This is a genomic window from uncultured Phascolarctobacterium sp. (genome assembly GCF_937920985.1).
In the GTDB taxonomy this organism is placed as follows: domain Bacteria; phylum Bacillota; class Negativicutes; order Acidaminococcales; family Acidaminococcaceae; genus Phascolarctobacterium_A.
This window is the reverse complement of the sequence record NZ_CALDXR010000059.1, coordinates 1-57,671: the sequence shown is the minus strand read 5'-3', so window position 1 is coordinate 57,671 and position 57,671 is coordinate 1. Positions and strand designations below refer to the sequence as shown.

The window sequence follows — 57,671 nt, the reverse complement described above, 5'->3', positions numbered from 1 at the left end:
ATGGGAGTTTGGCGGCGAGGATAACAAGAACTATGACTTCAGCTATACCCGCCCCTGGCTGGATGATAAAGAGACCAGTGCTACTCTTAACCTTTATGATATCACCAACGAATATGCTGACTACAACATCGACGGCGATGAAATTGCCCGTTACGACAAAAAACGTCGTGGTCAGGAAATTACCTTCAGCCGCAAAACCCATAATGAATTTGTCAGCAACTACATTACGCTTAAAAACCGTGATGATATCTATAAGGGCGAAGCTGACGGCTACGAAAATGATAAAGATCAGTATTATGAAGATCAGTTCTATAAGAGTGATACTGATAAAAGTGATAAATACGAAGACTGGATGCCGAAAACTGCTGCAGAGCGCCGTAAGGAAAACTTTGGTGTTACCCGCAGTATTACCTTCGGCCGTGTATATGATTCCCGCGACAACATCTATGATCCGCATGAAGGCAAGCGCATTGGCTACAGCGTAGAATGGGCCGGCGGCATGGGCGGTGACTTTGACTTCACCAAATGGACTGCCGATTGGCGCTATTACTATCGTGCAGGCGGCGAAAGCGTTTGGGCACTGAACCTGGGTGTAGGCTATGCCAGCGGCAGCATGCCGTTGTCTCAGCGCTTTACCATGGGCGGCAGCGATACATTGCGTGGCTACGAGGATGACCAGTTCCGCGGCAACAGCATGCTGAAGGCTACTTTGGAATACCGCTTCCCGATTGTCAAGAAGGTACAGGGCGTACTCTTCACCGATAACGGTTATGCCTGGGATAAACGTCATGAGGACGAATTTGATATGGGCCTGATTAAGAACAGCTACGGCGTAGGCCTGCGTATCAACTCCCCGCTTGGTCCGGTTAAGCTGGATTATGGCTATGGTGAAGATGGCGGCAAATTCCACTTCAGCTTTGGTGGACAGTTCTGATTTTGCGGAGAATATTTAGGCTATGAAGCTGAATAAGATTCTGTTCTGTGCTGCAATGACAAGCATCTTGCCATTGCAGCATGCTTTTTCTGCACCGGTTAACAGAGTAGAGGTGCAGGTTATAGATACAAACGGCGGCACCAGCCCGCTGCTGCTGCAGAAGATGAGCAGCAGTATGCAGGTGGTTGCAGACCAGCTGTTCCTTGAGAAGGATGCGGCAAAAATTGCTGCAGCCAGGGAGGATTATGCCCGGCTGCTGACGGAAATCGGTGACAGGGTGTTTACCGGCTACGAGCTGACTGATGTTCAGCTTGATGTAGGTGAAGCGACACAGGTGTGCTTGTATGCACGTCCCTGGAACAAGGTTATCGAAAAGCCGCTTATCGATTTGCAGTTTTCCGGCGTAGAGCCGCAGACGGCGGCTCTGCTGGAGCGGCGTATTCCGGCGCTGCAGGCTCAGCTGGAGCAGGCCATCAGCGGTGCCTCGGTAGATGCAGGCGACTGGGCCGGCGGCGTACTGCGCAAGCTGGTACGCAGCGAGGTGCAAGCACAGCTGCCTGAATTTAAGCCGGCTGTTGACGTGCTGCAGGAGGATGGACGCACTGTAGTGCAGGTTGTTATCTATCCCGTAGGGCAGTTGGTGCGCGACATTCGCTATGAGCTGCGCAGTGAGGATATTCCCAATGTGCTTTTGATGCAGATGAAGTACAAATACGCCGGTGAGTGCGATAAGCTGCGCGGGTTACCGGTGGCTTATGTGCAGCGGCACCGACAGGAGCTGGAGCAGCAGCTTTTAGAGAAGCTTATGACTGAGCCGGAGGTAAAAAACTATCAGCTGCGGCCACAGGTGAAAATCACCCCGGGTGCGGATCTGGGTGTCAGCATTATGATTGAATCGGATGATTATAAAATCTGGTTTGAAGGCTATGGCGATATCGGCCGTGATAAGGATAACCTTTCCGGCAAGGCGCATCTTGGTAAATTTATTTCGCCGCGTGACGAGATTTTTGGCGAGGCAGAGGTTATCCTGGATGATGTCCAGTGGCGCTTCGGCACCGGTTATACGCATTATTGGGGCAAGAGCAGCTGGAGCTATGTACGGCGTATGCCTATGGGTGACAACAATTACCGTCTGGAATATTGCCTGAGTCCTAAATGGCGCTTGCGGGCCGAGCATTTTTCCGGTGATAACCGTAATGAATTTGCGGTGCGCTACCGCATTCATGAGTTCCTAAGTGCGGAATATATTTATGGCGGGCAGGAATTTTACCTGCGTCTTATAGGAAATCTGTAGCAATTCTTGAAAGAATGAGCGTAGACTGATATAATAAGATATATTATTGCAACAGACGGGACAGAAGCAGATGACTGTTGTTTTCTGCTCTTGCCGCTTCTGAATTTTTGTATGAGGAAAAGAAGGTAGGGATTTAGATTATGATGCAGAAATTGCGTAACCCTAAAAATGTAAAACTGATCTCCTTGTTTATAGCAGCCATTTTTGTACTGGGCTGCTTTGCGCTTTCTGTAACGCAGAGCGGTGTTGGCAAGAGTGCTTTTGCAGCCTCCAGCGAATCTGCTATCGGTGTAGTTAACTATCAGATGCTGGTAGCACAAAGCCCGGATCTGAGCAAAGTTAACGAAGCTATGAACAAAGAAATCGAATCTGCCCAAAAGGATTTCAATGAGAAAAGCAAGACCATGAACGAGGCAGAAAAGAGAAAGTATTATACTCAGACTCAGGAACGTCTGGCCAACAAACAAAAAGAGCTGATGGACCCTGTGCTGAAGAAAATCGAAGCCAGCATCAAAAAGATTGCCGACAAAAAAGGTCTGGCAGTTGTAGTAGATAAGAACACTGTTGTTTTCGGCGGTGTAGATATTACCGACGAGGTTGCCAAGTCTATGCAGGCAGGCAAATAACAGCTTCTTCAGCGCATTGTTGCTCTGAAGTTGGCAGATTGCCTTGTGTAATGTCAATTTAATCGCGGTATTTACGGATGTTCAGCAATGTTATTGGAGGCAGGCATGAAGAAGAACAAGCTGGTAAAAATAAGTGCTATTATTGCAGCTGCTCTGCTGATTTCGGCATGCAGTACCAATTTCCGGGGACCGCAGGAAAAAATTGCTGTTATCAACTGGGAGCAGGCGGTAAGCGCCCATCCTCAGTATGCTAAGCTGGAGCAGGGCGAAAAAATCCTGCAGGATCTGCTGAACAAGCGTAAAGGTCAGGAGGAGTTGGCCAAGGCGCAGCTAAGCAGCTTGAATAAGCTGCGCAGTCTGCGGCAGTTAAGCCAGCAAAGCTTCATGGAGGCTGATTTCAATACCCGGATGGTAGAACAAAGGGAGATTGAAAATGCTAAGCTACAGAAGTTTGTAGCACAGGCTGAGGCAGAAGCAGACAGCAAGCTGGCTGCACGCAAAACAGAGGTTGAAGAAGCCTATAAGCTGAAGCTGTTTAATTTACGCGCGCTGCTGGAGACCGTAAAAATGAAGCCTGATGAACGTCAGGCGGTTGAAAAGCAGCTGCAGCATTTGCAGCAGGAGCGTGGTGTGCAGATTGGTGAGCTGCAGGCGGAAAAACGACGCCTGGTTGATGCCAAGGTATTGCCTTATAAAGAGCAGGCTGAGAAGCGGATGCGTGAGATGGCACAGAAGTATCATGCTCAGGCTATGCAGCAGCTCAAATCGCCGGAGGAACGCGACAAGGAAATGCTTGATACGGCACCGAAGGCATTAAACAATGCGCTGAGTGTTATCGACAGAGAAATTGATAAGCAGCAGGAGAAGAATGATAGCTTGAAGAAGCAAATCAATCAGGATATCGAAAGTCAGGCTGTGAAGCTGGCGCATGAACGCGGTTATACTATTGTTTTTAATAAGTTTAGAGTTAATATGAAGGCGGAGGATATTACCGATGCCATAATCAAGGCCTTAAAAAAGACGTGATACGTTCACGTGCCCGGGCCTGATTCATGCTATAATTAAGTGAGGTTAAAAATTATGAAAAAAATTATTGCTGGTTTGATGATTGCAGCATCTATGTTTACTTTTGGCTGCAGCGGACGCAATGCTGATTTTGGTACTGTTGATATGAGCAAGATTGAAGCTGAAGCTCCTATCGTAAAAACAACTCAGGAAGATGTTACTAAAAAAATGACTGACCTGAAAACCCAGATGGATAAGGATATGGCAGGCAAAACCGGCGATGATGCTAAAAAGGTTGCCGAAGATTATGGCGCTAAGGCTAAGCTGATTCAAAGCGAGGCTCAAAATAAACTGAAGGCCAGCCTGGATACTGCACTGAAGCAGGTTTCCGATGAGAAAAAGCTGGGCGCTATTTTAGATAAGCGCGCTGTTCCACAAGGCGGTACTGATGTTACTAGTGATGTAATTGCAAAAATGAAATAAGCAGCACCCTGAAGCGGGCGGGTAGTCCGTCCGCTTTTTGCGTAAGCAGCTTTATGGTGGAGGTATGAAATGGAGAAGAGTGTACAAGAATTAGCTGAGTTTTTAAAAGGTACAGTAGAGCATGATAACCCCGAATTGCTCATTACCGGTGTCAATGGACTGGTGGAGGCAGGTCCGAAGGATATTTCCTTTGCTGTGCCGCCTCATGTAGAGCATTGTCATCTCAGCAAGGCCGGTGTAATGGTTCTGAGCCCTGAGGATCCAGAGCTTGATGGCCGTCCGGTTATCAGAGTTGCTAACCCGCGTGCAGCTTTCGCTGCCCTGCTGGAGCTGTTCCGCCCGCAGGAGGAGGTAGAGCGCGTTATCAGTCCTTATGCTTATGTATCCAAAAAAGCAAAAATCGGCAGCAATGTTGCTATCCAACCCTTTGCGGTAGTAGAGGACGATGCTGAGATTGGTGACGGCTGCGTAATTTATCCGCACGCTTATGTCGGCAAACGCGTAAAAATGGGCAAGGATTGTACCCTTTATCCTAATACCACCATCCGTGAGGATTGCGTACTGGGCGACAGAGTTATTCTGCAGTCCGGTTCTGTTATCGGCGGTGACGGCTTTGGCTATATTACCCAGAACGGCAAGCACAGCAAGGTGCTGCAAACCGGTAATGTAGTGCTGCAGGATGATGTAGAGATTGGCAACAACACCTGTATCGACCGTGCTACCGTTGACAGCACTATCGTTGGCAAGGGCACCAAGATTGATAACCTGGTACATCTGGGCCACAACGATATCTTAGGCGAAAACTGTCTTGTTGTTGCGCATGTTGGTATTTCCGGCAGCGTAACTGTTGGCAATAATGTTACCTTTGCCGGCCAGGTTGGTACTGTAGGCCACATTACCATTGGCAGCAATTGCGTCTTTGGCGGCAAAACCGGCATTACCAACAATGTTCCTGATAACTCTGTTATGGGTGGCTTCCCTGCAATGCCGATGAAGGAATGGCTGCGCCAGGAAGCAAATCTGCGCAAGGTGGGCGATATGCTCAAGCGCGTCAAGGCTCTGGAAAAGGAACTGGCAGAGCTGAAAAAATAAGTAGGTGGTGAAGGCTTGTTAGGTTATTATATAGTCAAGCTTTTTAGTAAATTTATGTGTGTTTCACCCCTGTGGCTGCGCAAGCTGGTGGCAAAATTCCTGGGCAGCGTAGCAGTAATGGTTGTACCGCGCTGGCGTATGCAGATGGCAGAGGCCAACATTCGCGAATGCCTGGGGGTTGATGAAGCAAGAGCGGCCCAAATCGCTGAAGAAAGCCTGCATCGCTTTGGTCGCATGGTCGTGGAGGTTATGCGCTTCCCCTTGCTGAATAAGGATAATATTGACCAAAAAGTAAGGGTAGAAGGCCTGGAATATCTGGAGGCTGCTTATGCACAGGGCAAGGGCGTCATTATGGCTACCGGCCATTACGGTAACTGGGAGCTTTTAGGCGCAACTGTAGCGCTGCATGGCTATCCTATGCTTTCTATTACGCGTAAGCAGAATAATGGTCATATGGATAAGCTCATCAATGAATTCCGCCAGATGGTAGGACAAAAGGTTACCTATAACCGTGGTGAGCATGGATTGCTGGCAATCAGCCGTATGCTGCGTGAAAAAAATCTTCTGGGTATTCTTTACGACCAGGATACGAATGATGATGGCGTGCGCATTGATCTGTTCGGCAAGGATTCTGTTATCCCGATGGGACCGGCGGCGCTTTCGCGTATTTACGGTTCACCGATTTTACCAATCTTTCTGCACAATAATGCAGATGGCAGCTGTACTGCTAAAATTTATCCTCCCTTGTACACCCCGAAAACTAAAAACAAGGAGCAGGATTTTTACGCAGTAACCCGTGAGCTGGTTACAATTCTGGAGCATGAGATTATTGCGCATCCGGAAATGTGGTTCTGGGTGCATGACCGTTGGAAGGACGGACGCCAGCGTTTTGGCAGAAAAAAATAAATTTGATAAAGGAGGAGTAAAATGACCGAACAAAAAAAGGAATACCAGCATACAATTGCTAAAGAGGTATCCTATTCTGGCATTGGTCTGCATTCCGGCAAGGATGTGCTGATGACGCTGAAGCCTGCAGCACCTGATACAGGCATCATCTTCATCCGTACCGATTTACCTGACAGACCGGAAATAAAAGCTTTGCCGGAGAATGTAAGCTCCACGGTAAAGGCAACAACTCTTAGTGCCAATGGTGCTGAGGTTTTTACAGTAGAGCATCTTATGGGTGCGCTGTCTATGATGGCGATTGACAATATCCGTATTGAAATGTCTTCCCCGGAACCGCCGGTAACAGACGGCAGTGCTAAGGTTTTCTGCGAGCTAATTGAAAAAGCAGAACCGGTGCAGCAGGAGGCAGAACGTCATATATATGCCGTTGATAAAGCATTTTCCGTTTATGACAATGACCGTTATATCGTTATTTTACCTTATGACGGCTACAGAATTTCTTTTACTTCTATCAATAGTCATCCGATGCTGGGAACCCAGTATTTCGATATCCTGCTCGATAAGGAGAGCTTTAAAAAGGATATTATGGCTGCCAGAACAGTGGCTTTTACTTCCGAGCTGGAAATGCTGCGTAAGATGGGACTGGGCCTTGGCGGTTCGTTAGAGAATGTAGTTGTTTTTGATGATGAAAAAATTCTTTCTGTGCCGCGTTTTGACGATGAACTGATCAGACACAAGATACTTGATGCCATCGGCGACTTGTATCTGCTGGGACCGATTAAAGCGCATGTTATTGCCGTAAAAACAGGCCACGCCTTTAATTCCGCAATCGCTAAGCAAATACAGGCTTACAGAACAAAGGGGGAGTAATAAATGACAGTATTAGATATTAACGAAATTAAAAAGATTCTGCCGCATCGTTATCCGATGCTTTTGGTTGACCGCATTCTGGAAGTTGAGCCTATGAAGCGCGCAGTAGGTATTAAAAATATTACCGCTAATGAAATGCAGTTCTTAGGTCATTTCCCTAATGAACCGATTATGCCCGGCGTACTGCTGATTGAGGCTATGGCTCAGGTTGGCGGCGTTGCTATGCTGTATCCGGAAGAAAACCGCGGCAAGATTGCTGTTTTCGCTAAAATAGACAATGTACGCTTCCGCAAGCAGGTTGTGCCCGGTGACCAGGTTGTAACCACCGCTGAGGTAACTAAAATTATGCGCGGCAGCATGGGTATCATTCATTGCGAGGGTAAGGTTGACGGCAAGGTTGCCTGCGAATGCGATTGCACCTTTGCTATTATGGACCCGAAAGAAAATTAATCAGCAAAATACAAAAAAGCTGTAATTGGTAGAATAAGCGAGCAATACAGCTCAAATTAATGCTAAATTCATTTAACTGTGATTTTTGTAGTGTTAAAAATCGTGGATACCTGTGATTATAGTATTATATTTATATTTAATTGCTTGATTAATATCTTATTTGGGGAGTGAAAATAATGAGTTCGGTTATTATGCCAACTAGTGGTATCCATGAAACTGCAATCATTCATCCGTCTGCTAAAATCGGCAAGGACGTTAGCGTAGGTCCTTATGCTGTTATCGACGAAGATACGGAGATTGGCGACGGCTGCGTGATTGGCGCACATGTGACTATCCATCCATATACTAAAATCGGCAAGAATTGCCATTTTTTCCCGGGCTGTTCTATTGGTGCAGTACCGCAGGATTTAAAATTTGTAGGTGAAAAAAGCTATACCATTATCGGGGATGGCGGCAGCTTCCGTGAATGCTGCACTGTTCATCGTGCATGCGGCGAAGGCAACGAAACCCGTATCGGCAACAATATCCTGATGATGGCCTACACCCATGTAGCACATAACTGCATTGTAGGCAATAATGTTATCATGTCCAATGTTGCTACGCTTGCAGGCCACGTTATCGTAGAGGACCGTGCTGTTATCGGTGGCTTGTCTGCAGTACACCAGTTCTGCAAGATTGGCCGTAACGCAATGATTGGCGGTATGGCACGTGTAACCCAGGATGTTCCTCCGTTCATGATCTGCGCCGGTGATCCTGCCTTTGTTTCCGGCCTGAACAGCGTTGGTCTTTCCCGCGCCGGTATGCCTGTAGAAGAACGCAGCGAGCTGAAAAAGGCTTTCCGCATTCTTTATCGCAGCGGCCTGCCACTGCAGGAGGCAATCAGCACTATGGAGCAGGAGCTGACAAGCTCCGAGCCTATGGAACATCTGCTGCGTTTCCTGCGTAATGTTGAACGCGGCATCATCCGTACACGCAGAGGCTAAGGCTATGGAGGTGCTGGGCGTACTTTCAGGTGTCGGACATCTGCCGGTAGAGGTAGCACGCTCGGCAAAGGAGCTGGGTTACCATGTTGTCGCTGTAGGTGTTGTTCCAGGGATTGACGAGGAGCTGCCTGGCAGTGTTGATGCTTATTACGATATCAACATCGGCAAAATTGGCAAGATTATTTCTACGCTGAAAAAAAATAAGGTTACCAAGGTCACCATGATCGGCAAGGTAACAAAGGAAGTTTTGTACAAAGCAGGCAGGATTGTTCCTGATCTGCGGGCGATAAAAATTTTAGCTACTATTCCGGACCGCAAGGATGATACTATCATGAATGCGATTGTTAAGGAGCTGGAGGACGAAGGCATTGAGGTTATGGATCAGACCTTGCTGATCAAACCGCTTTTGCCACAGCCTGGCGTTCTGACAAAGCGTAAGCCTACAGAGGCAGAGCTTGCGGATATGGAATTTGGCTTTGAGATGGCGAAGGCTATCGGCGGACTTGATATTGGTCAGACCGTAGTTGTAAAAAATCGTGCTGTGATGGCAGTAGAAGCAATTGAAGGCACTGATGCCTGCATTTTGCGCGGCGGTTTTTTAGGCAAGGGCGGTGTGATTGTAGCCAAGGCTGCCAAGCCGAAGCAGGATCAACGCTTTGATATTCCCGGTTTTGGTACGACAACGATTGAATCTATGATTCATGCCGGTGCTACCGGAGCTGTTATTGAAGCAGGTAATACTATCATTCCGGAGCGCGAAAAGGTGATTGCGCTGGCAGATGAGCACAATATTACCATTCTTGTAAAATAAATATCGTAAAAATTTCGTATTTCTTAGCGGCTGATAGCTTATGTCAGCCGCTTTTTGTGTTATAATATATACTGAATATATATAGGTAAATGCAAGGAGACATCATGGCGAAAATATTAATATCTGCCGGAGAAGCCTCTGGCGATATCCATGCAGCTGCTGTGACTGCTGCTATAAAAAAACTTGATAGCAAGGCTGAGGTCTTTGGCATGGGCGGTGACGCTCTGCGTCAGGCTGGCGGCGAGGTACTGTGGGACATTAAGGACCATGGCGTAATGGGCTTTGTGGAGGTTATCCGCAAGCTGCCAGATTTATTCCGCCTGCGCAGTGATTTTGCGCGCGTTATGGACGAACGCAAGCCGGACTGTCTGGTGGTTGTCGACTACCCCGGTTTTAATATGAAGCTGGCTAAGCTGGCTCATGATAAAGGAATTCCTGTTGTATCATATATTGCACCGTCGGCGTGGGCCTGGAACAAGGGCCGTGCCAAAAAGGTTGCGAAAATAGTGGATAAGGTTGCCTGCATCTTCCCCTTTGAATACGATGTATATAAGGAAGCAGGTGCGCCGGTAGAATTTGTCGGTCATCCGCTGGTAGATATTGTGCACCCGACGATGGCAAAGGCTGAGGCTGAAGCGTGGGCTGGCAAGCAGCCTGGCAAAAAGCTGGTGCTGCTGATGCCAGGCAGTCGTCTGATGGAGATTGAAAAAATGCTGCCGACATTGCTGGCAGGCGCCAAGCTTTTACAGAAGAAAATGCCAGATGTGCAGTTTGTTATGCCGCGTGCCAATACTATTCCGCTGGTCATGCTGCAGGAAAAGATAGCGGCGTATGGTATTGAGGTGAAAATTACTGAAGGCCATAACTATGATTTGTTCAGTGTGGCGGACCTGGCGCTGGCAACCAGCGGCACAGTAACGCTGGAGGCTGCTTTATGCGGACTTCCGAGTGTAATTGTCTATCGTACATCGGCACTGAACGCTTTTATAGCGCGTCTGGTAATTAACATTCCTAACATCGGCTTGCCGAATATCGTAGCTGGCAGAACAATTATGCCGGAGCTGCTGCAGGAGGATTTCACCCCGGAAAATTTGGCCAAAACTGCAGTCGAGCTTTTGCAGCCTGAGCGTCAGGCGCAGTTGCAAAGCGATTTGTCATATATGAAGCACAGACTTGGTGAACCCGGTGCGGTAAACCGCGTTGCTCAATTAATCTTAAAAATGACTGAGGAGAGAAAATGAATTTATACTTTCGAGCATTGAAATATATTAAACCATATTGGAAACGAGGCTTGGCAGCTGGAATTTGTACTATTATTGCTGCAGGTGGTACAGCTTATTTGCCGTTTGTTATCAAGGATATGGTTGACCAGGTGTTGAGTGAAAAAAATACAACTATGCTGAATTGGATAGTATTAAGCATTATTGTTGTATTTGTTATTCGTGGTATTGCTTATTATGGTCAGAGCTATCTGATGAACTATGTTGGTCAGCGCGTGATTATTGATATCCGTAAGGCCGTTTTTGAAAAGCTGCAGCGCCTGAGCATGAGCTTTTACGACAAGCATAAAACCGGTACGATTATGAGCTATGTGACCAACGACGTAAGTGCATTGCAATCTGCGATGGTAGACAACGTTGTGGAAATGATTACTGAAACAGTGATTTTAGTAGCTTCTATTGTCATGATGATTTATTTGGACTGGAAGCTGTTTCTTGTAACCTTTGCAACCTTTCCGGTGGTACTCTTCTTTATCGACAACTTTGGCAAACGCATCCGTAAATCCGGTAGTCGTATTCAGGAGGCTGCTGCTGATATTACCTCTGTACTGCAGGAGGTTGCTTCCTCTCCGCGCGTAATCAAATCCTTTGTGCGTGAAGGCTATGAAGTGGACCGTTTTGACAAGGAAAATATGAACAACTTCCGTGCTAATATGAAGTATGCACAGCTTTCCTCAACGCTTACTCCGACGATTGAATTTGTTGCGGCTGTCGGCGTTTCCATTATTCTCTGGTACGGCGGCAACAGCGTTATCAATGGCAGTATCACCGCAGGCTCTCTGGTAGCCTTCCTGACCTATGCTGTTAATATTTCTAACCCGATTAAACGTTTGAGCCGTGTTATCGGCAATATTCAGAAGGCATTGGCTGCAGCGCAGCGTGTTTTTGACGTACTTGATTTACCGGAAGATATCAAAAATGCACCTGATGCCAAAGTTCTGCCGAAGGTGAAGGGTGATGTACGCTTCAATGATGTAAGCTTTGCTTATAACGAAAACGAAGAGGTGCTGAGCCATGTTTCCTTTGAGGTTAAGCCTGGTGAAATGGTTGCCTTTGTCGGTCCTTCCGGTGCGGGTAAATCTACTGTAGCCAGCCTGTTGCCGCGGTTCTATGATGCGATTAACGGCAGCATTACGATTGACGGTCATGATATCCGCAAGGTTACGCTTGATTCCCTGCGTGAGCAGGTTGGTATCGTACCGCAGGAAACAGTGCTGTTTAACGGCTCTGTTTATGATAACATTCTTTACGGCCGCCTTGATGCGACTCGTGAGGAGGTAGAGGCAGCAGCAAAGGCTGCTAATGCCCACGACTTTATTATGCAATTGCCTGATGGCTACGAAACAATGCTGGGTGACCGTGGCATGAATATTTCCGGTGGTCAGCGTCAGCGTATTTCCATTGCCCGGGCAATATTGAAAAATCCGCAGATTCTGATTCTCGACGAGGCAACATCTGCACTAGATACGGAAAGCGAGCGCGTGGTACAGGAGGCTCTGGACCGCCTGATGGTAGGCAGAACATCCTTTGTTATTGCGCATCGTCTTTCAACGATTAAAAATGCCGATAAGATTATGGTTCTGGAAAAGGGCCAGCTTATCGAGCAAGGTAACCATGATGAGCTGATGGCTATGGACGGGCTGTACGCGCATCTGTATAAGATTCAGTATCGCAGCAAGGAAGCCAAGTAAGGCGAAAAGAGGTTAGTAAATGTATATACTCTACAATATTCTTATTTTAATAGTGCTGGTAATTTTTATTGTCCCCTATTACACTTACCGCCTGTTTACAGAAAAAGGCTTTGCTTTGCGCTTTAAGCAGAGTCTGGGCTGTGTAGATGAAAAGGAAATCGCTAAGGTTATCGGCAAGGACTGTGTTTGGATTCATGGTGCGTCCGTAGGTGAAATTGTTGCCACCAGTCCGCTGGTTAAACAAATCCGCAAGGAAATGCCCGATCGTCCGGTATTGGTATCTGCCTTTACTGTAGGCGGCTACAACATGGCCAAGCAGATTATTCCCGAAGCAGATGCCATCATCTACTTCCCGCTGGATTTACCGTTTGTCGCAGAATCTTTGGTTAAGCGTATTCATCCTGGTGTCTTCATGCCGGTAGAAACCGAGCTGTGGCCTAACTTCCTGCGTGCTATCCGCGAACGCCATATCCCTGTAATGATGGTAAATGGCCGTATTTCCGAAAAATCCGTTAAAAACTACAAATATCTTTATGGTATCTGGGATGATATGCTCAATACCGTAACCCGCTTCTGCATGCAGTCCAGCATTGATGCCGACTATATTGCGCATCTTGGTGCTGATCGCAGCAAAATCTTTGTTACCGGCAATACCAAGTTTGACCAGACCTACGCCGAGGTTACGCCGGAGGATTTGGCAAAATATCGCTTTGAGCTTGGCTTGAAGGAGGATTATCCTATTATCGTTGCCGGTTCTACGCATCCGGGTGAAGAAAAGGTACTGCTTGAATCCTTTAAGGCTATCCGTGAAAAATATCCTCATGCGCGTTTGATTATCGCACCGCGTAAAACTGCCAGAGCAGATGAAATTGCCAAGCTGGCAAGTCATTACGGCTATGAAACAGGCTTCCGTTCCAAAATGCTGGAGGAAAGCGGCGAGCGTAAGGAATATCCTTTGCTGATTATTGATACAATCGGTGAGCTTGGACGTATTTATGCTGTAGGCGATGTTGTTTTTGTCGGCGGCTCCTTCAGCAATACCGGCGGTCACAACGTACTGGAGCCTGCTGCTCATGCCAAACCGATTCTCGTTGGCCCGAGTATGCAGAACTTTAAGGATTCCTATGCACTGTTAAGCAAGGTTAAGGCCTGCAAGATGGTGAACAACAATGATGAGCTGACGAAGGAAATGCTGGACATTTTGGGCAATGATGAGCGTCGTGCGCAGATGGGTGCGGCTTCCTTGCAGGTTATCAAAGAGAACCGCGGTGCGGATGTGCGCAGTATCCGTTATCTCAAGGAACTGCTTGATTTAACTGCTGTGCCTGCCCGTGAATACAAAAGCTATCCGATTAATACGCGTAACCTGACGGATGAAGGCGGCGGACGCCTGCGTCATGGTGATGCGATTATCCAATATGTTATGCAGGTTGCCTATGGTCCGGAAACTCCGTTCTTCGGCTGGCTGCTGCTGGCAGTTCTGCGTGGCATGTCTTATTTATATGAGTTTGGTGTCTGCTGCAAGCTGTCTATGTATAATTGCGGCCTGCTGCACAGAGAAAAGCTGAACTGCTGCGTTATCTCTATCGGTAATATTACCGTAGGCGGCACCGGTAAAACTCCTACCGCCCAGAAGATGGCGGCAATTATCAAGTCTATGGGCTATCGCGTTGTTATCCTGAACCGCGGCTACCGTTCACATTGGGGCAAGGAGCTGGGCGTAGTTTCCGACGGCAATAAGATTTTCATGACTGCCTATGAAGCAGGTGACGAAGCTTACCTGATGGCCAAGACTTTGCCGGGTATTCCGGTAATCATCGGCAAAAACCGTGCTGTTACCGGCCGTTATGCTGTTGAAAAGCTGAATGCTGAGGTTATCATTATGGACGATGGCTATCAGCACTGGCAGCTGGAACGCGACTTGGATGTAGTTCTGGTAGATACGCTGAATATGTTCGGCAACGGTTGTGTGCTGCCGCGTGGTACTCTGCGTGAGCCGCTCGAAAACCTGAGTCGCGGCGATTTGTTTCTGCTGACTAAAACCGACCAGAGCAGTAAGCTGAGCCGCATTCAGCTACGTCATACTATTGCCAAATATAATGACAAGGCACCGGTAGTGGAAAGTATTCACCATCCGAAAAATTTTGTGGAAATTGCCGACTGGTACAAGGGTATTTCCGAAAATATCAAGGATCTGGAAGAGCTGCGCGGTAAGGATGTTATGGTCTTTTCCGCAATAGGCAACCCGTCCTCCTTTGAACAGACGCTGTCAAGTATAGGTTTGAATATCATGGAGGCTGTACGCTATCCCGACCATCACGATTACGGTATGCTGGAAATGCAGTACATCAACGAGCGTGCCAGCAGCCTGAAGGCTGTAGCGATGGTTACTACGGCGAAGGATGCTGTTAAGATTCCGACTGAATTTATTTATTCTGCCCGCGAAATTCCTCTGTATATCCTGAACATGGATATCTGTATTACCGAGGGTATGGATAAGTTCAAAGAATATATTGATCATGCCATTAAAAAGGAGCTTGATAAAAAATGAAAGTTTTATGCGTAATTCCCGCACGTTATGCTTCTACCCGTCTTCCGGGCAAACCGCTTTCCCTGATTGCAGGCAAGCCGATGATTCAGCACGTTTATGAGCGTGCCTGTCAGGCTAAGCTGCCGGACGAGGTAGTTGTAGCTACTGATAATGAGCTTGTCAAAAAGGCTGTAGACAGCTTTGGCGGCAAAGCAATGATGACTTCTCCCGACCATCCGAGCGGCACTGACCGTTTGGCCGAGGTAGCGCTGAACTATCCTGATGTTGATGTTATTGTTAACGTACAGGGTGATGAGCCGATGATTCCGCCTGAGGTTATTGACCGTCTTGCTGAATGCTTTACCGGTGACAGCGAGCTGCAGATGGCAACATTGAAGGTTGCTATGGACGAGGAGGATTACAACAATCCTGCTGCCGTAAAGGTTGTAACCGACCTTAACGGCTATGCACTGTATTTCTCCCGCAGCCTGATGCCGTATCCGCGCAATAAGCCTGAAGGCTACAAGGTTTACAAGCATGTAGGCATTTATGCTTACCGCCGCAGCTTCCTGCTGAAATATGCAGCACTGCAGCCGACACCGCTGGAAAGAGCGGAAAGCCTGGAGCAGCTGCGTGCGCTGGAAAATGGTTATAAGATTAAAGTTCTGGAAAGCGATTTCCAGGGCATCGGTGTTGATACCCCCGAGGATTTGGCAGCAGTCAATGAGCTGTTTGCTAAAATGAATAAATAAGCTGGAGGATACTTATGCAAATCGTTAAAGTTGGTAATTATGAAGTAGGTCAGGGCCATCCCCTGATGCTGATGGCAGGTCCCTGCGTGCTCGAAGGCTATGAGCGCAGCCTGATGATTGGTCAGCGTACAAAAGCAATCTGCGACAAGCTGGGCATTCCCTATGTATTTAAGGCTTCCTTTGATAAGGCTAACCGTTCCTCTTATGCTTCTTTCCGCGGACCCGGCATTGAAGAGGGCTTAAAGCTTCTGGCACAGATTAAAAAGGATCTGGGCGTTCCTGTAGTAACCGATATCCACGAGCCCTGGCAGGCTGATAAGGCTGCCGAGGTTGTAGATATTCTGCAAATCCCGGCTTTCCTGTGCCGTCAGACTGATTTGGTTTATGCAGCTGCCAAAACCGGCAAGACTGTTAATGTAAAAAAAGGCCAGTTCCTCGCACCTTGGGACATGAAGAATGTTATCAAAAAGGTTGAGGAAGCAGGCAATCATAACATTATGCTGACCGAGCGCGGTGCAAGCTTCGGCTACAACACATTGGTAACCGATATGCGTGGTCTGGCCATTATGCGTGAGCTTGGTTATCCCGTAGTTATGGATGCTACTCACAGCGTACAGATTCCTGGCGGTCAGGGTACCTCCAGCGGTGGTCAGAGCCAATATGTTCCGCATATGGCACGTGCTGCTGCGGCTGTAGGCATTGATGCACTGTTCTTGGAGGTGCATGATAATCCGGCAGAGGCATTGAGCGACGGCCCGAATATGGTTAAGCTGGATAATCTGGAAAAATTATTGACCGACGTGCTGGCAATCGACAAGATTGTACGTGGCTAAAGGTAGGGTGATAACATGGAAGCAATGCTAAAGCATGCACAGGACGTTCTGCGCATGGAGGCAGAAGCGATTTTAGAGCTGGTGCCGCGTGTAGATGAAAATTTTGCTGCGGCAGTAAAATTGATTTTAGACTGTCAGGGCCGTACCGTTATTACCGGTATGGGCAAATCCGGTCTTATCGGCCGTAAAATGGCTGCAACCTTTGCCAGCACCGGCACACCATCCTTTTATCTGCATCCTGCAGAGGGTATTCACGGTGACCTGGGCATGGTTACGGAAAGCGATGTTGTTATTGCGCTTTCCAACAGCGGTGAAACCGGTGAGGTTTTGAATATCCTGCCGTCTTTGCGCCGCATTGGTGCCAAGATTATCGCTATGGTTGGCAAGCCTGATTCTACCTTAGGCAAGAATGCCGACGTTGTACTTAATGTAGGTGTCAGCAAGGAGGCCTGTCCGCTTGGTCTTGCGCCGACGAGCAGCACGACTGCAGCGCTGGCCTACGGCGATGCGCTGGCCTTGGCGCTGCTCAAAAAGCATAACTTTACCGCAAGCCAGTTTGCTATCTTCCATCCGGGCGGCAGCCTGGGACGCAAGCTGCTTTTGACTGTAGGCAGCATTATGCATAAGGGCGAGGATAATCCGACAGTATTGGCAGATACCAAGGTACAGGATGCTTTGTTCGTTATTACCGATAAAGGCCTCGGTGCTGTATCCGTTGTGGATGCAGACGGCGTTATGCAGGGTGTGCTGACTGATGGTGATATCCGCCGCGGTCTGAGCAAGGGTGTTGATTTCCTGCAGCGTCCTGTTTGCGAGCTGATGACGAAATCTCCGAAAACAATTACCGAAGACAAGCTGGCAGCACAGGCTCTGCATCTTATGGAAAGCAACAAACCGAAACCGATTACCGTATTGCCTGTTATTGACAAAGACAATAAGGTTATCGGCCTGCTGCATATGACCGACCTGGTAAGACAGGGAGTGGTGTAATGAAAAAAATCTTAGAATTTCCCTTTGGCAATAAGCAAAACAGACATGAAGAAATGTTGTCTTTTGATGATGAGATAGAATCTATATTTGATGAAGATGACGAGGATGATGATTTCTGTGAATTCGATGAGTTCATGGAAGAGTTTGCTGATGCAGCACAAGGGATTCGTATGCTGGCTCTTGATGTAGATGGCGTGCTGACTGATGGCACAATTTACATGGGCAATGACGGTGAGCTGTTCAAGGGCTTTAATGCTAAGGATGGCATGGGCATAAGCTATGCTATGCGCAACGGCATAGATGTTTGCATCATCACCGGGCGTAAAAGTGAGATTGTACGCAGAAGGGCTACGGAATTAGGCATTACCTGCGTACTGGAGGGTGTGCGTGATAAGGCAGCGGCGTTAGAAAAAATAGCTGATTCCTACAGACTTGATTTAGAGGAAATTGCTTATGTAGGCGATGACCTCAATGACCTTGCACCTATGAATATTTGCGGATTGTCCTTTGCTCCGGCCGATGCTGCTGATGCAGTAATTGATATGTGTGACTTTGTATTGATTAATGATGGCGGTAAAGGTGCTGTAAGAGAGGCTGTTGATCTGCTGTTAGATGCACAGGGAAAGTTGGATTCTGTTATTGATTCCTACATTAATTCCGGACAAGGAGATAGACAATAATGTGGCTTTATTATTTATTAAAAACTATGAGTACCGTAATTTCCTGGCTGCCCTATAAGGCAGTTGTGGTTATTGGTAAGGGTATGGGCCACCTCTATCATAAAATTGCCAAGAAGCAGCGTGTGCGTGCCGAGGAAACTATCCGCGAGCGTTTAGGCTATAGTCAGGAGCAGGCCGAGGCTACAATCAAATCGCTGTTTGTAAAGCTTGGCATAACCTTTATGGAAATTATGTATATGCCGGCGCTGAACAAGGACAATATCCGCGGTCTGGTAACCTTTGACCGTCCGGAGGTTCTGTGGGATGCGCTCAAGGAGAAGCATGGCGTTGTTATGCTGGCCTGTCATATGGATAACTGGGAATGGCTGGGCGCGGCGCTGGCGCTGAACGGCTTCCCGCTGAGTGCAGTAGAAAAACCGCAGCCCAATCGTGTGTATAGTGATTTTATGAATGAGCTGCGCAAGGGCGTTGGCCAGGAAATCTTTTCACGTGGTACAAGTGAAATCCTTGGCTGTGCGCGAGCTATGAAGAAAGGACGCATGCTGGGCCTGATAGCTGACCAGGACGGCGGCTATGACGGCATCTTCGTTCCTTTTTTGGGCAAGATGGCATCAACGCCTAACGGACCGGCATATTTTTCCCGTAAATTCAAAGCACCTATTGTGCCGATTTTTATAGTACGTAAGCATGACGGCTATGGCCATAAAGCGATTGTACGCGACCCTATCCATTATGAATTCACCGGCGACCAAAAGCTGGATGATTATAATGTTACCCTGAAAATGACTCAGGAAGTTGAAAAAATAATCAAGGAATATCCTGATAACTGGTTGTGGTTCCAGCATCGCTGGAATACACCATACACCCCACCGGAGGAGGAAAAGCAGCCAGATGAAAAATAAGAAAGTAATTCTGTCAGTATTGGCAGGCATTGTAATTGCCGGTGCAATTATTGCCTGGCTGATGCTGAGCGGCGATAAACCTATAACTGTAAAACCGGGTGATGGTGTTACAGCGCAGATTAATGCTTCCTTAAAAAACAGTATGGTTAAAAGGGAAAAGGATGGCAAAAAGCTGTGGGAGTTTACAGTAGAAGAGGTTGTTAACGATAAGGCTAAAAACACAGCTTATCTGAAGGGCATCAAAGGCAAAGTTTATCGTGCGGACGGCAGCTTTATCGACATTTCTGCCGATAAAGGCAGTGCCGGCATGAAGAGCAATGACTTTTTCCTAGAGGGTAATATTAAGGCTGTACTGAATACCGGCGGCGAGCTTTATGCCGATAAAATAAGCTGGAATCAAGAAAAAGAGCTTATTACGGCAACAGGACATTTTAAAATGCATAAGGATGACTATACCGCAACTGCGGATAGTGCTGTAACTACCAGTGCTTTTAAGCATATTAAGCTTAAGGGCAATGCTAAAGTTGAGAAAGGCGGCGAATAAGATGGCTAATAAAAATAGATTACTGCTGACACTGGCGGCAGCTATGCTGGCTGCAGGTATGACAGCAACAGCTTTTGCTGCTCCGGGAAACTTCAGCGTTAAGGCTGATGAGCTGGAATACGATCTGGGCAGCGGTGAAGCTGTGGCAAAAGGAAATGTTGTATTGATGCAGGATGGCGGCAGAGCTACTGCCGATTACGCCAAATTCAACAGCAAAAGCAAGAGCGGTGTGCTTACCGGCAACGTTATTGCTGACCGCGATGACGCACATATTGTGTGCAATGAGTTTATCGTGCACAATGAAAATGACCTGTCTGCCGTAGGCGGCGCTATGATTACCAAAGCAGGCAAAAGCCTGAGTTCTGACAGAGTTGATTACTACAAGGCACGCGAATTTGCTGAAACAATCGGCGGCTGGGCGCGTCTTACCGACAGCGACGGCAGTGTGTTGAATGCGGCAAGAATTGATTACAATATGGCACAGGGTGTTGCCAATGCTTATGGCGGTGTTGATATCCGTAGCGATGCGCGTAGCCTGACAGCTTCTGCTGACAGCGCTGTCTACAAAACTGATAACAGCGGTTACGTAGAGCTTATCGGCAATGCCAAAGCAACCCAGAATGGCAACAGCGTTGCCGGCGACAAGCTGCGCCTGACCAACACTAACGTGGCTATTGCTGATGGTAATGTAGATATTATCTATATTCCGGAAAAACAGCCTGCGCTGCCTGGCAAGGAAAAGCAGAGCGCAGATGATAAAGCTTTAGCCTAAGAAGCGGAGGGCAAAGTTTTGGTTATAACAACAGATAATCTGGTAAAAATTTATAATACCCGTCACGTTGTTGACGGAGTAAGCATCAGTGTAGAGCAGGGCAGTGTAGTAGGCCTTTTGGGACCTAACGGCGCCGGCAAGACGACAACCTTCTATATGATTGTCGGTATTGAAAAGCCTGATGCAGGTACCGTGATGCTCGACGGCAAGGATATTTCCTCAATGCCCATGTATCAAAGAGCGCGTGCAGGTATCGGCTATCTGCCGCAGGAGGCTTCTATTTTCAGCAAAATGACGGTAGAAGATAACATCATGGCGATTCTGGAAACAACTGATTTGAATGCATCTGAGCGAGAAGCGAAGATGAACGCTCTGCTGGATGAGTTCCGTCTGAATCATGTACGCAAGAGTGAAGGCAAGGCGCTTTCCGGCGGTGAACGTCGCCGCGTAGAGATTGCTCGTGCGCTGGCTACCGACCCGGCCTTCATTCTGCTGGACGAACCGTTTGCCGGCATCGATCCTATCGCCGTAGCGGATATTCAGGGCATGATTGCACATCTGGCACAGCGTGGCATCGGCGTGCTGATTACGGACCATAACGTTCGTGAAACATTGAGCATTGTTGATAAGGCCTATATTTTGGCTGAAGGTCATATTTTACTGCACGGTGACAGCGAAACAATCGCTAATGACCCCGTTGCGCGTAAATATTATCTTGGCGATAACTTTAGCATGTAACAGGAGGAAGAAAAGTGCGCTTACGATTATTAGACCGTTATGTACTGAAGGAGCTTTTATACCCCTTCGTTTTCGGCATTGCTGCTTTCTCCAGTATTTTTATTGCCAGCACGATGCTGTTTAAAATTACGCAATACATGACTAAATATGGTGCTCCGCTGGAGACTGTAGCACGTTTATTTATGTATAATCTGCCGGAGATCATCAACTACACCTTCCCGATGTCTATGCTGTTGGCGGCGCTGATGGCCTTTGGCAAGCTTTCCGGTTCCAGTGAGATTACGGCAATGAAGGCCGGTGGTATCAGCTACTACCGTATTGTTGCACCTGTGCTGGTGGTAGGTTTTATTGTCAGCATGTTCTCTGTAATTTGGGCAGAAAAGGTAGTGCCTACATCGAAGGCGACGGCGTCACGGATCCTTAACGAGGAAATACGCCATAATACGCGTCCGACAACGCAGGACCATATTATTATCAAAACTATCAGCGGTGATACCCAACGTGTAACATATGCTAACAGATTTGATGAAAAGCTTGGCAAGATGACCGATATTACTATTGAAGAGTTCAATAAGGGCAAGATTTCCCGCATTCAGACTGCTAAGGAAGGCTACTGGGAAAACGGCAGCTGGCGTATTGTAGATGGCAACGTTTTTGCGTTGGATGACAAGGATGGCGTACAAAGCAGTGCCAAATTCAAGGAACAGATTATTCCTTTGAACTTCTCGCCTAAGCAGATTTCCTGGGAGCAAAAGGAGCCTGAGGAAATGACTATCCGCGAATTACGCGAATACATCAGTATGCTGGAATCCCAGCATTCCTCGGCAGCACGTCAATGGTGCGAAATCTTTATGAGAATCAATATTCCGCTGGCAAGCTTCTTCTTTGCTATGATTGGTGCCTGCCTAGGTACTCAAAAGCAGCGTACCAGCTCTTCTATTGGCCTTGGCATCAGTATTATCGTAATATTTATCTATTACGCGGTAATGACCTTTACTACCGGATTGGGCAAGGGTGGTGCAATGCCGCCGCTGCTGGCCTGCATGCTGCCTAATATTCTTTGCTTAGGCGCAGGTCTTTATCTGATGAAAAAGAAAAATGCCTAAATAATTTAGATGAGTGAGTTATGGAGGTGAGTACTTGGTAGGTATAAGATTAATTATCATTATGGCCGTTGTAGGTGGCCTGATTGCCTATCTTGCCGATAAAATGGGCAGTAAAATAGGCAAGAAGAGAATGTCGGTATTTGGCCTGCGTCCAAAGCATACGTCAATATTACTTACAGTACTCGGCGGTACCATTATTGCTGTTCTGACTATCAGTGTTATGGCAATAGCATCACAGAGTGCGCGTACAGCCTTGTTTGGCATGGAAAAAATTCAGCAGGAGCTGCTGCTTTTAAACAAAGAAAAGGCAGATACGAATGCTGCACTTGAGCAGGCCAAAGGCAAGGTTAACGAGCAGAACAAAAAAATCAGTGAGCTTGATGCTAAAATCCAGGAAGCAGTTGCCGAAAATGATGCAATGGAAATCAAGCTGGCCCAGGTTAATGACATGTACAGCCAGGCACAGAATGAGGTAAATTCGCTTACACATTCCAAGCTGCAGCTGACGAATGAAATTGACGAGCTGGAAAAAACTACGGAGGCTTTGCGTAAGGGTATCATCAATATGCGTGAAGGCCAGGTTTATTACCGCGCCGGTGAGGTTGTCTTTGCTGGTGTTATGCGTGGCGGTCTGAAGCATGAAGAAAATATGATTCAGATGAACTGGCTGCTGCAAAATGCTAATGAAGCAGCATTGCAGCGCTTGGGTGTCATTCACGATGAGCAAAAGCCTCTGCAGGCTATCTGGATTGGCAAAAATGTTGTCGATAATGCTGTAGCAAGGCTGGATAAAAGCAAGGGTAATATGCTTTTCCGTATCCGTGCCGTTGCCAATATCATAGTTGGCGAGCTGGCAGTATGCGATATTGAAATGGTAGATAATCAGTTCATTTATCCTGACGGAACCTTGATTTTCAGTGAGCAGTATAATCTTGGTAATAACGGCCCGAGCTATGAAAGCGTGCTTATGGAATTCCTGACACAGATTAACCATAATGCGGTAAAGGCCGGTGTGCTGCCTGATCCGATGACAGGTAAGGTTGGCAGTATGGATGCTGCTACTATGATTGAAGCAGCTAATTCAATGCGTCGCACCAGAGGCAGCTTTATTCTGCGTGCTTATGCTAAAGGAGATATTACGACAGCCGGACCTGTAAGGGTAAGGCTGGAGGTGGTTCCGGTCAATGAGTAATTATCTTGGCGTAGATCCGGGGCGCAGCAAAACAGGATTGGCATTAGTTGCCGCTGATGGCAAAATCCTGAGCCTGCATATTGCGATGACGGATAATCTTGCTGCAGAGCTGCGACAGTTTGTCGGTTCAGCTCAGCTGCAGGGAATTATCATGGGCAACGGTACCAATAATAAGGCGATAGGTGCAGTTTTGCGCGAGCTTTATTCGGACTTATCGCCAGAGCTTGTCGGTGAAGCATACAGTACGGAGGAAGCTCGTAGCCTGTATTGGCAGGAGAACCCTCCTAAGGGCTGGCGCAGGCTGGTGCCGTTAGGTCTTTTGGTGCCGCCGGAGCCGCTTGATGCATATGCTGCTGTTGTACAGGTACGCAGATGGCTGAAGAAAAATGAGGAAGTAAATTAATGAATAAGCTTGGAGATTTAAGCTGTAAGGAATTTTTAACTGAGCTTGCAAGCGCCGCGCCCGCCCCTGGCGGTGGCGGCGGCGCTGCTATGGCCGGCGCTTTGGCGGCAGCACTTGCTTCTATGGTTGCTAATCTGACGATTGGCAAGGAAAAGTTCGCTGACCGCGAGCCGGAGGTCAAAGAGCTGCTTGTGCAGGCAGAAGCAGAGCGTGTGCGTCTTTTGCAGCTGGTAGATGAGGATGCAGCTGTTTTCAACAGCTTTATGAGCTGCTATAAGCTGCCTAAGGCTACTGACGAAGAAAAGGCTGCACGTACAGCGGCTATCCGTGCTGCAGCAAAGCAGGCAGCAACCGTACCGTTGAACATTGCCCGCAGCTCCTTTGCTGTATTGCAGCTTGCGGACAGGCTTGTAGTGGCAGGAAACCCCGGCGTTATTACAGATGGTGCCTGCAGCGGGCTGCTGGCACGTGCGGCGCTGCGCTGTGCGGAGTACAATGTGCGCATTAACCTGGGACTGACTAAGGACGAGGAATGGAATGCGCAGGTTGCAGCAGAGCTGGTACAGCTTTTGGCAGATGCCGAAGCATTGGAAACTCGTTTGCTTGCAGTAACGGATAAAGCGTTGCAATAAGGCTTTATTGCTTGGTGCATTAGAAGTACTTGACGTAAGCGTGTTTTTAAAGTATAATAAAATTCTGATGGAAAGGTGGCCGAGTGGTTGAAGGCTCTAGTCTTGAAAACTAGCGAAGGTGCAAGCCTTCCGTGGGTTCGAATCCCACCCTTTCCGCCATTAAAAAATTATAATAGGGTCTTGCAATTTAGATAAGAATCTGTTATAATAAACAAGTAGTCTAATGGAGTGGTACTCAAGCTGGCTGAAGAGGACGGTTTGCTAAATCGTTAGACGGTTTACCCCGTGCGTGGGTTCGAATCCCACCCACTCCGCCAACTATGGCAATCGGCTCTCGGAGAAATCCGAGAGCTTTTTTGTTTGCCATAATAAGAGATAGTAGAAAATAAAAACGAAAAATCCGTTGATAATTTCCCGAATATAGTATCTAATCGAAGTGAGTAGAAAATAAAAACGGAAATACTGTTTTTAGCTGGAGATGATACAATGAAAATACTGCGGATAACTGTGAATGGTTTGCCTTTATTTAAACAGGAGTTAGATCTTTTATTTTATACTCAACAACGAGTTAGTGAAGATGACAAAGAAAAACTCTATAAGATAGAGCCTAATTATTACCTGCATACAGCTTGTGCGTTTATTGGTATTAATGCTTCTGGCAAAACTTCTGTATTGAAAGTAATCAATTTAGCCTTGAATATGTTGCGCAATGAACCTATCAATCATGTTGAGTCGAGGAATATTCTTGGCGGTTGCGAGAATGCGTCGTTTAAAATTTGCTTTTTTGATAACAAGCGTAATATTTGTTGTCTGGAAACTGTTGTTAAATCTAAAAAAGCTAAAGCAGGGGGATATGTGTATTCTATAGTTGAAGAAAAGCTTTGGGAAAAGCCTGTCAGCAGCGTTAAATCTAAAAAATACCTTACTGATTTTTCTGGACTGCGTCCAATAGCAGCCAGAAATACAGATGAGGCTTATCTGCCCGATGATGTAAGTTTTATCATAGCTCATAATAAAAAAACAAATGATAGGATAGAAGTGTTTAGCCTGCTTTCATATACCAACATTAATGTCCTTCCGTTTACTGATGATATTCCGTTAGAAGTCATTACATTCCTTGATCCTACTATTGAAAAGTTATGCTTTGAAAAAATTGAAGATAAGGCGTTAATTCATTTGAAGTTTAAGGGAGAGGAAGAGCTTATTTTAAATAATGCGGTAGAACTTGAGCAGTATCTGTCTTCTGGTACTATAAAAGGCATTATTACTTTTTCCATAGTCAAAGAGGTCTTGGCATCAGGTGGCTATATTTTGGTTGATGAGCTTGAAAATCATTTTAACAAAGAAATAGTTGTCACACTGATACGGTTTTTCATGGATAGTAGTCTGAATAAAAATGGCAGTACGCTGATTTTTACGACCCACTATCCGGAATTGCTTGACGAATATGATAGAAATGATGCTATTTATATTGTAAGGAACCGTAATGGTATTACTGCTGAAAATCTAAGCTATATTTTAAAGCGCAATGATATAAAGAAGAGTGATGCTTATCAGAGTGGCTTTCTTGAGGGAACTACACCTGCCTATGAAGCTTATCTGCGCTTAAAGAAAAATTTAGCTGCTTCGCTAAAGTAAAGGAGGCAGTTAGATGAAACTAGCAAGATATAAGGCTTGTATCTGTGAAGGTTCTGCTGAGTCCGCAATCATTGATATTTTGGTTGACCTAAATTGCAATAAGAAGTTGCACAAACTATACAGGAGGAAGCTAAGTATATCAAGAACAAGGGCTTTAATGATAAATATTACAAAGATTTGATTATCGAATACATTAGAAAGTATGGTAAAGCAAAGAAAAAGGATATTAGAGAACTTCTGTGGGATAAACTACCTGATGTGTTCGATGATAAAAAAAGAACAGCAAAATTTCTACACTGTTAACGTCATTGAGACAAAAAGGTCAGATTACAAAAGACTCTCCAAATCAGCAAATTTCGAATTGGATTCTTGTTGGAAAGGTAAAAAAACCGATAAGAAATGAGTTGAATTCTAACAAGCTTTCATTAAGAATTGCTGAAAAAGCCCTTGGTTATGGGTTTTCTGGGCTTGATAGAAAATAGAAATTCAATCAAGATATAACCAGGATTCTATCAAGTTGTTATTGGATAGCGAAATGTTACAGCGGTTTACCACGCACATGGTTTGTCACCCCCACCCACTCCGCCAACTATGGCAATCAGCTCTCAGAGAAATCTGAGAGCTTTTTTGCTGCCTGAATTTAATTCTTGAATTTGTTTCTCATTTCTCTTTATGCGGTCTATATGTTTTGCCTTGCTTACCCATTTTGGAAGCACAGCGATTGCAGCAGTAGCGTTTGTCTGCACGGCGTCCGCTGATGAGAAAATAATTGTTGCATTCAGGATTGGCGCAGCGGTGGTATTCGCCCGGATTGAGCAGCAGCTGATACAAATCAAGATAAATTGCCTGCATAAGATAGCTGCATTGCCAAAGGCTGGTAAATTTTTCTTGCGCCAGGTCCATTTGCGGTCTGGCGGTATAGATATTATCGTTGATGATATCGAGCAGGACGCGTCTGGCAAAAGTGTGGTCAAGGCTTATGCTTGGAATATCTTCAGCGAGAATTATAGCAGTAAGCTGTTTCTTCGTCAGCAGGTCCTTGTCATAATCAGCAAGTGTGTGCAGCATATGCTTGTCTACGACTGCGAGAAAGTCTTGCAGCTGGCAGGCGTAGTCTGCATCTGCTTTACGGATATTCTTGAGCAGCTGTGTGTGCGAAATGCGCTTGTGCGTAGCAAAGTATTCTGCTGCCTTGAGCGTAGGTGTTTTGATGCGCGGCAGCAGGTAGTGAATGCCTCGTGCGCTGTAATGCAGCAGGTAGGCAAGCGCATAGATAACGCCTGCCTGTGTCCCTTCGTGTCGGAAGAGATAGCTTTGGACAATAAGCAGGTTGCGGACGATTTTGACGCAGCGGACAAAAAGGCGCAGGCTCATAATGTCCATTTCGTCTACTTCGAACAGTGTGTAATTCAAGGTAACCTCGGCATCATTGGCAGCGTAGTCTTTTTCTACAAGGATATCTCCCATAAAAAGGGTAGTGTCGATAAAACTGAAATCGTTGATGATCACAGAATGATTTTCGTCATCAAGATGTGCACGTTTCTCAAGGCAGCGCTGCGAAGAATAGGGCAGGCCATAGGCATTGCAGAAGGCAAGCACCTGCTTTTTATCATTTTCGTCAATATTGGCGAAGGCTATAGCTAGGGAAGAAGCTGCCGCACCTTCATCACTTTGTGAAGCGATAGTTTGCGTATGAAAGGGGCCTTGGGCGCAGATAAAGTCGTCCTGACCGTTAAAAAAGCGGCGAATTTGATAATTGCCGCAGATATTGTTGGTGAAGAATTTGGGAATCACTGGCGCCGGAAAGGCGCGTTGCATTGTTGTCATAGGTATAACCTCGCAAAATCTAAAATCTTATGTTGCTAGCAGATGCTGATGTTTTGTCGGCATCTGCTTTTTCGTCATTATAATATTACAAAAAAGAAATTTTATCATGGTATTATTGTTTCTGCCTTCATCTTATACTAAAAGCAGGCGGTGGTCAAGTAAGCTTGTGGATTTTATGTCAAATATATTCCATATATATAAAATCTAAAGCACCGCAAGAGCCATCTTTTTAGTGCATAATAGAAGGGAAGAGATAAGAAGTGATGCTTTTTGTTTGAAGAAAAATATAAAACTATTGGCTTAAATATTATGTATTATCGCAGGGCATTGAGTCTGACGCAGAGCGAGCTGGCGGAGAAAGCCCAAATGTCAAGGGCGCGCGTCTCGGATATTGAATGCGGCAAGGGACCGTTTAATATGGAGTCTATATTTTTGCTGGCGCAGGCCCTGGGGGTTGACCCGGTGCGGCTTCTGCAGGAGAGAAAGTAAGAAGCAGCGGCAATAAAAAATATTAGAGGGAGGCAGATATTATGTCAAAGTATTGTATTAAGTGTGGAGCCGAAATTGACGACCAGGGAAGGTTTTGTCCGGTATGCGGGACAGATCAGTTACCAAAGATTGAGCCGACAAATGTAATTTGCCCTAAGTGCGGTACAACTTATCCTATTGGTGTCAAATTTTGCACAAAATGTGGTTTTCATTTGGGAAAAGCTCATAGCAATGATAATCCCAAGGATTTTAAAGAAATCTTCAGCAGACTTTTTGGCAATAATCCCGAGCGTAAACCTGCTTTGAATAAGGAGATTTTTAAAGAGCAGTTTTTGAGCTTTGAGGGACGCATCAATAGATTGGATTATTTCCTCAAGAGCATGAGTAGTTGTTTGGTGTTTTTTATTATCGCCTGCATCATCGACGAATTTGTAGATGATTACTATATGGAAGCAATTGATTATCTGGCTTGCTTCATAGGCTTAATAGCTTTTACTCTATTGGTTTGGATAAATAGTGCTATATCGGTTCGTCGCTTGCACGATTTGGACAAAGATGGCTTATTAGTATTATTAACCTTTGTGCCACTGCTCAATGGCTTTTTTGAGTTGTATTTATTGTTTGCGCCTGGTACGGTAGGTGATAATCGCTACGGAGCAGATCCTTTGCAATAGTACCCAATTTTCTAAAACATTTAACTGGAAAAGTTATACAAGGAGGTCATAGTGTGAAAAAGCTGTTTTTTTATGCAATGCTTATCTTAACAGTGGTGCTTACCGGTTGTGGTAAGTCAGAAGAGCAAAAAATACATTCCATGTATCTTAACAACAGTACGAAGGTTGCTGAGATGGAAACAGAGCAGGCTCAGGCCATGCTGGAAAATCGCAATATTGATAAACAGAAAATGCTCAAGCAGATTAAGAGTTTAATTGAAGAAAATGAAAAGAATATCACCAAGCTGAGTGATGAAAAATATGATGAAGCGAAGGCCAATGAGAGCGTTAGGGATTTCAACAAGAAAATGATGGAAAGCAAGGATAATGGTCCTTCTAAAAAGGATGGAGAGAAAGCCATCAAACGCTACCAAATAGCTAATTACGCCAAAAGCGTGAAGGATTATCTGCAGGCTTATAATGTTTACCTTAAGAGAGTTTGCTCTAATATGGAAAAATATTCTGGCGATAATGGACCAATGGAAATGGAAGCCTTTGAAAAGGTAGAATTCCAAAATGCTGTTTTGCAGCACGATTTAAACTGGTATGGCATGGCTAATGATGGTGAATTTCATAAGGGAGCCGCTTATTTAGATTGCAGTGGCGCTTCTTATCGAGTTCAACAAATTGGTGATACCAAGCTAGGCTTTGCCGTGCTTGAACGACGCAAGCTTGATGATTGGGTTTATAGTGTAACGATAGCTTTTACGAATATGAGCAAAAATGAAACAATAGACCTTGATAAGCTTGCTGTTAACCTGAGAATTGGCAATGACTTGCTAACGCCTAAAAAATTTAATGTTATTACTTTTGGCGATCGTAATGATTTAAAAGGCTTCAAATTGAATTCTAAGCAAGTTTTGACAGTAGAGTGCCAATATTTCTTAGAGAGTAAATACAAGGACTTTAATTTACACTGGACTCAGTTAGAATTAGATAATGGTAAAGGCAAGCTGCTCATCAATACAGGTGCCTATAAATATAATGTGCAAGGCATTTTAAACATGCAGCAGGAAGAGAATCATAGTAAAGCAACTACATACAGCAATAACAATGCAAATAGCAGTGTTAATAGCAGTGGACCGCGTTATAATTTATATCATCCGCAAGCGTTTTTGAATGGCGATAAATATATACCGGAGGTATTCCAACGACAGGGAGCACATCGTTATGTTGATTGTCGCAGTGCAAAAATTATCTCGCGCAATAATGGCCAAACGATTGTGGAATATGACATGATTGTAACAAGTAGCACTGGGCAGCAAAGTCGACAGCAATGTATTGTAGGTCTGCTTACTGGTAAAGGCTATGTTGTTCAAGGTCGGGCGGATGATGGTTCGTGGCATCCTATGGATAGGACAACTGCTTCGCTGGCCGGCTATAACGCTGGTTTAGTATTGATTGATTATTTACAGTTATAAGGTAACAGGCAGGGCTGCGTCTTGCAGTCCTGCTAAAAATTTATTTAACATGTTGAACTTTAAATGTATTCATATTCATGTGGTAAATGGGTAATTTGACGTGAGGTTAAGAGAATAACGCACCATAACTTCTTATCAAAATCATGGCGGAAATATAAATTACGTAAGCACCTTGCCAAGCTTAATAGGTAAAGCGCAAGAAATTAAACTATATGTAAAATTGTGAAAAAATTGTGCAAAGATATGAAATTGATAATGTGCGATAATATAGTGGGAAAGGGAGCTAATGCTAATTATTCGCACAGAGATATAAGAAAATAGGCACTAAGATGCCTTACTTGCAGGCAATTGAAGAGTTTGATATAGGAACAGGGTGCTAGGAAGCTGAGGATTACGATGAGTGAAATAATAGCAACGGCAATAAATACTTCTTTATAAATTTTGGAGGCAGCATATGAGTGATAAGATAAAGCGTAGTCAGGTAGATGATATTAACAGACGCAACAATGCGGCTGACAGCTATAAAAACAGATCCTTTGGCAATAAAAAAAGTATAACTGACGAATATACGGGTAAGAGAATTTTTTATAATGCTAATAAGCATATTAATGAAAAGCAATCAAACGTTGACCACATTGTTCCGTTAGATGAGCAAATCAGGCGTTATGGTTCTGATTTGACGCCGGAGCAGATAAGAACAATGGCTAATGCTGATGCAAACCTTGCTAATACCAATGCTTCGCTGAACAAGTCCAAGGGTGCGCTGAATAACCATGAGTATATAGCAAAAAAATATACTGAAGCAGGCGCTGCGCAAATTAATGATGTATCAGAGACTTTATTTGGCAAGAAAATCTTCAAGACAAATAAAAAAGCTGTTGACTGCCCGGATGCTGTGACGAGCGTTAATATGCTGAAAGAAGAAGTGAAGGCAGAGGCGCATATACGGACACAGGCGACTAAGTATAAAATAGAAAATACGGTTAATGAAATAAAAAACAGCAAAGTTATCAGTTCTAAGTTGGATGCAGTTGCGCCATCGGTCAAGAAGGCAACTGCTGCCGGCAGTGAAGCAGCCTTTGTAACTGCAACTGTTTCCAGCTTGACCAACCTTGTGGGCGTGGTGAAAGGTGAACAGGACATTAAGCAGGCTGTAAAAAATGTCGGGAAGGATACTGTAAGGAGCTTTGGCAGTGCTGCCAGTATTTCGGTAGTACAGGATGGCGTTGTCGCAGTAGCGAAAAAGGCTGGGGCAAAGGATTTTGCCAAGCTAGCAGGAAAAAATTTGCCGATTATGCAGCTGACGATGGCTGTAGAAATAGGTGGCATTGTGGCGAACTATTTAGATGGCAATATCAGCGGCGAAGAATGCTCTGCGCAAATTGTTTGCGGTACTGCCGGTGTATTGGCAGCGAATATGGCGTTTGCCTTGGGCGGACCGGTGGCGGCAGTGGTTACTTCCCTGGTTGTGGGGGAAATAACCAGAGCGGTCACTAAATATCAGATGGAACGCAGGCTGGATAAAAAACGTCAGGCGGAATTTAAGCATATTATTAATACTGCGCTGCAAAGTCTGGCGCAGCAAAAGCAGCGTATTGATGAATACAATAAAGCAAAAGCTGCATATATGACAGCGGCCTTTGACGGTGGCTTTGAGCTTGTTATGCAGGGAGTTTATGCAGTAGATGAAAAAGCGATTACCCAAGGCCTGAATAATATTCTGGCGGTGTTTAACAAAAAATGTGCTTTTCAGTCACTGGAGGAGTTTAATAGTTTTTTTGACGATAAAGATGCGGTGCTGACATTATGAAGGGGGCAGATGATATGATCGGACTGGTACTTGGGGCAGTTTTGGGCAGCGGCCTTTATGGCGCAGAAAAATCAATGCAGATAGATAGCAGGACGAGAAAGCGTTATGCTAAAGCTTTTGCGATGGAGCAAGAAGCTCACAGGCTGGTGGAAGCAAAGAAGCAGGCAGCAGATAATGCTATGAAAAAGCTTTCCAACCGTAAGCGTTCAATATTGATTACTTCAATGCAGAATTTTGTTGCTGTGTACAGCAAGAACAGGAGAAAATACTTGCCAGTTATCAGGAGGACGTTTCTAAATATGCCAGCAATACAGAGAAGCCTAAGGTAAAAAATTGCTATTTTTCTATTCCTAAGCAGTTGGCTAAAGAAAACAAAAAATTTCAGTTCTCTGTTGTAGAGAAAAAGGGAACGGCTCGTAAATTTGAAAATAGCATTAAGTGGCTACGGGATGCAAATCTTGTTTATTTGTGTTATAACGTTAGCACGCCTGCTTTTCCTTTAGCTGCTTATGAAAAGAAAGACTTCTATACGGCAAAAATGCCGATAAATGCGGTAAATACGGCACTTTCCAAAGGGTCATGGTGTTTGGTTGGTGTTTGAATTTAAGTGACACAGTAATACAATGTTAAACGATATTCGCATAAGGTAGCGACTGCATCACAGATGAAAAATTGTGATAGAATGTGTGAGCGGAGAAATGAACATAATAGTGCATAAGTTATGGATTGGTCATCTCATATAATCTTGACCTTCAAATGCTATGAACTGTGCTGAAATTATTCGACTTGCATTGATAAAGTTCGCCTAAAGGTATATAATGTGTTTATATCTTGGCAAAGTGGATGAAAATCCATGACGCAAAACTATAGGGCCTGTAAAATGGCAGCCAGTTGCACGTTGACAGTAAGAATTGCCGAAATATATGGCAGTGCTTTTTTGCTTTTAAGCGAGGTAGATAAAATGATTGAGGGTTATACCACAATAAAAAACATAGCTGAAAAATGGGGTATAACACCAAGGCGAGTTCAAGTGATGTATTCTCGGGATAAAATTCCGGGAGCAGTAAAGTTTGGACGTGATTGGGCTATACCTGCAGATGCGGAAAAAACAGAAGACAGTAGAATTACCACTGGCGAGTATAGGAATTGGCGAAAAAAAGAAGAAAATAGCTTGGAATGACAGTATGTGTCACTGCTGCAGGATATAATTATGTAAAAGTGTATAAGGAGAGGGTCTTATGGAAAACAAGAAAAAATTTTTAGATGCAATGGAATCTGACATTATGAATGCAGATATTCCAGATTCAGAAAAGAATAAATTGATGAAAAATTTCCTGCATCTTAAGCAGCAAAAAATCAATCTTATGATTACTGGTGCTACGGGATGCGGAAAGAGTTCAACTATAAATGCATTATTTAATACTGAAGTTGCTAAAGTCGGTGTGGGTGTAGATCCTGAAACTATGGAAATTACACGTTATGATTTGGACAATCTGGTATTGTGGGATAGTCCGGGACTTGGTGATGGGAAAGAAGCGGATAATCGTCATGCAAAAAATATCATCAAAAAACTGAATGAGCGTGATGAAAATGGAAATCTGTTGATTGACTTAGTTCTTGTTATTTTGGATGGAAGTACAAGAGACTTAGGCACATCGTATGAATTGATTAACAGCGTTATTGTACCTAATTTAGGTGAAGATAAAGAAGGCAGAATCCTTATTGCTATTAATCAGGCTGATGTGGCGATGAAAGGAAGATATTGGAACTATGAGGAAAATAAACCCGAGCCTCCGTTGATTAAATTCCTTGAAGATAAGGTAGTATCTGTTCAAAAACGAATTAAAGAAGGTACTGGGATTGATGTCACACCAATTTATTACAGTGCTGGATTTAAAGAAGAAGGTATGGAACAATGCAGACCATATAACCTTTCAAAATTGTTGTATTATATCATCAAGTTTACTCCAAAGGAGAAGAGACTGTCCTTTGTCGAAAACATTAATCGTAGTGAGGAAATGTGGAAAGACAATGACGATTTAAAGGATTATCGCAAGGGAATTTTGGAAGAACTTGGCGAAACAGTTACTGACTGTGCGACTCAAGGTGCTGATGTCGGAGGAGCCATCGGCTCAATATTTGGTGGTGCAGGAGAAGCCGCAGGACGTGCTATCGGTGGTGTTGTTGGAACTGTTGTTGGTGTGGTAAAAGCAGTAGGTAAAATTTTTGGTGGCGGAAGTAGAAGTAGTGGTGGTGGCGGTGGTTGCTACATTACAACCGCTATTTGCGAAGAATACGGAAAACCTGATGATTGTTATGAACTGACAGCATTTAGAGGTTTCCGAGATAATTGGCTCATTAATCAACCAGACGGAAAAGAGCTTATTGATAGGTATTACAAGACAGCTCCTGCGGTTGTTGAGTTGATAAACAATCAGAAAAATCGTACAGAAATATATCGTCATCTTAATGATAATTATCTTGCAAAATGTTTGGGGTACATCGAGGTGGGCGAAAATGAAAAATGCAAGGACTTGTATGTTGAGATGATGGAGTATTTGTATGAGGAGCAGAGAAAATGGCAATAAATTTCAGCACTTATAGAACAACCGATATTGATGATAATTTACGAAAAATGCAGATACGACCACTTGACGTAATGGTCACTGGAGTTACTGGAGCTGGAAAGTCAACCACTTTAAACGCATTTTTTCAAAGAACTGTTGCTAAAGTTGGCGATGGTGTCGACCCTGAAACTATGGAACTGGATGCATACAAATTGAATGATTTTTTTCGAGTATGGGATACACCTGGATTGGGTGATGGTGTTGCTATAGACCAAATTCATAAAAAGAAAATGACAGAGCTACTGTATAAAACTTATTCTGTTGATGGAATAACATACGGTTTTATTGATATGGTTATTGTTATTGTGGAGGGTTCTAATAGGGATATGGGTACAACATATACTTTACTCAATGAAGTCGTCGTTCCCAATATCCAAAAAGAAAGGATTTTCGTAATCATTAATCAAGCTGATGTGGCTATGAAAGGTCGACATTGGAATCATTCTACTCGAACACCAGATTCACAATTGATTACCTTTCTTGAGGAACAGGCAATGTCTATTCAGAAAAGAGTACGAGAAGCTACAGGAATTAATATTATGAAACCGGTGTATTATTCTGCTGAATATGGGTGGAATGTTCAAGCAGTGTTTGATTTTATTATTGATCATATGCCACCTCAAAGAAGACCATTGATAAAATAGGAGGATATTGCATGAGAAATAGTATTTTAGAGTCTATCTCAAGTGAAATTGAAGCCGATAATAATCAAGTAATATCAGATAGAGATATTCTGCTGAAAAATATTGAACAATTAAAACAACAAAAACTAAATATTTTGTTTGTTGGAGCAACTGGTGTTGGGAAAAGTTCAACGATCAATGCGATTTTTAATACTGAGGTTGCGAAGGTTGGGTATAGTGTTGACCCTGAAACAGCAACCATCCAGAAATTTGAAATTGACAACATGGTTTTATGGGATACCCCTGGTTTGGGAGACAATCCTGAAAAAGATAAACGATATGCAGTTGAAATTGCAAATGCGTTGAAAGCCAAAGATAATAACGGTCAGTTGGTCGTGGATGAGGTGGTTGTTCTTATTGACGGCTCAAATCGAGATATGAAAACTGCGTATGAAGTAATTGAAAATGTCATTGTACCGTTCATTGGGGATACCAAGCGTATTATTATTGCAATTAATCAATGTGATATGGCACTCAAAGGACGTTACTGGAATTATGATGTAAAACAACCGGAAGAACAATTGGTTTCCTTTTTAAATGAAAAGGTTCTCTCGGTAAAAAACAGAATTATGGAGTCTACTGGAATTTCTACACAACCAATATATTACTCTGCTTTGCATCACTACAATATTTCTAAGCTGTTGCTGACAATGTTGCGAGGAATGCCAGAAAACAAGCGCTTTTTGTTTACAGACAGCTTAAATAAAAACCCAGAGATCTGGAAAAAGAACGATGAAATCGAAGACTATAATGTTGAAATTCAGCAAGAAATAAAAGGTTCCTTGTCAAAAGCACTTGCTGGGGCTGCAAAAGGCGCTGTAGCTGGGGCAACTGTTGGTAGATTAATTCCTGTCATTGGACCGGTAGTAGGTGCCGCCGTAGGTGCGGTCTTGGGATTTTTAGGTGGATTGGTGGATTAATGCTGTTTGCAATTATAAATTTAAGAGGAAGGGAGTGATTGGGTGAAGACATCGTTATTTGACAGCATTAAAAACGGAAACAGCGGCTATCCATTGACGGATGCATATAATACTAATCATCGTTTCTATTCTGATTTTATAGAGATGATGGATTATTTCAAAGCAAAATTATCAAAATCTCAATATAGTGATATCGAGAAGAAAATACTTTCTGGTAGTTCACAAGATGAGCAGTCTTATCTACAGTGTATGTGTGAATTGTCGGTCATATATTATGTAATGAGAAAATGCTGTTTGTCAGATAGTTTTAAATATGAACCTAAATATAATGGGGGTTATAATCCAGAATGTGCATCTGATTATAACGGAAAAACCATAAACATTGAAGTAAAATGCCCTAATATGTGTAAACGCATGGGAATTGAATCTCATGACACATTAAAACTATCTTTTGCCGAACGTATACCTGATGAGTTTAATTATAAAAGCATAATAAATAACTTGACGCAGGTTTTGATGCCGTCTTTGCAAAACAGTCAATATTCAGGAATAGAAGCCGTTCCGAGATTAGACAACAAGCTTAAAGATTACTTAGAACATTCACAAAAAAAGTTTCCGTTTGGTGATAACTATTTCAATATTTTAGTCATTACACTTGAAACCACTCAAGATTTAGATGAATGGTATGGCTATCTCTTGGGCGATAATGGCGCTTTTACTTCTAACAGTTATATAAAATCAAATTATGAACGAGTAGATGCAGTGCTTCTTTGCACACCTGTATGTGGATTTAAAAGATGGAAACAGTATACGGATATAAATATCTGGAAATTAGAGGAGACGATTAATCTATTAATACTGAACCCAAGGGAAGAGTGTACAATTGACAAAACTGGATTATCAGAAAAAGGAAAGTTTTATTTTAAAAATGCACTTAAAATGTTTGGACCTCTTACGGAAGCGTTTTTATGCTTTCAACAGGATTTAGATGCAAAGCAAACACCAGTTATCTCTCAGCTACATCCAGAAGACAAGTATTTCTCTTTTAAAGAAAATGATATTTGTATATGCTCATTGTTTATTGAATATCTAAAAAATAATTCAAATAAATCAACTGAATTGTAATTTATTTCCACACTCCGTTCCACTAAGGGTTACGGAGTGATTTTTTTGAAGTTTTGAAGTTTTATTCGTCACTGATGAACCTCGACAGAGCAAGAAATGTTCCGTAAGAGTACTGTCAATAGTTTTGCGCAAATTTCTTCAGACATCCTAGCAGAAGTTTAGTTATATAAGTTTAACGATTAGTGCACTTCACCGTTAAATATCAACTAGCTTCTGCTTGAGATACCTTTGCTTATTAAGTTAGCTGAATTTAAGATATTTTTACTTCGCAATACAGTTCTTCGGCAAGCATATCTGTTAGATGTTTCATCTTCAAGTAACGTTTTTGGCCCCAATCATTGCTTGCTATATAACGCAATCTTGCACATACAAGCATCAATGCTGATTCACCATTAGGAAACGTGCCAATCACTCTTGTGCGACGCTTTATTTTTCTGTTTACACGTTCAATAACGTTATTGGTACGTATACGCAGCCAATGCTCTGACGGAAAATCCATATAGGTCAAGGTTTCCTCTAAACCATTTTCTAGTTTGTCGGCAGCCTTGTTAAGTTTCATCTCACGTAACCTGGAAATTACTGATTTTGCCTTTTCTTTAGCTGCTGCTTTATTCTCCTGAGCATGAATTGCTTTGAGCATCTTGGCAACTTACTTGACAGTTTTATATTACGGTACATATGCACCGTGCAGCGTTGGTATCTGGCATTTGGAAACACTTCACCTATGCTTTCTACCATGCCTAAATTTTTATCGCCAATTATAAGTTTTACGCCATCTAAGCCACGGCTTTTCAGCCATACAAAGAAATTTTTCCAGCTTTCGGTATCTTCTTTAAGGCCCTCGGCTGTACCTATAACTTCTCTGTATCCATCTTCAGTGACACCAATAGCAACTAATACAGAGGCGTTTTCAAAGGATCCACCCCAACATCTTTTTAGAAAAATACCGTCTACAAAGACATAGGGGTACTTTTCTGTAAGCTTCCTGGAGCGCCATTCTTCAATTTGAGCAAAGCATTTTTGATTCAGATTGCTAATGGTTCCGGCTGAAACCTTCTGTCCCCAGAGAATCTCTGTAATACTTTCAACACGACGCATAGAAACGCCGGCAAGATACATTTCTACCAAGGCTTCTTCCACAGAGCATTCACGTCTTTGGTAACGCTGAATAATAGCAGACTCAAAGGTGAGACCCTTTAATTTAGGTACTTTTAAAGTAACGTCACCAGCTTGTGTAGAGAATGATCTTTCGTAATGTCCGGCACGATAACCTTTTCTTGTTTGCTCACGTGCGTAGCGTTCAGCTTGTACAAGTTTGTCAGCTTCAGCGTCCGAAAGAGCATTGAGAGTTTCTTCTACACTATTTTTTACAATAGTTTTCAATTCGTTGTGGATAAATTGCTCGTTTAATTGTATAATGTTACCAGACATAGATTCTACCTTCTTTCAAGTTTTGTGTGGTAACTTAATTGTAAGCAAAGGTAGTCTCTATGTCTATCTTTTTGAATTGAATTTGCGCAACTTATTATATGTTATCGGTAAGTAAGGAAGTTTACAGCATTTATGTCAAATATATTCCACATATATAAAATCTAAAGCACCGCACGAGACACCGTTTTAGTGCATAATATAAGGTGAGAGATAAGGAGTGGTACTTTTTGTTTGAAGAAAAATATAAAACTATTAACAAGATAATTAGTTTGGAGGGACAGAAGATGCAAACTCATACTAAGTTTTGACATAGAACCACAATATGTTATATTAATATTAGGATTGTTGTATAATGAAATTACATACCTGAAAAATTGAATACTCAAACTTCCCACGGCAAAACATCCTTTGCTGTTAACAAAGGCATTGATTACCTAAAGGAATACTATGGTACTAAATTCAGTCAGGTGTTTAAGACAATTACTAGCGATAATGGAAGTGAATTCGCAGAACTCTCGCAAAAAGAGACTGACACTTCTACAAATATATACTGCGCACATCCTTACAGTTCTTGTGAAAGAGGAAGTAATGAGTGCTATAATGGCTTGCTTAGAAGATTCATTCGTAAAGGCAAGAGGATTAACAATTATAGCTACGAAGCTAATATGTTTATAGCTGGTTAGTGTTATTTACTTCCAAGGAAGATTCTGGTATATAAAACTCCAGATGAACTATGTGACCTTGAATTGGATAAGATCTATGCATCCTAATCTTTAAAAAGTGTGCAACGTCTTATTGCAATTTAGATATATTTATATTACAATGTAATCAGAAAGGATTGGTGTTTTATCATGGAAACTAATGTAATTAATGAGCAGAGTGACAGTGTTGTAATTTCAAGTGAAGCTGTATCTGAGTTTTTAAGCTTCCTAGAGAAGAGAGAGGAGTATCTCAATACAGGATTGGGAGCTTTTCATACAGATGATCATAGTAACTGGTAAGAATTTTTCAGTTTAGTATTTACTTTGCAAAGTATAGAGCCAAATGGAAACATTTGGCTCTTCCTTTTTAATATTATGTTGGGGATGTTGTATATGAATGATGAAATGATGATTCCACAGAGGCAAAATGCTGCAGGCCATAAATCAATTACATTAAATGTGCCTGGAATTTTTTTGTTCTCTGATTTGATGTATAAGTTGCTAGATATTGTGTTTGACAAAACTGGGTATAAGATTCCTATTAAATATATGTATGGAGCACCTCAATTGAGATGGAATAATGGAAGGCTTATATTAAACAAGTATAATAATGATTTCTCTATGAGCGGAATTGAGAAAGAATTATACACATCAGTTGAAAAAGGAATTACTCCATTACTAACATTTTCAAATATTTATATAGACTCATTTGATTTAAAGGACAAAAAATGTAATCAGGTATTAGAGATATTGGATGAAATTGGTGGTGGAGCCATAATATCAAGTAGTGTTCTAAAAGATTATATTATGGAAAAATATTCAAACATAAAGATACATGCATCGGTAATTATGACAGCATTTGAGGACAATAGAACAAGTGCATATTACCAGCAGTTATCATCGGAATATGAAAAATATGTAATTCATCCAGATGATAATTTTGATTTAAAATTATTGAAAACTGTTCCTAAAAATAATGCTGAAATAATAGTAAATGAGCGTTGTAAAATTAACTGCAAGATTAGAAAAGAACATTATAAAGCAATTTCAAAAGAGCAAATTGCTCAGACAGAAAACAGATATATTGATAGCAAATTTTTAGATTCATGTGATATGATTCCTGAAATAAAGCAACAAAAATTAATGTTCAGGAATACTTCTTTGACAAATGAAGAAATATCAAATCTAATCAATATGGGATTTGATTTATTTAAATTGCAAGGAAGAACGGATAATCTTTATGTATTCTTCTTTGATTTACTCAGATATACATTGGATAATGATGTTGTTTTTCCTAATATTTTTCCCATTTTTTCATATCATATCGAAAAATATATAAAGGAGCAAAAGTAGGATAATGATAGATTTGTTTAATGAGAATAGTAATATAAATTTGATAATAAAAACAGCTGGAAATGCTTGCAATATCAATTGTGAATATTGTTTTGAACAAGCGAAAAGGGTTGCTCATGAAGCAATAACACCTGACATGTTAAAATCACTTATTGAAGGAATAAAAAATAATTGTTCAGTTGTTTTTCATGGGGGAGAGCCTTTAATTGTTGGGAAAAAGAAATTTTCAGAATTACTAGATGTTATTCGAGATTATTATCCCAATAAAGTTATTGCAGTTCGTATTCAGACAAATGGTACTTTATTAGATGAAGAGTGGATTGATTTAATTTTTGAACAGTATAAAGAGTTAGAAATAGAAATTGCAATAAGTTTGGATGGAACTGAAATAATGAACTCTCATAGAGTAGATTGTAATGGAAATAATACATTTACTAAAGTAGTACAAGCATATAGGTTGCTTAAAAAAAGAGACATTTCAGCGGGAATGCTTAGCGTTATTTCAAAACAATCATTACCATATTATCGTGAGTATATTGATATGATTAGAGAAATTCCCAATGTACGTTTTGTGAAGATAAATGCTCTTTTTAATGTTGAAAATAATAAACTTACTGAGGATAGTATTACACCAATGGAATATGCTGACTTTATAGAGAAAAGTGCATTTTACTATATTCAAACGGGACTATATAGAAGGATAGCCATTGAGCCATTACTAAGTATTATTCAGATAATCAATGGAAAGGAATCAAAATACTGCAATTACTCTAAGAGAAAATGCTTTAATTATATTAGTGTTTATCCTGATGGTAAAATAGGTCCATGTGACTGTTTTTCTGTAAATGAATTTGCCGTTTCAACAGTTAATGAACTTAACGAAAAAAGTTCTTTGGAACAACATATAAAGCAATCATTAAAAAATGAAAATGAATCTGTTTTACAGCAAATTATTTGTGAATGCGATGAATGTGATATACATGATTTTTGTAATGGAGGCTGTATCTCTCAAAGATATTATTTTAGAAATAATATAGAATTAAAAAAAGAATTTTGCGAATCTAAACACAAGTTATATGAGTGTTTTAAAAAACTAAAAATATAATAGAAGGTAAATTTGATGTTAGAATACAGTATGATTAGCAAATTGGACAACGCGATATATATTAATTTTCCTTTTTGCAAACTTCCTTGTACGTATTGTCATTATATTGATAATATTTCGTTTGGGTATAAAGAAATTCCCCAGCAGTATCTTGAAATGGTTATATCTCAATTAGAAGATGTTTTTAAAAAAACTGGAATAACCGAATATGATAGCATATATTTTGGTGGGGGAACCCCGTCTTTATTAACAGATGAACAATGTAACCAAATAAAGAAATTGATTAAAAAATACAACATTAACGCAAGAGAAATTTCAATTGAAATTCATCCGGGAATGTGTAATTTTGACTATATCAATAATGATTTTTTTACAAGGTATTCTATAGGTGTTCAATCTTTTGATGAAGATGTAAAAAAGAGTTATCGAAGAACAAGTTATCAGGCGAAAAATGTAGTTGATATTGTAACGAATATAAGAAAAAGTGATATTAAGAGAGTTATAAATATTGATTTGATATTCGATACGAAAATTCAAGTTGTTGATTTAGAAAACATTAACTCATTACAGCCTGAAACAGTAACGTTTTATCCTAATACTAAGGGAAGAGGGAAAAATAGATTAATTGATGTTTTAGATACTTTGAGTTGGATAAAGGAAAATATTCGTGGTTATCATACTTTAGGAAAGTCAAAATATATATTTATAAAAGATGGTTGTGAGCAATCGAAATATTCTAAATTAGAGTATGAGAAAAACGGAAATATAATAGGGATCGGGCATAATAGTGTCAGTTATATTGGTAATACCTCGTACATATGCAGATATGAAGAAGAAAAAGTAATTTTAAAAGAAAGAGTTAATAAAAAAGATAGAATATTATCTTCGATTATGATGGGTATTACATCAGGGGTAAGGCTTGGAAATATAATAAAATATATACCACATATAAAACAAAAACATTTTTTGCTTACAGTCGATTCTGACGTTGATATAATGGATAAACATATATTTCTTGAGGAAATGGATTTGGTGTATTTACCGGAAGATGAATACTTTAGGTTCTATGGCTGGTTATTGGAACAAAAAAGAGATGATTTAGCAAATATTTTCTTAGGAACAATTGGATTTGGAGATTCAGACAAAGAGGTTATTGAATATGTCTATAACAATAAATTGTTTTTAAATCAGGAGCAAATCTCATACTTAAAAAAGTTTTCAGATAAAGATTTAAGAAAAGTAAAAGCTCCTAATTTAACTATTTTAATAGAAGGTATAGATGGAAGTGGTAAAGATACTTTTGCAAGATTTTTTGCTAGAGAATTAAAGAAAAGATTTTTGTTTGGTGATGAATCAACAATATCTATTACTGGGGAGCCAAATTCGAGGTTGGAATGTGGATTAGAGGCAAAAAAATTTGTTGAAGATTTGATATATGAAGGAAATGAGAAAACAGTTAAAGATTTTTTGACAAAAAATAGAATTGCTTCTGAAAAAGAAATCAAGCTTTTACCAGGAATAAAAATTCTAATAAGAGGGCTGGTGACAGACAAGGCAACTTATTATAAGGTTTTTAATAAGGAAGAAGCATTGGGTGAGGGTGAACAAATATCTAAGTGGGATTTGTTTATTATTGTCGATGTTTCACCTGAGGTAGCTGATGATAGAATAGAAAAAAGAAATATTCCTAGAACTTGGAGAGAGTCATTAGAGTATCTCAGGTATTTTCGAGAGTATTATTTGAGTTATAATAATGCTATTTTTATGGAGAAAATTATCATAGAAAATATTGATGTTCAAAATTTGAAAAAGAAATCGGTAGAACTAGCAGATAGGATATATATAAATGCAATTAGAAAAGAAAATAAAATCTGTGACAATAATGATTAAAATGGTTGGAACTGCATGTAATATGAAATGTGAGTATTGTTACGAGCATATTACTGAAGATAGCCATAAGAATATTTATGGAGTTACTGGAGAGGATGTCATAGATTACTTAAGACAATTTGTGGAATATAAGCATGTATTTATTTTGTTTCATGGCGGAGAACCTTTTCTTGCAAAATATAATGAAGTAAGAAAATGCTTGGAATATATAAAACAAAATTTCAAATATGACTATAAAATACAATTCCAGACAAATGGGACATTGCTTAATGATGAATGGATATATTTACTTAGGCAATATGAACCAAATATTTCTTTATCAATTTCGCTAGATCCAAGAGGAGACAAGGACTTAAGAAAAAGTCAGGGATTTGAATATAGAAAAATTGTTATGGAAAATTTAAAAAAATATAGTAATTCCATAAATAATATCGGCATAGTCGCTGTCGCTCACAAATATAATTCAAAGTATTTTGAGATGTATATTGAAGAACTAATTAAAATGGGAATTAAAAGTTTAACAATAAATAAGTACAGAGGAATTAGTGAAGATAGTGAGCCTTTCATTACAGAACAAGAATATGTAGAACTTTTGAAAAGTGTTACATTAAAATGGATTCAAAAGGGATGGTATAAAAAGATAAATATACAACCATTGAACGCGTTGTTTTCACCAAGAAAGAATAGATTATGTATTTATCTATCAGACACACATAAATGCTCTTATTTTAAAACTTTTTATGGAAAAAATGAAATAAGTGATTATTGTGACCATGTTATACCAAATAATTTTCCTAAGCTGGATAGTAAGTGCCTAAATTGTGACATTTATGAGTTTTGTGGTGGTGGATGTTTGGTAGAATTTAAGGATAGCACATTTTGTGATGCAAGAAGGGATTTATGTGAATTTGTGAGGAGGATGAAAAATGAAAGTCAATAATCTATTAGCGAACAACATAAAATCTGTTTCATGTGATCTACCTACAAATGTTTCAATTGGAATAGGTGGACTTTCTGGTTCAGGGAAATCTACGTTTTGTTCTACTATATCAGAAGAATCATTAAAAAGAGTGGTAACTTTGTTACCGAAATCAGAATATAGATTTTTATTTGGGGACAAGATTGTTTCAAATTATTCAGCGCAAAGAATTGAAGATATGCCATTAGTGTTTTATTTAGGAAAGACAGGTTTTGCTTCAAATCCAAGGTCAACAGTTGGAACTCATACAGGAATTTTTAAGGAAATAAGACAAAGATTTGCAAATGAATTTGGACTAGCATCAGAATATTTCTCATTTAACAATTCAATTACTTGGTGTGAACAATGTAAGGGACGAGGTTCAACAGCAGGAAATACATGTAAACTTTGTAACGGAACGAGATATTCAAGTAAAGTTGTGGATTATAAAATAAAAACCAAATTAAAAGCTCAAACCATTATTGAAATAAATTCGATGGCTGCAGAAGATTTATTAAAAATCGTGGAAGATTTAAATATTACTGATACTAAAAAAAATATTTTAATCAATATGGTGAAATTGAATATTGGATATTTATCACTTGATAGAGTAATGAGTACGCTTTCTGGTGGCGAAACCGTTAGATTATTATTGGCTGAATTTATGGCACAATGTATCAACTCGTTAATTATTATTGATGAGGTTTCTATTGGACTGGATAGAAATAGCTTGGTAAATGTTTTAAAAGAAATATCAATATTGGGGACTAGCAATCAAGTGTGGTTAATTGACCATTCGGATATAGTATTGAAATCAACGGATTCACATTTATATTTTGGACCTAAAAGTGGAAAAGATGGCGGTAAAATTGTTGAAGAGTCGCCTAGACCATTACCAATGTATCGGGATATAATAAATGAGCAGCCGGATGATTATTATATCTTTAAAGGAATGAGTAAAAGAAATATAAACATTGAGGAACTAAAAATACCAAAGAATAGAATTACTACCATAACTGGTGAATCAGGTTGTGGAAAATCAACATTGGTAAATGAGTGTATGGTTCCGTATTTCCTGAAGAATTATAAATCTGTCAAATGTGAAGTTATTGGTCAAGACAGAAATCAATCAATTACATCTAGGTCTACAGTTGCGACATTCTTGGATATAAAAAAGAAATTAGATAAATACGGGGAAGATATTTTTTCAATGGAAATATCTGATTTAAGAAATTATATAAAAAAAGAGAAGAACATACTTTCAAAATTAGATATGTTGATAGAGTTAGGGTTAGGATATTTGTCATTGGATAGAAAGGTTCAAACGTTATCAACGGGGGAATTTCAATGTTTACATCTTGTTTCAAAATTGTCAGAAAATGTGGATAACGAAATATTATTGATTTTTGATGAGCCATCTAAAGGATTATCTCAAAATATTCTTAATTTATTAATGAAAATGCTGAAAACTGTGCTTGATGACTCAAAAAATACTATTTTAATCATTGAGCATAATGATTATATATTAAAATGTAGCGATTATATCATTGATTTTGGAAAGCGAACGAAGGATGATGTAAGTTCACTAAATGTAGTAAGTGGAAGAGAATGGGCCGAAAGATGTTGCTTGAACGTAGATTGCCCTAAATTATCATCCAAACTCAATATCAGTAAAACAAATGGTATCAATGTTATCAATAATGATATAGAAAAAGTATTTGAAGATTATGAATGTAAATTCAAAGGGGGGTTGCTAAAAAAATTATCTTCTACAGCACAATGGATTTATGGTGATTATGATGCTGATATTGTAGAACCAATGATTGTTATAGATTTAGAAAGCAATATTTATAGCAAAAATACATTTCTTTATGAAATTTCAGGTATGATTAATTATTTAATCACTGAAAGTAAGACTAAAAATGTAACTGATTTTGATTTTTTTTCCATAGACAATCTATGTGAATGTTGCAAGGGAACAGGTCATATACAAACAATAGATTTTAATACTGTTGTTCAAGATGAGTCAAAAGGTTTATGGAATGGATTACTCAAAGAAGAGGTAATGGTCGCATTAAAGAAATATAATTATTCAAAAATCAAGTTTTTATTTAAAGAAATAAAAAGAGAAACAAATTATGATTTATCAGATGCTTATTCTGAAATGAATGAAGAAGAAAAAAATATATTTCTTTATGGGTATTGGAAAGCTTCCTTTTATGATAAGGCTAAGAAAACACAAAGGAAGTGGCAGGGAATTGTACATCTGGTTACTAAGTATATGAGACCATCAAAGTCAAAATTGAAAAATGAAATGATTGAAAGCAAAAAAGACATTATTTGTCCAATGTGCAATGGAACTATTTTGAAACATAATCATTCTTTAATAATTAAAAACAGTACAGATATCCGTGAGTATATCATATCTACAATGAAAAAAGTTAAAAATGATTTTGATAGTATTAAGATTGTAGATGAGATTTCTAAAATTGTTGGACAGGATAAAAACTTAAATGATGATGTTTCTACTTTTACCCAAATAGAGCAAGTAAGGTTAAAAATTAAAGAAATAGAATTTAGAAATTTAATAGGGTATAAAGTGGTTTTAAAGAATGCAGCACCATTTATGGGGTGGATTTCCAGCGACTTAGAACACATTGGTGAAAAAAATAGTGTGATTCTATTAGATTATGATGGAATGAATGAAACTAAAGATACAATGCTGAAGAAATTTTTTGCTAAAGGAAAGCTAAAACCAGCTTCTTATGCTTATGAGATAATTGGCTATAAAAAAATAAATACGGAATTAAATAAACTAAGGAAACAAGATCCTTGTCCATTCTGTAATGGTACTAAGGTTTTGTGTGAAGAGAGCATATATGAGGGCGTTGATGTAACAAAGACTCCTTGTCATTCATGCCAAGAAACTGGAATTAGTAAAATTGGATTAAAAAAATTAGTTGCAGGAGTCTCTGCTGAAAAATGGATGTTAGGAACGCTGGGAGAAATAAAGGAAGATATACCTGATTGTATTTCTGATATTTCACCACTTAAAAAAATCAGTGAATTAGATAAAAAACAAATTTATAATGTTAGTAAGTATATGGAGGGATATAAATGTTAACATATGACTTAAAAGTCGGATATGCTTGCAATAATCGGTGTAAGCATTGTGTGATAGACGATAGTAAAGACAGGCTTATTGAACAAAAAACAAGTATAAATCTTACGACAGAAGAATGTATCAAGCAAATAGATGATGCATTATTAGAAGGAATTGACAGTATTGTTCTTACTGGTGGAGAAGTGACAATTCGAAAAGATTTTGAAGAATTGATAAAAAAATGCACGGATAATAATCTTAATATTACAATCCAAACCAATGGAAGGCAATTAGCTAATCCTGAAATAGTACAAGCTGTTAGGAATGTGAAGAATATTAGATTTGTTGTTGCATTACATGGGGAAAGTTCAAAAGTTCATGATGAAATAACGCAGGTTAAAGGAAGTTTTGATGAAACATGTAAAGGCATTAAGGCAATGTGCGATTTAGGCAAACTTGTGGTATTAAAAATTGTAATTTCAAAAATTAATGCGGAAGAGTTACCTGGTATTGTAAAAGTTGGATCACAATTAGGTGTTAAGTATTTTTGTTTTGCCTTCCCACATGGTCAGGGAGCAGCTAGAAAGAATTTTGATGAAGTAATGCCACAATATTCATATTTGCAACCTATTTTAGAGAAATTGATTTTTACAGCAAAAGAATATAATGCAAATGTTGAATTCGAAGCTGTTCCTTTTTGTATCATTCCAAATCATATGCAATTGGTGGGTGAACTTAAATATTTTGATGGAGATACTCTTTGCACACAAGTTAAAGAGGATACATTTCAGTGGAGTGAAGTGAGAACGTCCATTAAGAAAAAGGGCGATGATTGTATTAATTGTGATATGAATATTTTTTGTGAAGGTCCTTGGTTTGAGTATGTAGATGCATTTGGAACAGATGAATTTAAACCGATTAAGTTTCCTATAGAGAAAAAAGAGTTTATTGTTGAAAATATAAAAAAATATCTAAAAAGCACTAAAAGTGGCACTTAACCAGGTTTACAAAACCCTATTGACAAGCATCCTTAAAAGTGTTATAAATTTATATTTGGCAGATGTTTTATGCACATGAGAGGATGAATATATATGAGAAAAAATACCCAGTTTTTACTGGCAGCCACAATGCTGGCTGCTAATATATCTTTTGCGGCTCCGGCGTTTGCCGATGACTTACAGACATACAATCTTGATACCATGGTTGTTACCGCGCAGCGTGAAAGCAAGCGTGATGTAGATACGCCTGCTTCCGTTACAACCGTATCACAGAAGCAGCTTGCTGAAACAGGCGCTTCTAATCTTTTTGATGCTTTGCGTCTGCAAAGTGGTGTGACTACCTACTCCTATGGCGGCAGCCAATCGCTTGGTGGCATGAATGCCAAGGTTCTGATGCGCGGTGCGAATAAAGGCACTGTGGTAATGATTGACGGTATGCCTGCCAATATCAATGAAAGCTATTATCTGGATTCCATTCCTGTAGAATCTATTGCTCGCGTAGAAATTGTTAAGGGTGCTGCTTCTACACTTTACGGTTCCGAGGCTTCTACCGGTGTTATCAATATCATCACGAAAAAGAAAATGCCCAACACCTTATCTCTGACTAAGGGCGAATACGGCAGGGAAAAAGCAGCGCTGACATTAAATGCCGACAAGCTGAATTTTGCAGTAGCGCTGGAGCAAAGCGACCCGCTGAAGGGTTATAGCAGTAAATATAAGCAGATTAACGATTTAAACAAAAAGTCCTTTACTGCCAGCTATAAATTTGATGATAATTGGAGCTTCTCGCACCAGCATAACGACAGCAAGTATTCCTACGATCAGTTTGAAAAAACCTGGAGCAAGCTTACTGAGGACGCCAATTATCATTATATTGATGATTTTTCACGCTTACAATATAAGGATGACAGCGTGAGTGCCAATTTGTTTTATAACCGCAGCAATCGCAGAAATCAGACCTATAATGTTAAGGACTCTAAATGGACTAAGCTCGATCATTTACGCTTTGATACCATAGGCCTTGATTTGCAAAAGCAGCTTACAGGTAATTTTGGTGATGTTATTGTTGGTACGACAATCTCCCGTGATTCTTATAAAAATGATATTACCGTAGCTAAAAAAATCAAGCCAGGTACGAAGATTAATGAATTCCGAACGAATTACGCGGTATTTGCGCAGCTGTCTAAGAATCTTGGCGCAGGCTATACTGCTACCGTAGGTGCTCGCGAAACTGTTGTCGAGGCCAATAAGCGTTATAATGCCTTTACACCGCAGTTTGCTTTGCTGAAGAAGCTGGATAACAACAGCAGCTTATATGCCAATGCGGCAAAATCCTTTAAGATGCCTACTTTTACGCAGATTTATGGCGGTGGTGGTGCTAACTTTACTGCTAATCCATTTCTGGAGCCTGAAGAAGGCTGGACCTATGAGTTTGGTTATAAAAAGAGCTCCAAGACCAGTATGTTCAAAACAGCGCTGTATTATATGGATTTAGACACAATTGAATATGACGGTGATGGAAGTATAGAAGATCCATATGTAACACGCAATATGTCCTTTAAAAACAAAGGCCTGGAATTGACCTATGAGAAGGATTTTGGCAGTAAATACAGCTACTCTCTGGGTGCTAATTTCTGTAATCCTATGGGCAAAAACAAGGAAGGTGTTTGGGAGCGTAAATTTGCACGCGAGCAATACAATGCAAGTATTAAATACCATGATGCTAAGTTCAATGCTGCGCTGACAGGCATGTTTACTACGGATAGAGCCAGTGGCTGGGGCGATTTGCTGCCGGTAAACTTTATTGCCGGCTATAAGCTTGACAAGAGCAGCACGGTAGAGCTTGGCGTGGAGAATATTTTCGACCGCGATGATATCGTAAGCAATCCTGGCGCTACTACCAAGTATTACTGCCTGCCGCGCATGGTGCATGTGACCTACACTTATACCTTCTAAAAAGTTTGCGCCAGTTTTGCTCTTTTATAAACGATAGTCTGAACTGACCATATTAAATATCCATAAATTGAGCTTATTCAGATGCCAGCCGATAGGTTATAATGATTACATTATTAAAGTGAAGGAGTGTGTCTTTATGACCTTGATGAATAAAGCATTGACTATTGCCGGCAGCGATACAAGCGGCGGCGCCGGTATGGAAGCGGATATTAAAACTATGGAGGAGCTGGGCGTTTATGGTATGCCTGCTTTGACCTGCATTGTTACTATGCATCCTACTACCTGGGAGCACAGCGTATTCCCGTTGCCCTTGGATTTGGTAGAAAAGCAGCTGGTGACAGCGATTGAAGGCGTTGGCATCAATGCGATGAAAACCGGTATGCTGGGAAGTGCTGAGCTGGTAGAACTGGTTGCGGCAACTATTGATAAGTACAATTTGCAGAACGTTGTTATTGATCCGGTTATGGTCTGCAAGGGTTGTGACCTGATTCTGGTGCCGGATGCGGCAGAATCTATCAAAAAGCTGCTGATGCCGCGCTGCGATGTTATTACACCTAATACCGTGGAGGCTGCTTATCTTGCGGATATGCCGGAGGTTACTACTGTAGAGCAGATTAAGGAAGCAGCAGAGAAAATGGTTGCTGCCGGTGCCAAGAGCGTTGTTATCAAGGGCGGCGAGCGTCTGAGCGATAATTCCGCTATTGATATTTTCTACGATGGCAAGGAATTCACAGAAATGGCTGTGCCGAAGATTTATCCTTCCTACAACCATGGCGCAGGCTGCACCTTCTCGGCAGCAATCACTGCAGGTTTGGCAGACGGCCTGAGCATGAAGGAAGCTGTGCTGCAGGCAAAGAAATTTGTCACTGCTGCGCTCAAGCATGGCTTTGCTATCAATAACATTGTCGGCTGCACCAACCACACCGCATATAGAAAATATAGCGAATAAAGTAAAGAAAACCGTCATTTCCTCAGCTTGTTGGGGAAATGACGGTTTTTGTATGCTTTTTGTATTACAGAGTAGTGGAATCCATAGTGCAGTCTTCCAGCAGCTTTTTGGCATCAACATATTGCGCAATGCCTGCAGCTACCTTCTTCGATTCCTTCATCGCCAATACGACGGTAGCAGGACCATGTACCACATCGCCGCTGCTGAAGACACCGGCGCGGGTAGTCATGCCGTAGGGACGGTCACGGGTAATAACAAAGCCCTGCTTATCAACCTGAATACCTTTGGTACTGGAAACAATACGTGCTGCGGGTTTCTGGCCTACTGCGAGGATAACGCAGTCGCAGGGGATAAGCTCCTGACCGCCTTCTGCAATAAACTCACCGTTTTCGGTTTTGGTGATGTTTTGCAGCAATAAGCCGGCCAATTTGGTTTCGTCCGCTGCCGTAGCCTGACGGCGGATATTCTTTAAGGCGCGCATCTGCTTCTTATTGAAGTAAGCGATAGGCTGCTTCAGGAAGCGGAACTGTACACCTTCGGCAACAGCGGCTTCATATTCAGATGGAAAAGCAGAAATTTCAGCTTCCGTTTTGTGGTAGACGATGGTGACGTTTTTGGCGCCGCGGCGGATGGAGGTACGGGCAGCATCCATAGCAACGTTGCCTGCGCCGACAACGATAACGTTGTCACCGGTGTGCAGCAGTGTTTCGCTGGCATCCAGCTTGCCTCCGTCAGCCAGTACAACCATACGCAGGAAGTAGGTTGCGGTCAAAATACCGGACAGCTCCTTGCCGGGGATATCCAGCGTGCGCGGCAGGGAGGTGCCTGTGCCCATGAAAATTGCATCGTAGCCTTGGGCAAAAAGGTCATCTACGGTAAAATCTACGCCGGCAAGCTGCTTGGTGCGTATTTCTACGCCGATGTGCTGCAGCTCGCTGATTTCACGGCGGACAACATCCTTTTGCAGACGGAATTCCGGAATGCCGAAAAGCAATACGCCGCCGGGCTCGCTTTGTGCTTCGAAAATAGTAACATCGAAGTCCATTTTGGCTAAATCACCGGCAACGGTAAGACCTGCCGGGCCGGAGCCGATTACGGCAACCTTACCGCGCAGCTTGCTTGATGGCTGTGTGGGCTTTAAATCATTGTTATGGGCAAAATCAGCAACGAACATTTCCAAGCTGCCGATTTCAATACCGCATTTCTTTTTGGTCAGCACGCAATGTGCTTCACACTGCCGCTCATGAGGGCAGACACGTCCGCAGATAGCGGGCAGATTGCTGCGTTCGGAAATAATTTCGTAAGCCATACCGATATTACCTTCGCTTAAGGCACGGATAAAGCCGGGAATATTGTTTTCAATCGGACAGCCGGTGCGGCATGTAGGGCGCGCACAGTTCAGGCAGCGGCGTGCTTCCTGAATGGCTTCTGCTGTGGTCATTGTTCTGCTCATTTTTCTACCTCTTTTTAGTCATAATGCTTACTTTGAGTGTCATAAATAAGATTTTCCAGTTCCTTGAGGCGGCCGTTAATTTCTTCCATATGCTTGGCAAGCAGCTCTTCATAATCTGCTACCGGATCAGGCAGCTTATCATGGTTCAGGTCAATCATGCTTTCGGCATCATTGTTGGAGGCAATACGTACACCATTGCGTGTTACAACACGTCCGGGTACACCAACAACGACGGAATTGGGCGGAACCTCTTTAAGAACTACGCTGCCACTGCCAATTTTGGAATTGTCGCCTACCTTGAAGGAACCGAGCACCTTCGCACCGCTGGAAACAACAACATTGTTGCCGATGGTGGGATGGCGCTTACCCTTTTCCTTGCCAGTACCGCCAAGGGTAACTCCCTGATAGAGCGTGACATTGCTGCCAAGCTCGGCAGTTTCACCGATAACAAGTCCCATACCGTGGTCAATAAAAAGACCAGGGCCAAGTTTAGCACCGGGATGGATGTCAATACCGGTAAGAAAGCGGGAAAATGTATTAAGCAGGCGTGGGAATACTACCCAGCCCTTCAGATAAAAGTGATGCGCTATACGATGGAGCCAGATGGCATGTAGCCCGGGATAACACAGTGCGGCCTCCAGTCTTGTTTTTGCGGCCGGGTCGCGCAGCATAATGGCATCAATATCTTTTTTCATCTGAGCAAACATGTCAAGACTCCTTTCTTTATATTATATCAACATGTGCTGTAGTTGTCAGCATTTAGCTGTGCTAAGACAAGCTCTTTCTGCCGACAAATACCATTTTTATATTTTAGCACAGAAATTAGTGAATAGTAAACAGAAAAACTGTAAAACTTAACAAAAATATGATTGGTGAACATTTTTCTGCGCTTATTTAGTGGACAAAATTCTGAAAACGGCTGATAATGCATCAAATTACACACTATGAGGCAATGATTTCCTTTGCAAGTTTCCTGATTTGACTTTACCTATAATTATGCTATAATTTAGGTAAATACTTAAAAATTTTTATTTATGTACTTGTTGAAAAGACAGGTACGCTGGAGGCGCACTAAAATGACAAAAGAAATTTTAAAAGAAAAAGCGTGTGCTGCAATTGACGCATATGCAGATAAGATAAAGGCTATTTGTGCCAGCATCAACGATGAACCGGAATTAGGCTTCAAGGAAGTCAAAACCGCTGCCAAGGTTGCAGAATTTATGCGCGACCTGGGCTTGGAGCCGCAGACCGGCTTGGCAATCAATGGTGTTAAGGGACGTGCGAAAGGCGGCAAGCCCGGACCGACAGCTGCCGTTTTAGGCGAGCTGGATGCAGTTGGATGCCCGACAAGCCCGAAGGCTGATCCTGCCACAGGCGCAGCGCATGCCTGTGGCCATAATCTGCAGATTTCCACCATGCTTGCTGCTGCCTGCGGCATCGTAAAATCCGGCGTTCTGCCGGAGCTGGCCGGTGACGTTGTGTTCTTCGGTGTTCCTGCTGAGGAATATATCGAAATTGCGTACCGCAAAAAGTTAGTGGAGTCCGGCAAGCTGCATTTTATGAGCGGAAAGGGTGAGCTGATTTATGAAGGCGCTTTTGATGATATTGATATGGCCATGCAGATGCATGCCGATAAAAATATGCCGAAGCCTACGGTTTCTATCGGTGAAAGCAGCAACGGCTTTGTAGGTAAAACTGTTCGCTATATCGGTAAAACCGCTCATGCAGCCGACGCTCCGCATGAAGGTGTTAACGCGCTGAATGCTGCCTGCCTGGGTCTGATGGGCATCAACGCTTTGCGTGAAACCTTCCGCGAGCAGGATGTAGTGCGTGTACACCCGATTATTACTAAGGGTGGCGACTTTGTAAATTCCGTGCCTGATGATGTACGCCTGGAGCTGTATGTGCGTGCGAAAACCATGGATGCTATTGATTCTACCCATACGCGCGTTGACGCAGCGCTTAAGGCCGGCGGTGATGCTGTCGGCGCACAGACTGTTATCGAAACACTGCCCGGCATGTTCCCGTTGAGCTGCAACAAGCGTATGAATGAGCTGTTTGCAGCAAATGCGAAAATTGCTTATCCGGATGTAGAGATAAAGGATGCCGGTCATTTCAGCGCCTCCACCGATATGGGTGACGTATCACATCTGATGCCTGTTATCCATCCGTTTATCGGTGGTACGGACGGCCTGCTGCATACACCTGACTTCCATATGGTAGATTTTAATGCTGCTGTGCTGCTGCCTGCCAAAGCCTTTGCGATGATGCTGATAGATTTGCTGTATGATGATGCGAAAGAGGCTAAGGCTATCCTGGCTGACTTCAAGCCGATTCTGACCAAGGAAGAGTATATTGCAAAGTTAGAAAGCTATTTTAATAGATAAAAATAAAAAAATTGTGGGAGGGAATGTAATGAAGAATATTAAATTACATGCCATAATTCTGGCGCTGATCATTGTTTCCGAGCTGATCGGCACTCATACCCTGAAGTTCGGTATCGGTCGTATCGTATTGCTGCCGATGCTGTACGCTCTGCTTTTGGGTATTTTGACAACACCTAAATTTTTGAACCTGTCCGGCAGAAAGGAAATGCTGGATGCCAGCAGTCTTGTCGGCGTAACGCTGATGCTTTTGATGGCACGCTATGGTACGCTGGTAGGTCCTACCCTGCCGAAGATTCTGGCTGCTTCTCCGGCGCTGATTCTGCAGGAGTTCGGTAACCTCGGTACTGTGCTTTTGGGCGTACCTGTTGCTGTTTACCTGGGCCTGAAACGCGAAACCATCGGTGCGGCGCATTCTATCGCACGTGAGCCGAACGTTGCGCTTATCGGCGAAAAGTTTGGCCTGGACAGCAGTGAAGGCCGTGGCGTTATGGGCGTTTATATTGCCGGTACTGTTTTCGGTACTATTTTCTTCGGCCTGATGGCCAGCGTTGCTGCTTCTGTACTGCCGATTCATCCGTATGCACTGGCTATGGCCTCCGGCGTAGGCTCTGCCAGCATGATGACGGCTGCAGTGGGCTCTTTGGTTGCTATGTATCCTGATATGGCTGATCAGCTGGCAGCTTTCGGCGCAGCAAGTAATATGCTTTCTGGTCTTGACGGTTTGTATATGTCCGTATGGCTGGGCCTGCCGATGACCGAATGGCTCTATAAGAGATTCTATAAGATAAAATATGGCGTACTGCCTGAAGCTGATAAGAAAGGAGAGGAAGCATAATGAAAATTAAAGATACAATTATCATTTTAGCTATTGTAACCTTCATGAGCTTGTTCTCCAATGTATTGGGAACTAAGGCAAATATTATAGAGTCTATTCCCGGCTTGCTGATTTTGGCAGTTATTGCTTTTGTTGGTATGCTGATGTCCAAATATATCCCCGGTGGTATTCCTGCAGCAGCATGGGTTGTAACCTTGGGCTGTATTTTGACTATCCCCGGCGTTCCGGGCAGTGATATTGTCAATGGTTATGTGAAAAATGTTGGCTTTGTGGCTCTGTGTACCCCGATTCTGGCTTATGCCGGTGTATCTATAGGCAAGGACCTTGATGCCTTTGCTAAGACTGGCTGGCGCATTGTTATTCTGGCAATCGTTGTTTTTGTAGGCACCTATATTGCCAGTGCGATTATTGCTCAGTGCATTTTGAAGGCTTTGGGACAAATTTAAAAGAATTGCTTTTGACCGGCATCGGCTTGATGCCGGTTTTTTTAAGCTTGCAGCTAATTGTATACATGCTTTTTGTTGAAATAATCTGTAAGTTAGTACATTTTTGCTTGAAAATTATTCATTTATCTATTCACAGAAAAGCAGTTCTATGATAGAATCATCTTAAGAATAGTTTAATTAAAGTTACTTTAATTATAAAATATTTTAAGCAGGTGATTTTGTGGGAAAAGGATTGGTGGTTTCGTCATTAGTTTTGGCAGCAGGTTTTTTATTGCCTGTATATGCTGATGCAGCTCAATTAGATACACAACAACATATAATTGCTCAGAAAGAGCAGGAGCAAGCTTCCAAACG

At 41.9% G+C, this 57,671-nt stretch carries 54 protein-coding genes, 2 tRNA genes, 1 pseudogene and 1 riboswitch (1 of these 58 running past the window's edge); of the genes and pseudogenes, 53 read left to right on the top strand and 4 right to left on the bottom strand.

From position 1 onward, the window contains the following. The 29 genes from Q0612_RS10425 to Q0612_RS10285 form a co-directional block, all read left to right on the top strand. Positions 1-934, top strand: partial view of an outer membrane protein assembly factor gene (locus tag Q0612_RS10425; RefSeq protein ID WP_298884406.1) — the 3' end only. Its footprint begins 944 nt before the window's first position; the window shows 934 of its 1,878 coding nt (coding positions 945-1,878); its start codon lies off the left edge, out of view; it ends in the stop codon at positions 932-934. A gap of 22 nt (positions 935-956) precedes the next feature. Then, a complete protein-coding gene (locus Q0612_RS10420; RefSeq protein ID WP_298884404.1) occupies positions 957-2,228 on the top strand; it encodes a hypothetical protein in 1,272 nt (423 codons plus the stop codon). A 140-nt stretch (positions 2,229-2,368) separates the two neighbouring features. Continuing rightward, positions 2,369-2,854 carry an OmpH family outer membrane protein gene (locus tag Q0612_RS10415; protein ID WP_298884402.1) on the top strand — a complete coding sequence of 162 codons (486 nt, stop codon included), beginning with the start codon at positions 2,369-2,371 and terminating at the stop codon, positions 2,852-2,854. A 105-nt stretch (positions 2,855-2,959) separates the two neighbouring features. After that, on the top strand, positions 2,960-3,880 hold the full coding sequence (locus Q0612_RS10410) for a hypothetical protein (RefSeq protein WP_298884400.1): 921 nt from the start codon (positions 2,960-2,962) through the stop codon (positions 3,878-3,880). 54 nt (positions 3,881-3,934) lie between these two features. After that, a complete protein-coding gene (locus Q0612_RS10405; protein WP_021720684.1) occupies positions 3,935-4,342 on the top strand; it encodes an OmpH family outer membrane protein in 408 nt (135 codons plus the stop codon). Positions 4,343-4,411: 69 nt separating this feature from the next. Next, positions 4,412-5,434, top strand: a complete 1,023-nt coding sequence (lpxD, locus tag Q0612_RS10400; RefSeq protein ID WP_298884398.1) for a UDP-3-O-(3-hydroxymyristoyl)glucosamine N-acyltransferase — start codon at positions 4,412-4,414, stop codon at positions 5,432-5,434. Between the two features lie 15 nt (positions 5,435-5,449). Beyond that, complete coding sequence (locus Q0612_RS10395) at positions 5,450-6,340, top strand: lysophospholipid acyltransferase family protein (protein WP_298884396.1); 891 nt, start codon at positions 5,450-5,452, stop codon at positions 6,338-6,340. Between the two features lie 21 nt (positions 6,341-6,361). Further along, positions 6,362-7,210, top strand: a complete 849-nt coding sequence (gene lpxC / locus Q0612_RS10390) for a UDP-3-O-acyl-N-acetylglucosamine deacetylase (RefSeq protein ID WP_021720681.1) — start codon at positions 6,362-6,364, stop codon at positions 7,208-7,210. A 3-nt stretch (positions 7,211-7,213) separates the two neighbouring features. Next, positions 7,214-7,660 (top strand): 3-hydroxyacyl-ACP dehydratase FabZ, encoded by a 447-nt coding sequence (fabZ, locus tag Q0612_RS10385; RefSeq protein WP_021720680.1) that lies wholly within the window; start codon positions 7,214-7,216, stop codon positions 7,658-7,660. A 176-nt stretch (positions 7,661-7,836) separates the two neighbouring features. Then, positions 7,837-8,643: an acyl-ACP--UDP-N-acetylglucosamine O-acyltransferase gene (lpxA, locus tag Q0612_RS10380; protein WP_021720679.1), complete on the top strand. Its 807-nt coding sequence runs from the start codon at positions 7,837-7,839 to the stop codon at positions 8,641-8,643. A 4-nt stretch (positions 8,644-8,647) separates the two neighbouring features. After that, the gene (locus Q0612_RS10375; RefSeq protein WP_304270725.1) at positions 8,648-9,454 is read left to right on the top strand and encodes an LpxI family protein; all 807 of its coding nucleotides are present in this window, start codon (positions 8,648-8,650) and stop codon (positions 9,452-9,454) included. 104 nt (positions 9,455-9,558) lie between these two features. Continuing rightward, on the top strand, positions 9,559-10,695 hold the full coding sequence (lpxB, locus tag Q0612_RS10370) for a lipid-A-disaccharide synthase (RefSeq protein WP_298884390.1): 1,137 nt from the start codon (positions 9,559-9,561) through the stop codon (positions 10,693-10,695). Further along, a complete protein-coding gene (msbA, locus tag Q0612_RS10365) occupies positions 10,692-12,425 on the top strand; it encodes a lipid A export permease/ATP-binding protein MsbA (protein ID WP_298884388.1) in 1,734 nt (577 codons plus the stop codon). The genes lpxB and msbA overlap by 4 nt, the downstream gene beginning before the upstream one ends. Positions 12,426-12,444: 19 nt before the next feature. Next, a complete protein-coding gene (gene lpxK, locus Q0612_RS10360) occupies positions 12,445-14,976 on the top strand; it encodes a tetraacyldisaccharide 4'-kinase (protein ID WP_298884385.1) in 2,532 nt (843 codons plus the stop codon). Continuing rightward, a complete protein-coding gene (gene kdsB, locus Q0612_RS10355) occupies positions 14,973-15,707 on the top strand; it encodes a 3-deoxy-manno-octulosonate cytidylyltransferase (protein WP_298884382.1) in 735 nt (244 codons plus the stop codon). The genes lpxK and kdsB overlap by 4 nt, the downstream gene beginning before the upstream one ends. 14 nt (positions 15,708-15,721) lie before the next feature. Further along, the gene (kdsA, locus tag Q0612_RS10350) at positions 15,722-16,540 is read left to right on the top strand and encodes a 3-deoxy-8-phosphooctulonate synthase (RefSeq protein WP_021720673.1); all 819 of its coding nucleotides are present in this window, start codon (positions 15,722-15,724) and stop codon (positions 16,538-16,540) included. Positions 16,541-16,555: 15 nt separating this feature from the next. Beyond that, positions 16,556-17,530: an SIS domain-containing protein gene (locus tag Q0612_RS10345; protein ID WP_298884377.1), complete on the top strand. Its 975-nt coding sequence runs from the start codon at positions 16,556-16,558 to the stop codon at positions 17,528-17,530. After that, positions 17,530-18,210, top strand: coding sequence for an HAD family hydrolase (locus tag Q0612_RS10340; RefSeq protein WP_298884374.1), 681 nt, complete (start codon positions 17,530-17,532; stop codon positions 18,208-18,210). Before Q0612_RS10345 ends, Q0612_RS10340 begins: the two co-directional genes overlap by 1 nt. Continuing rightward, positions 18,210-19,112: a lysophospholipid acyltransferase family protein gene (locus Q0612_RS10335; RefSeq protein WP_298884371.1), complete on the top strand. Its 903-nt coding sequence runs from the start codon at positions 18,210-18,212 to the stop codon at positions 19,110-19,112. The genes Q0612_RS10340 and Q0612_RS10335 overlap by 1 nt, the downstream gene beginning before the upstream one ends. Next, on the top strand, positions 19,102-19,656 hold the full coding sequence (gene lptC / locus Q0612_RS10330; protein WP_298884368.1) for an LPS export ABC transporter periplasmic protein LptC: 555 nt from the start codon (positions 19,102-19,104) through the stop codon (positions 19,654-19,656). Before Q0612_RS10335 ends, lptC begins: the two co-directional genes overlap by 11 nt. A 1-nt stretch (position 19,657) precedes the next feature. Further along, positions 19,658-20,428: an LptA/OstA family protein gene (locus Q0612_RS10325; RefSeq protein ID WP_298884365.1), complete on the top strand. Its 771-nt coding sequence runs from the start codon at positions 19,658-19,660 to the stop codon at positions 20,426-20,428. An 18-nt stretch (positions 20,429-20,446) separates the two neighbouring features. After that, positions 20,447-21,166, top strand: coding sequence for an LPS export ABC transporter ATP-binding protein (gene lptB, locus Q0612_RS10320; RefSeq protein WP_298884362.1), 720 nt, complete (start codon positions 20,447-20,449; stop codon positions 21,164-21,166). A gap of 14 nt (positions 21,167-21,180) precedes the next feature. Then, on the top strand, positions 21,181-22,272 hold the full coding sequence (locus Q0612_RS10315) for an LptF/LptG family permease (protein WP_298884359.1): 1,092 nt from the start codon (positions 21,181-21,183) through the stop codon (positions 22,270-22,272). 34 nt (positions 22,273-22,306) lie between these two features. Continuing rightward, the gene (locus tag Q0612_RS10310) at positions 22,307-23,464 is read left to right on the top strand and encodes a DUF3084 domain-containing protein (RefSeq protein WP_298884356.1); all 1,158 of its coding nucleotides are present in this window, start codon (positions 22,307-22,309) and stop codon (positions 23,462-23,464) included. Beyond that, positions 23,457-23,867, top strand: coding sequence for a pre-16S rRNA-processing nuclease YqgF (locus Q0612_RS10305; RefSeq protein ID WP_298884354.1), 411 nt, complete (start codon positions 23,457-23,459; stop codon positions 23,865-23,867). Before Q0612_RS10310 ends, Q0612_RS10305 begins: the two co-directional genes overlap by 8 nt. Continuing rightward, positions 23,867-24,499 carry a cyclodeaminase/cyclohydrolase family protein gene (locus Q0612_RS10300; RefSeq protein ID WP_298884352.1) on the top strand — a complete coding sequence of 211 codons (633 nt, stop codon included), beginning with the start codon at positions 23,867-23,869 and terminating at the stop codon, positions 24,497-24,499. Before Q0612_RS10305 ends, Q0612_RS10300 begins: the two co-directional genes overlap by 1 nt. Before the next feature lie 69 nt (positions 24,500-24,568). Continuing rightward, positions 24,569-24,658 (top strand) — tRNA-Ser (locus Q0612_RS10295). A gap of 66 nt (positions 24,659-24,724) precedes the next feature. Continuing rightward, a tRNA-Ser gene (locus Q0612_RS10290) sits at positions 24,725-24,816 on the top strand. A gap of 169 nt (positions 24,817-24,985) precedes the next feature. Next, positions 24,986-26,137, top strand: a complete 1,152-nt coding sequence (locus tag Q0612_RS10285) for an ATP/GTP-binding protein (RefSeq protein WP_298884349.1) — start codon at positions 24,986-24,988, stop codon at positions 26,135-26,137. Positions 26,138-26,797: 660 nt separating this feature from the next. On the opposite strand, the gene Q0612_RS10280 is transcribed toward Q0612_RS10285, so the two are convergent. Further along, a complete protein-coding gene (locus Q0612_RS10280) occupies positions 26,798-27,964 on the bottom strand; it encodes a hypothetical protein (RefSeq protein WP_298884345.1) in 1,167 nt (388 codons plus the stop codon). A gap of 270 nt (positions 27,965-28,234) precedes the next feature. On the opposite strand from Q0612_RS10280, the gene Q0612_RS10275 reads away from it, so the two are divergent. The 11 genes from Q0612_RS10275 (at position 28,235) to Q0612_RS10225 (ending at position 37,752) form a co-directional block, all read left to right on the top strand. Beyond that, the gene (locus tag Q0612_RS10275; RefSeq protein WP_210685010.1) at positions 28,235-28,453 is read left to right on the top strand and encodes a helix-turn-helix domain-containing protein; all 219 of its coding nucleotides are present in this window, start codon (positions 28,235-28,237) and stop codon (positions 28,451-28,453) included. Between the two features lie 41 nt (positions 28,454-28,494). Beyond that, positions 28,495-29,127, top strand: coding sequence for a zinc-ribbon domain-containing protein (locus Q0612_RS10270; protein ID WP_298884339.1), 633 nt, complete (start codon positions 28,495-28,497; stop codon positions 29,125-29,127). A gap of 53 nt (positions 29,128-29,180) precedes the next feature. Then, complete coding sequence (locus Q0612_RS10265) at positions 29,181-30,587, top strand: hypothetical protein (protein WP_298884336.1); 1,407 nt, start codon at positions 29,181-29,183, stop codon at positions 30,585-30,587. A 454-nt stretch (positions 30,588-31,041) separates the two neighbouring features. Then, positions 31,042-32,397: a hypothetical protein gene (locus tag Q0612_RS10260; RefSeq protein ID WP_298884334.1), complete on the top strand. Its 1,356-nt coding sequence runs from the start codon at positions 31,042-31,044 to the stop codon at positions 32,395-32,397. A 14-nt stretch (positions 32,398-32,411) separates the two neighbouring features. Further along, positions 32,412-32,726 carry a hypothetical protein gene (locus tag Q0612_RS10255; protein WP_298884331.1) on the top strand — a complete coding sequence of 105 codons (315 nt, stop codon included), beginning with the start codon at positions 32,412-32,414 and terminating at the stop codon, positions 32,724-32,726. Positions 32,727-32,755: 29 nt separating this feature from the next. After that, complete coding sequence (locus tag Q0612_RS10250) at positions 32,756-32,998, top strand: DUF4143 domain-containing protein (protein WP_249747703.1); 243 nt, start codon at positions 32,756-32,758, stop codon at positions 32,996-32,998. A 222-nt stretch (positions 32,999-33,220) separates the two neighbouring features. After that, a riboswitch (cyclic di-GMP riboswitch) is annotated at positions 33,221-33,296 on the top strand. Continuing rightward, positions 33,296-33,577 carry a hypothetical protein gene (locus Q0612_RS10245; protein WP_277270361.1) on the top strand — a complete coding sequence of 94 codons (282 nt, stop codon included), beginning with the start codon at positions 33,296-33,298 and terminating at the stop codon, positions 33,575-33,577. Its footprint overlaps the riboswitch before it by 1 nt. A 58-nt stretch (positions 33,578-33,635) precedes the next feature. Then, positions 33,636-34,985, top strand: coding sequence for a GTPase family protein (locus Q0612_RS10240; protein ID WP_277227913.1), 1,350 nt, complete (start codon positions 33,636-33,638; stop codon positions 34,983-34,985). Beyond that, positions 34,976-35,668, top strand: a complete 693-nt coding sequence (locus Q0612_RS10235) for a GTPase family protein (protein ID WP_249747707.1) — start codon at positions 34,976-34,978, stop codon at positions 35,666-35,668. Before Q0612_RS10240 ends, Q0612_RS10235 begins: the two co-directional genes overlap by 10 nt. Before the next feature lie 11 nt (positions 35,669-35,679). Further along, complete coding sequence (locus Q0612_RS10230; protein ID WP_249747708.1) at positions 35,680-36,627, top strand: GTPase family protein; 948 nt, start codon at positions 35,680-35,682, stop codon at positions 36,625-36,627. Between the two features lie 42 nt (positions 36,628-36,669). Continuing rightward, the gene (locus Q0612_RS10225; RefSeq protein ID WP_249747709.1) at positions 36,670-37,752 is read left to right on the top strand and encodes a hypothetical protein; all 1,083 of its coding nucleotides are present in this window, start codon (positions 36,670-36,672) and stop codon (positions 37,750-37,752) included. Between the two features lie 250 nt (positions 37,753-38,002). Here Q0612_RS10225 and Q0612_RS10220 read toward each other — a convergent pair. Further along, positions 38,003-39,183 (bottom strand): annotated as a pseudogene (locus Q0612_RS10220) (IS256 family transposase). A gap of 374 nt (positions 39,184-39,557) precedes the next feature. Here Q0612_RS10220 and Q0612_RS10215 point away from each other — a divergent pair. The 10 genes from Q0612_RS10215 (at position 39,558) to thiD (ending at position 52,196) form a co-directional block, all read left to right on the top strand. Next, positions 39,558-39,866, top strand: coding sequence for an IS30 family transposase (locus Q0612_RS10215; protein WP_298884319.1), 309 nt, complete (start codon positions 39,558-39,560; stop codon positions 39,864-39,866). A gap of 168 nt (positions 39,867-40,034) precedes the next feature. Continuing rightward, a complete protein-coding gene (locus tag Q0612_RS10210) occupies positions 40,035-40,184 on the top strand; it encodes a hypothetical protein (protein WP_298884317.1) in 150 nt (49 codons plus the stop codon). A gap of 93 nt (positions 40,185-40,277) precedes the next feature. Beyond that, positions 40,278-41,237 carry a hypothetical protein gene (locus Q0612_RS10205; protein ID WP_298884315.1) on the top strand — a complete coding sequence of 320 codons (960 nt, stop codon included), beginning with the start codon at positions 40,278-40,280 and terminating at the stop codon, positions 41,235-41,237. Positions 41,238-41,241: 4 nt separating this feature from the next. Continuing rightward, positions 41,242-42,342, top strand: coding sequence for a radical SAM/SPASM domain-containing protein (locus Q0612_RS10200; protein ID WP_298884313.1), 1,101 nt, complete (start codon positions 41,242-41,244; stop codon positions 42,340-42,342). Positions 42,343-42,357: 15 nt separating this feature from the next. Further along, complete coding sequence (locus Q0612_RS10195; protein ID WP_298884311.1) at positions 42,358-44,232, top strand: radical SAM protein; 1,875 nt, start codon at positions 42,358-42,360, stop codon at positions 44,230-44,232. Next, entirely contained in the window at positions 44,189-45,172 is a 984-nt protein-coding gene (locus tag Q0612_RS10190; protein ID WP_298884308.1) for a radical SAM protein, read from the top strand. Before Q0612_RS10195 ends, Q0612_RS10190 begins: the two co-directional genes overlap by 44 nt. Continuing rightward, positions 45,159-48,314: an ATP-binding cassette domain-containing protein gene (locus Q0612_RS10185; protein WP_298884305.1), complete on the top strand. Its 3,156-nt coding sequence runs from the start codon at positions 45,159-45,161 to the stop codon at positions 48,312-48,314. Before Q0612_RS10190 ends, Q0612_RS10185 begins: the two co-directional genes overlap by 14 nt. Further along, a complete protein-coding gene (locus tag Q0612_RS10180) occupies positions 48,308-49,291 on the top strand; it encodes a radical SAM protein (protein WP_298884298.1) in 984 nt (327 codons plus the stop codon). The genes Q0612_RS10185 and Q0612_RS10180 overlap by 7 nt, the downstream gene beginning before the upstream one ends. Before the next feature lie 93 nt (positions 49,292-49,384). Beyond that, positions 49,385-51,247, top strand: a complete 1,863-nt coding sequence (locus Q0612_RS10175; protein ID WP_298884295.1) for a TonB-dependent siderophore receptor — start codon at positions 49,385-49,387, stop codon at positions 51,245-51,247. A 136-nt stretch (positions 51,248-51,383) separates the two neighbouring features. Next, positions 51,384-52,196, top strand: a complete 813-nt coding sequence (gene thiD, locus Q0612_RS10170; RefSeq protein ID WP_298884292.1) for a bifunctional hydroxymethylpyrimidine kinase/phosphomethylpyrimidine kinase — start codon at positions 51,384-51,386, stop codon at positions 52,194-52,196. Between the two features lie 64 nt (positions 52,197-52,260). On the opposite strand, the gene Q0612_RS10165 is transcribed toward thiD, so the two are convergent. Next, positions 52,261-53,649 (bottom strand): NAD(P)-dependent oxidoreductase, encoded by a 1,389-nt coding sequence (locus Q0612_RS10165; protein ID WP_298884289.1) that lies wholly within the window; start codon positions 53,647-53,649, stop codon positions 52,261-52,263. Between the two features lie 14 nt (positions 53,650-53,663). Continuing rightward, positions 53,664-54,356 (bottom strand): serine O-acetyltransferase, encoded by a 693-nt coding sequence (gene cysE, locus Q0612_RS10160; protein ID WP_298884286.1) that lies wholly within the window; start codon positions 54,354-54,356, stop codon positions 53,664-53,666. A gap of 369 nt (positions 54,357-54,725) precedes the next feature. Between cysE and Q0612_RS10155 the strand changes: the two genes are divergently transcribed. Genes Q0612_RS10155 through Q0612_RS10145 form a run of 3 tightly spaced genes read left to right on the top strand, consistent with a single transcriptional unit; the run spans position 54,726 to position 57,317 of the window. After that, positions 54,726-56,036 carry an amidohydrolase gene (locus Q0612_RS10155; RefSeq protein ID WP_298884283.1) on the top strand — a complete coding sequence of 437 codons (1,311 nt, stop codon included), beginning with the start codon at positions 54,726-54,728 and terminating at the stop codon, positions 56,034-56,036. 28 nt (positions 56,037-56,064) lie between these two features. Next, positions 56,065-56,871, top strand: a complete 807-nt coding sequence (locus Q0612_RS10150; RefSeq protein WP_249747718.1) for a DUF3100 domain-containing protein — start codon at positions 56,065-56,067, stop codon at positions 56,869-56,871. Next, entirely contained in the window at positions 56,871-57,317 is a 447-nt protein-coding gene (locus tag Q0612_RS10145; protein WP_298884276.1) for a DUF340 domain-containing protein, read from the top strand. Before Q0612_RS10150 ends, Q0612_RS10145 begins: the two co-directional genes overlap by 1 nt. The last annotated feature ends 354 nt before the right edge of the window (positions 57,318-57,671 follow it).

What these genes read in the sequence shown, in the direction of transcription:
- Q0612_RS10420 (WP_298884404.1), top strand. Translation starts at nt 957, where the DNA reads ATGAAGCTGAATAAGATTCTGTTCTGTGCTGCAATGACAAGCATCTTG.
- Q0612_RS10415 (WP_298884402.1), top strand. Translation starts at nt 2,369, where the DNA reads ATGATGCAGAAATTGCGTAACCCTAAAAATGTAAAACTGATCTCCTTG.
- Q0612_RS10410 (WP_298884400.1), top strand. Translation starts at nt 2,960, where the DNA reads ATGAAGAAGAACAAGCTGGTAAAAATAAGTGCTATTATTGCAGCTGCT.
- Q0612_RS10405 (WP_021720684.1), top strand. Translation starts at nt 3,935, where the DNA reads ATGAAAAAAATTATTGCTGGTTTGATGATTGCAGCATCTATGTTTACT.
- lpxD (WP_298884398.1), top strand. Translation starts at nt 4,412, where the DNA reads ATGGAGAAGAGTGTACAAGAATTAGCTGAGTTTTTAAAAGGTACAGTA.
- lpxC (WP_021720681.1), top strand. Translation starts at nt 6,362, where the DNA reads ATGACCGAACAAAAAAAGGAATACCAGCATACAATTGCTAAAGAGGTA.
- fabZ (WP_021720680.1), top strand. Translation starts at nt 7,214, where the DNA reads ATGACAGTATTAGATATTAACGAAATTAAAAAGATTCTGCCGCATCGT.
- lpxA (WP_021720679.1), top strand. Translation starts at nt 7,837, where the DNA reads ATGAGTTCGGTTATTATGCCAACTAGTGGTATCCATGAAACTGCAATC.
- Q0612_RS10375 (WP_304270725.1), top strand. Translation starts at nt 8,648, where the DNA reads ATGGAGGTGCTGGGCGTACTTTCAGGTGTCGGACATCTGCCGGTAGAG.
- lpxB (WP_298884390.1), top strand. Translation starts at nt 9,559, where the DNA reads ATGGCGAAAATATTAATATCTGCCGGAGAAGCCTCTGGCGATATCCAT.
- msbA (WP_298884388.1), top strand. Translation starts at nt 10,692, where the DNA reads ATGAATTTATACTTTCGAGCATTGAAATATATTAAACCATATTGGAAA.
- lpxK (WP_298884385.1), top strand. Translation starts at nt 12,445, where the DNA reads ATGTATATACTCTACAATATTCTTATTTTAATAGTGCTGGTAATTTTT.
- kdsB (WP_298884382.1), top strand. Translation starts at nt 14,973, where the DNA reads ATGAAAGTTTTATGCGTAATTCCCGCACGTTATGCTTCTACCCGTCTT.
- kdsA (WP_021720673.1), top strand. Translation starts at nt 15,722, where the DNA reads ATGCAAATCGTTAAAGTTGGTAATTATGAAGTAGGTCAGGGCCATCCC.
- Q0612_RS10345 (WP_298884377.1), top strand. Translation starts at nt 16,556, where the DNA reads ATGGAAGCAATGCTAAAGCATGCACAGGACGTTCTGCGCATGGAGGCA.
- Q0612_RS10340 (WP_298884374.1), top strand. Translation starts at nt 17,530, where the DNA reads ATGAAAAAAATCTTAGAATTTCCCTTTGGCAATAAGCAAAACAGACAT.
- Q0612_RS10335 (WP_298884371.1), top strand. Translation starts at nt 18,210, where the DNA reads ATGTGGCTTTATTATTTATTAAAAACTATGAGTACCGTAATTTCCTGG.
- lptC (WP_298884368.1), top strand. Translation starts at nt 19,102, where the DNA reads ATGAAAAATAAGAAAGTAATTCTGTCAGTATTGGCAGGCATTGTAATT.
- Q0612_RS10325 (WP_298884365.1), top strand. Translation starts at nt 19,658, where the DNA reads ATGGCTAATAAAAATAGATTACTGCTGACACTGGCGGCAGCTATGCTG.
- Q0612_RS10305 (WP_298884354.1), top strand. Translation starts at nt 23,457, where the DNA reads ATGAGTAATTATCTTGGCGTAGATCCGGGGCGCAGCAAAACAGGATTG.
- Q0612_RS10300 (WP_298884352.1), top strand. Translation starts at nt 23,867, where the DNA reads ATGAATAAGCTTGGAGATTTAAGCTGTAAGGAATTTTTAACTGAGCTT.
- Q0612_RS10285 (WP_298884349.1), top strand. Translation starts at nt 24,986, where the DNA reads ATGAAAATACTGCGGATAACTGTGAATGGTTTGCCTTTATTTAAACAG.
- Q0612_RS10280 (WP_298884345.1), bottom strand. Translation starts at nt 27,964, where the DNA reads ATGACAACAATGCAACGCGCCTTTCCGGCGCCAGTGATTCCCAAATTC.
- Q0612_RS10270 (WP_298884339.1), top strand. Translation starts at nt 28,495, where the DNA reads ATGTCAAAGTATTGTATTAAGTGTGGAGCCGAAATTGACGACCAGGGA.
- Q0612_RS10260 (WP_298884334.1), top strand. Translation starts at nt 31,042, where the DNA reads ATGAGTGATAAGATAAAGCGTAGTCAGGTAGATGATATTAACAGACGC.
- Q0612_RS10255 (WP_298884331.1), top strand. Translation starts at nt 32,412, where the DNA reads ATGATCGGACTGGTACTTGGGGCAGTTTTGGGCAGCGGCCTTTATGGC.
- Q0612_RS10240 (WP_277227913.1), top strand. Translation starts at nt 33,636, where the DNA reads ATGGAAAACAAGAAAAAATTTTTAGATGCAATGGAATCTGACATTATG.
- Q0612_RS10235 (WP_249747707.1), top strand. Translation starts at nt 34,976, where the DNA reads ATGGCAATAAATTTCAGCACTTATAGAACAACCGATATTGATGATAAT.
- Q0612_RS10230 (WP_249747708.1), top strand. Translation starts at nt 35,680, where the DNA reads ATGAGAAATAGTATTTTAGAGTCTATCTCAAGTGAAATTGAAGCCGAT.
- Q0612_RS10210 (WP_298884317.1), top strand. Translation starts at nt 40,035, where the DNA reads ATGGAAACTAATGTAATTAATGAGCAGAGTGACAGTGTTGTAATTTCA.
- Q0612_RS10205 (WP_298884315.1), top strand. Translation starts at nt 40,278, where the DNA reads ATGAATGATGAAATGATGATTCCACAGAGGCAAAATGCTGCAGGCCAT.
- Q0612_RS10200 (WP_298884313.1), top strand. Translation starts at nt 41,242, where the DNA reads ATGATAGATTTGTTTAATGAGAATAGTAATATAAATTTGATAATAAAA.
- Q0612_RS10195 (WP_298884311.1), top strand. Translation starts at nt 42,358, where the DNA reads ATGTTAGAATACAGTATGATTAGCAAATTGGACAACGCGATATATATT.
- Q0612_RS10190 (WP_298884308.1), top strand. Translation starts at nt 44,189, where the DNA reads ATGCAATTAGAAAAGAAAATAAAATCTGTGACAATAATGATTAAAATG.
- Q0612_RS10185 (WP_298884305.1), top strand. Translation starts at nt 45,159, where the DNA reads ATGAAAGTCAATAATCTATTAGCGAACAACATAAAATCTGTTTCATGT.
- Q0612_RS10180 (WP_298884298.1), top strand. Translation starts at nt 48,308, where the DNA reads ATGTTAACATATGACTTAAAAGTCGGATATGCTTGCAATAATCGGTGT.
- Q0612_RS10175 (WP_298884295.1), top strand. Translation starts at nt 49,385, where the DNA reads ATGAGAAAAAATACCCAGTTTTTACTGGCAGCCACAATGCTGGCTGCT.
- thiD (WP_298884292.1), top strand. Translation starts at nt 51,384, where the DNA reads ATGACCTTGATGAATAAAGCATTGACTATTGCCGGCAGCGATACAAGC.
- Q0612_RS10165 (WP_298884289.1), bottom strand. Translation starts at nt 53,649, where the DNA reads ATGAGCAGAACAATGACCACAGCAGAAGCCATTCAGGAAGCACGCCGC.
- cysE (WP_298884286.1), bottom strand. Translation starts at nt 54,356, where the DNA reads ATGTTTGCTCAGATGAAAAAAGATATTGATGCCATTATGCTGCGCGAC.
- Q0612_RS10155 (WP_298884283.1), top strand. Translation starts at nt 54,726, where the DNA reads ATGACAAAAGAAATTTTAAAAGAAAAAGCGTGTGCTGCAATTGACGCA.
- Q0612_RS10150 (WP_249747718.1), top strand. Translation starts at nt 56,065, where the DNA reads ATGAAGAATATTAAATTACATGCCATAATTCTGGCGCTGATCATTGTT.
- Q0612_RS10145 (WP_298884276.1), top strand. Translation starts at nt 56,871, where the DNA reads ATGAAAATTAAAGATACAATTATCATTTTAGCTATTGTAACCTTCATG.